The sequence below is a fragment of the Rummeliibacillus sp. TYF-LIM-RU47 genome (assembly GCF_008638315.1).
Taxonomy (GTDB): domain Bacteria; phylum Bacillota; class Bacilli; order Bacillales_A; family Planococcaceae; genus Rummeliibacillus; species Rummeliibacillus stabekisii.
The window spans coordinates 2,186,552-2,231,473 of sequence record NZ_VVIR01000001.1; the positions used below are offsets into that span (position 1 = coordinate 2,186,552).

Sequence of the window (44,922 nt, forward strand, 5' to 3'; positions counted from 1 at the left end):
AACTATTTCAGCAACAACCAAAAAACCTCCATCTAAATTAGACGGAGGTTTCCTATCACTATTTCGTACCAAGCTCCACGATTGCATCTGCATAGATGGCAGCAGCCTTTACGAGATTTTCAATTACTACAAATTCATCTGCTTGGTGAGCGACGTCTGGTTCGCCTGGGAACAACATGCCGAACGCTACGCCTGTTGGCAATTCACGTGCATATGTGCCTCCACCAATAGATAATAATTCTGCTTTCTCCCCCGTATTTCGTTCATATACTTTAGAAAGCTTTTGAATTAATTCTTCTTCTGGTTTTACATAGTGTGGTTCTGAATTATCATCTACGACTAGATCAAATCCAAGTTTAGCAGTCGCTTGCTTACCAGCAGCGATTTTCTCTTCATAAGGATATGTTACTGAATAGCGCATACTGACATCTATTCTTCCACCTTTTCCTTCTTCAAATGACACAATGCCTGCGTTCAACGTTGTATCGCCTGACATTTCATCTGTGAATGCAAGATCTAGCGCATGGCCTCTTGTTTCATTTGCGAAAGCTGTTACGATGAACCCTGTAAATTCTTTAGATTGAGGTGTTGTCAACACTGTGTTTAGATATTGAGCAAGTTTTACCGCAGCGTTAATCCCAGCGTTCGGCTCCATTGCATGTGCTGATTTACCTTTTACTGCTAATTTATGTCCCTCTTCTGTCTTTTCGATGGATCCTTCCAATTGTGATGAAGCTAAATAAGCATTAAAAATAACTTCAGACTCCTCAGGCATATTGCGTACAATGGCTTCAGCAAAATCCGGCACCATATTCATACGATGACCCGCATGGAACGAAATTAATTGTTCGTTTTCTTTTGAAGAAGCTTGTTGACGGAAAGAAACCTCAGCGATTCCTTTTTCAGCATTAATAATCGGGAAGTCTGCATCTGGCGCGAAGCCTAATGTAGGCATTTCTTCTTTTTCTACATATCTTTTAACGCAACGGAAGCCTGACTCTTCATCTGACCCTACAATCATCCGGACTCTGCGGTTTAATGTTATACCTGCATCTTTCACCATCTTCATCGCAAGCCATGCAGCCATTGTTGGTCCTTTATCGTCGATGGCGCCTCTTCCAAATAACTTGCCATCTTCTACTACAGCACCAAATGGAGGGTGTACCCAATCACTTCCTGCTGGCACTACATCAACATGACAGAGAATACCGACTAATTCATCGCCTTCTCCCATTTCTATGTAGCCAACCATATTATCAATATTTTTTGTTTTTAATCCTTGCTTCTCACCTTGTGAAAGCATCCAGTCCAACGCTTTTTTCGGCCCTTCACCGAAAGGCATCTCCTCTGTAGCTATACTTTCATCCAAAACACTTTCGATTCTCACTAATTCTTGCAACTCTGCAATTAGTTCATCTTGTCTTTCCTGTGCTTTTTGTAACCATTCCATAGTTTTTATTCCTCCTTTACATTCCAACTATATTTTACACTGTTTTGAGAGTATACACATAGGACAAACCAAAAATCGAACCTTTTTCCATTTTCTAATATTTTTGTTCGCCTATGGCTCTATTTATGTATGCGCCAAACTTCTTAAATCAAACAAAAGGTTGGAAATCAACTAAAAGATTCGTTATAATGAAATTGTCAAATAACTTTTGACAAACCAATTTGAAAAGGGGATGTCTAAGGCAAACTAAATTAGGAGCCTGAATACCTCGCAATTATTGTCGTCCGCTAGTCTTTTAGAATTAAGATGAAGGAGTGTTCAATATTGAAACACACAACTGATCGGATGCTCAATCGAATTAAGGACGTGTACATGTATATACACAGTAAGGGAACTGTGACTACACAAGACCTTGTCGATGAATTCGGCATCACTCCTCGCACCATTCAGAGAGATTTGAATGTGTTAGCCTTTAATGATTTGGTCGAAAGCCCAAGTCGAGGCAGATGGACAACGACGCGTAAGAAAGTGAAAATGACATCTTAGAAAGATTCGACGAGTTGGATCTCACGCTTTTCGTTGAATAGACGATGAACCGAGCCAATATGCTGATGGCCATTCGTCTTATGTTATGAATGAAATTAAATTTACGTAAAAAAAAGAATGACCATGCTGCGTCGCTTGGTCATTCTTTTTGGTGTTTATTTTTTTATAAAAAACAAATTACTCACTAGTTCCAGCCATCAATCTGTTCAATCTCTTCTGGTGTTAACTCTCTATACTCTCCAGTTTCTAAACTCTCATCAAGTTCTAAGTTCCCCATTGATAGACGTTTCAAATAGGTTACTTTTTTGCTCACCGCTTCGAACATTCTTTTGACCTGATGGAACTTTCCTTCTGATATCGTTAACTCGATTTCTGATGAAGCACCTGATTTTATAATTTTTAATTCACCCGGTTTTGTTTGGTAACCATCCTCCAATACAACACCTTGGCGAAATGCCACTACATCTTCTTCGGTTACACAGCCATCAATTGTTGCATAGTATACTTTCGGCACGTGTTTTTTTGGTGACAGCAATCGATGTGCAAGAGATCCATCATTTGTTATAAGAAGGAAGCCCTCCGTATCTTTGTCCAAACGGCCTACAGGAAACGGTTCGAAATGCGCATAAAAAGGATCAATCAAATCAATAACCGTTTGATCATATAAATCCTCTGTCGCAGAGACGACGCCTGCCGGTTTATTCATCATTAGGTAAATGAACTCCTGATAGATGACACGCTCGCCAAGCACCGTTATGCTCTGTTTTTCAGGATCCACATGTAATGAAGGATCTTTGGCCTCTTCCCCGTCGATAGCGACTGCTTTTGTTTTTAATAATTTCTTTATATCTTTCCGTGAACCATAACCCATGTTTGACAATAATTTATCTAAACGCATAACACTCTCTCCTACATTCCAAATTTACGTGCAATTTTTGCAATCTTATCACCTAACAACTTTTGTGCAAGCTTTGTACGGAGCGATAAAAAGGCATACACGAGACCACCCACTGTAATACATACAATGAGATACAGTAGCGCTGCAATTTTAGAATGCGCTACACCAAACATCAGAACAAGTAGCTTATGTGTAACGATGACAGAGGCAGCCATAATGAGCGTCAGTAGAATAATAAGCACTGATCTTCTTACAACCACTTTTGACTTATAATGTAACGCTTTTTTCAATACTAGGATGTTAATAACGATTGACACCATATAACCAATAGCTGTTGCAAGAATCGCGCCTTGTGTTTCCATCGCCTCAATCAGAGGTATATTCAGAGATAGCTTCACAAGAATACCTGTCAATAAACTAAAGACAATCCATTTTTGATAATCGATACCTTGTAACAGCGCAGCCGTCACTTGGAAAAATGCAAACAGAATGGCAACCGGCGCATAAGCAGCTAAAATACTTGAAGCAACAGCGCTCTCTGAATAAAGCAGATGATAGATGTCTGCAGACAATATCGAAATACCTACGACTGCTGGCAACGTGATAAATAAAAGAATTTGATAGGTTTTATCCATTGTATTGATTAAGGCATTATGCTGATTCTTTGTAAAGTAATTAGTGATTGCCGGCACAAGTGCCATAGAAAACCCTGTCGCAAGCATAACAGGTATAATGACAATCTTTTGCGTTGTAAAATTCAGCATTCCTAGATAATCATCCGATACCTTTGCCAGTCCGATATTAGACATCGCTGTATTAAACGTCAGCATATCCACTAGTTGGAATAAGGGATTGGCAATACCGACAAATACATACGGAATGGAATAAGTCACAACTTCTTTATAGATACTTTTATAAGAAAGCTGACCTGTTGAAACGCTGTTCTGTAACTTCAGATTAAACTCCGGCTTAAACTTTCGCCAGTAATACCAAAGGGCGAGCAAACCACCCAAAGCTCCTATAAAAGCAGAAAATACAGCGAATGAAATAGCTGTTTGCGCTGTACCATGAAAAACCCTCATGACTAAGAAAGATCCAATTAAGAGAACAATAATACGAACAATTTGTTCAATTAATTGTGATATGGCAGTTGGTTCCATATGGTCGTAACCTTGGAAGAAACCTCGCACTAAGCTCATGAAAGGAACCACAATCAATGCAAAACTTACCCAACGAATAACGCCCGCAATTTGAGCTACACTAAAGATTTGTTCTTCATCTTTGATGACCATATGCGCTATTGGAGTAGCCATAAAATATAGAACTAAAAAAGATAAAAAACCTGTAATGGTCATAATAAGCAAGCCCGAGCGGACAAGCTTACGCCCTGAGTCATAATCACCAAGGCTATTATACTTCGCTACAAACTTTGATACTGCAATCGGTGCGCCTGAGATGGCTACAGATAGCATTATTGTATACGGAACATAGGCATACGAATATAAAGCCACGTTTTTCTGCCCAATAATCGCATAAAACGGAAAAATATAAACGAGGCCCAAGACTTTCGATAAAAACATACCAATCGTTAGAATGGCAGTTCCTTTCATTAATGAAGACATATTACCCAACAATCCTTCCAATTCGGAATCATCCAATTTAACCGGGCTTTGATTGACAATTTCTCGAGCCGCTACTTTTCGTATTGGCTTTTATTGCCCATTAAAATAATAAACCTAAATGTTAGTTTACAACTCGCCATGCAATTACTCAAATAGTTTTCTTTTATCATGTATAATAAATATAAAAAAAGAAAGTGAGTTCCATTTTATGTATGATGTAATCGTAATTGGCGGTGGCCCTTCAGGTCTCATGGCCGCTATCGCTGCAGGCACTGAGAATAAAAAAGTTCTTTTAGTAGAAAAAGGACATAAATTAGGGAGAAAGCTTGCAATATCAGGCGGTGGACGCTGTAATGTCACAAATCGACTCCCGATTGATGAAATTATTAAACATATTCCTGGCAATGGCCGTTTTTTATATAGTCCTTTCTCTGTTTATAACAATGAAAATATTATTTCTTTCTTTGAAAATCTAGGTGTTTCTTTGAAAGAGGAAGACCATGGACGCATGTTCCCTGTCTCCAATCGAGCCCAAGATGTAGTGGAGGCAATGCTTAGGGAATTAGCACGCTTACAAGTCGAAATCCGCCAAGATACTACCGTTGCGAAATTACTGATGGATGCCGAAAGAATAAGAGGCGTTCGCTTAAAAGATGGTACAGATCTGCAAGCGAAGGCGGTTGTAGTTGCAGTCGGCGGCAAAGCCGTCCCACAAACGGGTTCTACTGGTGATGGCTACCCTTGGGCTGAGCAGGCGGGACATACTGTAACAGATCTATATCCGACGGAAGTCCCTTTAATCTCCAATGAGACGTTTATTAAAAGCAAAGAGTTGCAAGGACTAGCTCTTCGCGACGCTGAAGTTTCAGTCTTAAACAAAAAAGGCAAAACTATTATAACGCACAAAATGGATATGTTGTTCACCCATTTTGGTTTAAGTGGACCAGCTATTTTGCGTTGCAGCCAATTTGTTGTAAAAGAAATGAAGAAAAATGGCGGCAAGCCTGTCCGAATTCGGATTGCTGGGCTAACTGGTTATAATGCAGAATCTGCTTTTCAGTATCTATTAAGCTTGGCGAAAAAAGAGCCTAAAAAGGCTTTAAAAAATACATGGAAAGGGATTGTACCTGAGCGCTGGCTGATCTTCTTAATGGAGAAGGCAAATATCGACGATTCTCTAACAGGAGCAGAACTTTCCTCAGAAGCAGCACGCCACCTAGCAAATGAGTTGGTTGGTTTTGAAATGTTGGTCAACGGCACTCAGCCTTTAGAAAAAGCATTTGTTACTGGCGGGGGCGTTTCTGTGAAAGAGATTGAACCAAAAACAATGGCATCTAAAAAGAAAGTAGGGCTTTATTTCTGTGGAGAAGTCTTAGATATTCATGGTTATACAGGCGGCTATAATATTACATCTGCACTTGTAACAGGCCGAATAGCTGGAATGAGCGCAGCTTCATCCATCGATTAAACGAAAGATGAGGCTTGGACACCAATGTTACAAAATACTTTTCACAATAGAAAATAATTAAAATAAAGCCGAACAAATGTAATTTTACATTTAGTTCGGTTTTATTTAGTTATTGATTTTTCGATAGATAATGAATAAATTCACTTGTTTGTCAATTTTTTGACTAAATATATGAATATACATTAATTACCTCTTTATTTCTCTCTTATTAAAGCCTATTCTTATAGTAAGAATGCAAAATTATTATTATTTTTAAAGGGGTGAATAATTTGCATGCAAACGACTCCAAAAGAGCCATCTTCTATTCCGTTTGAAAATGATCCTAATTTCTATAAACAATTAGCTCAGCAGAATTTCAAACGCATGTACGCTCTGGCCAAATTCTTTCTGTGGGTAAGCTTAGCTCTAGTGCTTGCTACAGTTTGGTGCCATTTCTTTTTCAAGAGTTACCCCCATTACCATAGTGTTTATATAATTCCCTATGGCTTAATGTTTCTTTCCAATTTCATGGTCTTACTATTAGCAAATCCAAAAAAGTTCAATCAAAATGGCAGCCTTGACTATTATAAACAGCTCGAAGAAATTACGGCTTACTATATTTGCTGGCTCTTGATCCTTAGTTTAAGTATCTCACTAATAGACTTTCATTATCAACATCATACAGTTGCTTATATTATGTCATTGGTGATTTGTGCTAGTTTCTTTATTATGCGTCTTCGTTATTTTATAGCACCGTTGATCGTAGCAGTAATCGCATATATATTAAACTACTTTACTTTAGATGAACCTTACATTCGATATACCTTCGAGATGCACCTAGCTATATTTCTTACACCTGTTTTACTTGTTGTAGCCCATTTTAATTATCAAAACTTTATTACTTCCTTTCAACAAGAGAAATATTTATGTAGGGAGACTACTCGCTCAAGACAATTAGCAAATGAACTTGCTGCAGCCAATACAGAATTGCAACGATTATCTGCAACTGATGAACTGACAAAAATCGCTAACAGAAGAGGCTTTCATCAATACAAAGCTGCTCTTGAGGAACGGGTTCATCCTTACACACTTACCGTTTTAATGCTTGATATTGATTATTTTAAGGTTTACAACGATTACTATGGACATGCTTATGGGGATATGGTGCTAGCTCGTGTGGCAACAGTATTAAATCATATAGCTCTCTCTACAAACTCTTTTGCTGCGCGGATGGGAGGCGAGGAATTTATCATGCTGATACCTGATCAACGACCGGAGGAAATCGTGATTATATATAAACGAGTCCTCAGGGATATTCAACAATTCAACCTTTCTAATGCAGCATCCAAGGTATCAGACCAACTTACATTCAGCGCAGGAGCCTATAGAGGTGAGATTAAGACGAATGATGAGATTGAAGAGTTTATGCATAAAGCAGACACCCTCCTTTATGACATTAAAAAAGCTGGTCGTAATGGCTTTAAATTAATGGAAGACGAAGAAGTTCTCTATCATCTTCAGCCGATCATCAAACATAAAAGGCCCTAGCATAGTGAATATCATGCTAAGGCCTTTTCATTTTGGTTATCCTCTAACCATCTCCCATTGAAGAGTCGGGCTGTATTCGAATGCAGGTTGTAATGTCCTACCATTGCCAAGAAGCCATTTAAAGACTTCATGTAGTTGGCTTGTTAGCTCTAATTCTATTTCATCCTCATAACATTCTATTGAACGTGCACATGCCCCCAATATTTGGCTATCATTTAAAATAGCATTTAATTGAGATTCAATAGGCATTTCTTTGGATAATTCAACGACAAGATTATGTTTCTTTAAATAATCTAAATTAATTTTTTCTTGGCCCGGAAGATGTGAATGAACGATGATTGGAAGCTTTTTACGTAAAGCCTCGCTAATCGTCACACCGCCAGGCTTAGTAATAATGGCATCCATTTTATCATATAGCTTGTCCATTTCTGTTCTTGAACTAATATATGACAACGGCTTAATATGTGATTCTTTCCATCCATGAATTTCATCGTAGAGTTTTTTGTTGTTTCCGCAAAGAATATAAAATTGAAATTCAGGATGCTTTTTTAATTCAGTAGTCAGGCTCGATATCCCGCCAAGCCCGCTATTACCGCCAGCTACTAATATATGGGGTCTATCATTTCTCTTATTTCTACTTGTCCCTTTTTTAATTTCCTCATGAACGGGTATGCCTGTAACAATAATGTGTTTTCTAGGGATACCAAATTCACGAATCAGATGCTCTTTCACTTCCTTGCTCGGTACAAAGTGTAAATCGATGCCTTCTTTTGCCCAAATACCATTAATAAAAAAGTCTGTATAGGCATTGATAACAGGGACTTCACATTTCCCTTGCATTTTCAATCGGCTGATCAGACATGATGGAAAGCCATGTGTACAAACGATAGCATCAGGCTTTTCTAGTTCAATCAGTTGCTCCATCTTCTTTAAAAAATGGTTTTCATAGAACTTTTTTGGCTGGTTTGCTGTACAGTATCTTTTACTATAAATAAAATTATAAGAGTTAGGAAATAGGCGAATCCAATTCAAATAGCTTCGAGAGAGCATTTTCTCTAATCCTGGATGCCAATAACTAATCAAATCAATCTTCTTTATCTCATATTCTTCATTGCGTCCCCTCACCATGTCCATTAAAGCATCTGCGACTTGATGATGGCCGGATTGCATCCGCAATAGCGGAAAGAATAATATTTTTTTCATATCGAAGAACCCCTTTTCAAATAGCACGATTTTTAAGATAAGGTTGAAGGGAATTTGTCCTTCTTTACTATCTGTCATTACCCGCTCTCTCTAACTAAAAAACAGTCATTAATCAGAATCATTACTTGACTTATTTTTCTTAGATCGTCCTATTATCTTTTTCACAATATAATAAACAATAAATAATATAAATAATATAATTCCTAAATATGGTACATAATCCGGATTAATATAAATCGTATTCGCAGTAAAATAACCTAACAAAACAAAAGGCATTGTCCAGATAATACTGCCAATGAGAGAAAAAAGAATAAATGGCTTAAGTGGCGTATTGGTTATTCCCGCAAAGTACGGGCTGATTTGACGCATGCCCGGTAGGTAAAAACCGAAAGTAATTGTTCTATATGCATTCTTATTATATTTGTTTTCAATCTTCGCCCACCGCTCTGGATTGAGTCCAATATATTTACCAAAGCGATTGATGAAAGGAGCCCCTAGGTATTTGCCCAGAAGATACGCTACTATCATTCCAATGAAGGCACCTAATTCTATAAAAATGAGCGAATGAGCCATTGACAGCTTTCCATAACTTATTAGAACTCCTGTCAAAAATAACAATGATTCTTCAGGAGCAGGAATACCGACAATGCCGAAAAATAAACAAATGAAAAGAATTACATATCCATAAAGACTTAAATAATGCATTAATTGATCAATATTCATAGCATCTTATTCCAACACATCTTTCAATGTGATGAATTCTATATTTTTTTCGTGACAATCTTCTAAAAAAAGCTCCAAATTTCGCAGCATATATGAGGGTGCCTCCTTTTCAGCGCCTTGTGTGTCGCCATTATCATGTAGTACAAAGATAGAACCAGGACTTGCATATTGCTTCAGTTCTTCTAGCAAACCATTCCGTGCTTTTTCTACTTTCCAGTCGCCAAAAATATGGGACCACATGATTTTTTTATATGTTTTTCCGACGAATAATGTAAACAAATTAAAATGTCCCCAAGGCGGGCGGTAAAATTGTACCGGTTCACCTGTCGCTTCTTCTATTGCCTGATTAGCCAGCGTTAATTGCTTTTTCAGCTCTAATGGACCAGTTAACCAATTGGAAACATGTTGATTATGATGAATACCTATAGTATGCCCTTCATCTGCCATCCGTTTAACAATTTGAGGGTTTCTTCTCACATGGTCTCCAACTACAAAAAATGTTGCCTTTACGTGATATTTTTTTAATAAGTCCAGTAATTGCGGTGTATAAACTCCGTGTGGTCCATCGTCAAATGTTAACGCAATCTGTTTTCCAGGAATGGTCTTGTAAATCCCTAGCTTGCTTAAGCGAATAAAAACGGTCGGGAGCGGGCCGTAACATAAAAACAAGATGACTAGACAAAGTATAATAATTAACAATAATTTCATATTCCACAGCCCTTTTCCGTCAATAGTAATTCCTTACCCGAAAACTAATCTACTAATCATCATCAAAAATTCGTTTCAGATGGTAGATGAGTCGCAGTAGATTGGTGAATAAATTAATGAAGTCCAAATACAAATTTAATGCCACTAGCGGTACTTCCTCATCCGATATGACCTTTTTTGCAATTTGGTTCATATCATAAAGCGTATACCCGATAAAGAGTAACACTCCAATTCCACTAAGAACGATCATCATCATATCGCTGAATCCTACAAAGATATTAATCACTGAAAAAATTAATATTCCGATGAGTATGATGAATAAGAATTTCCACCAGTTAGAAAAATCTCGTTTTGTATTGTAGCCGATGAGCCCAGCTACGATAAAAATAAGTGCAGTAGAGCCAAAAATAAGCAAAACAAGCTTTCCGCCTAACGCTCCAATATAGAAATTCAGCAAACTATACAGCGTAATGCCAGTTAGAAACGCAAACAGCACAGAAATGAATTTACTCGCTTTCCGAGCAGCACGGCTAACCATAACAATTATCAATAAGATGACTGTTACTATGCTGATTGGCAAAATCATCGGTTGTGGTACATAAACCCCTGCAAATAATCCTATCGCTGTAAACAACCATAACAGAGTGAAGAAACGAAGGACCTTTGGAAATTGTGATTCCATTTATAGACCTCTTCTCAAATTTTTTTCGTCCTTAATTATACGTATTTAGTCACAGAAGGTTTCGTTTTTATGTTGGATTATTTTAGCAAAAAACCTTCTTCCAACTAGGAAGAAGGTTTTTATTTCGCCAATTACTTCGCGACAATATTGACTAATTTGCCTGGCACAGCAATCACTTTCTTAATATCTTTGCCTGCCAATTGTTCTTGTACTTGATCATTTTCAAGCGCCGTTTTCTCTAATTCTTCACGACCTGCATCTTTAGCAACCATCAATTTAGCACGAACTTTGCCATTGATTTGTACAACCACTTCAATCTCATCATCTTCTAATTTAGATGAATCGAATGTTGGCCATTCTTCATATGTGATGGTTTCGTTATGGCCTAATTTTACCCATAACTCTTCCGCTACATGTGGTGCAATTGGTGCAAGCATCTTAACAAATCCTTCTGCATACTCACGGGGCACAACACCAGCTTTGTAACATTCGTTAATGAATACCATCATTTGAGAAATAGATGTATTAAAACGAATATGCTCGTTGTTGTCCGTCACTTTTTGAACTGTTTGATGATAAACTTTTTCTAATGTTGTATCATTTGATGTTTGAATTTTTTCAGAAAGCTCGCCCGTTTCTTCATTGATGAAGAGTCTCCATATACGATCTAGGAAGCGGCGCGCTCCATCTAAGCCATTCGTAGACCAAGGAATAGATGCTTCTAGTGGTCCCATGAACATTTCATAAAGTCGTAGTGTATCAGCTCCATGGCTTTCAATAATATCATCCGGATTGACAACATTACCTTTAGATTTAGACATTTTTTCATTACCTTCACCAAGAATCATCCCTTGGTTGAATAATTTTTGGAAAGGTTCTTTTGTTGGTACTACCCCTAAATCATAAAGGACTTTATGCCAGAAACGTGCATACAACAAGTGTAGCACCGCATGTTCTTGACCGCCGATATAAATATCGACAGGCAACCAGCGTTTCAATAATTCTGGGTCTGCCAATTGTTCGTTATTATGCGGGTCGATATAACGCAGGAAGTACCAGCTTGAACCTGCCCATTGTGGCATTGTATTCGTTTCGCGTCGGCCTTTTTTACCTGTCTCAGGATCTACGACATTTACCCATTCATCAATGTTGGCCAATGGTGATTCACCGGTACCTGATGGATGGATATCCTTTGTTTTCGGCAACACTAATGGTAAATCTTCTTCTTTTACTGTTGTAATGGTGCCATCTTCCCAATGAATGATTGGAATTGGCTCTCCCCAATAACGTTGGCGGGAGAATAACCAGTCGCGTAAACGGTACGAAACTTTTTTCTCTCCTACTTTATTTTCTTCAAGCCATGTAATTGCCTTTTGAATGCCTTCTTCTTTGTCTAATCCATTCAAGAAATCAGAGTTAATATGTTGGCCATCACCTGTAAAGGCCTCTTTAGAAACGTCGCCACCTTCTAATACAGGAATGATTGGTAGGTTGAATTGTTTTGCAAATTCAAAATCGCGTTCATCATGTGCTGGTACTGCCATAATGGCACCTGTACCATAGCTTGCTAGAACGTAATCTGCAATCCAAATCGGTATTTCTCGACCATTGATTGGGTTGATTGCATAGGCACCTGTAAATACGCCTGTTTTCTCTTTCGCTAAATCTGTACGTTCTAAATCAGACTTAACTTTGACTTTTTCTAGATATGTTTCTACAGCCTCGCGCTGTTCTTTAGTTGTAATTTCATCCACAAGCGCATGTTCAGGTGCAAGGACTGTATAAGTTGCACCAAATAGAGTATCAGGTCGTGTAGTAAATACACGGAACTGCTTATCTGAATTTTTAATAGAGAAGTCTACTTCAGCACCCTCAGAACGACCGATCCAGTGACGTTGCATATCTTTAATATTCTCTGGCCAATCCACATCTTCCAAATCATCAATCAAACGATCTGCATAGGCTGTGATCTTCAACATCCATTGTTTCATTGGACGTCGTTCTACAGGGTGTCCGCCGCGCTCAGACTTGCCATCAATTACTTCTTCATTCGCAAGTACTGTGCCAAGTGCTGGACACCAGTTGACTGCTACTTCATCGATATAAGCAAGACCTTTTTTATATAGCTGAATAAAGATCCATTGTGTCCATTTATAATAGTTTGGATCAGTCGTATTGATTTCGCGATCCCAGTCATAACTAAAGCCTAATTCTTGGATTTGGCGTCTAAATGTATCAATATTTTTTTGTGTGAACTCAGCTGGGTCATTTCCAGTGTCAAGGGCATATTGCTCTGCTGGAAGACCAAATGCGTCCCATCCCATTGGATGCAACACGTTGTAACCCTGCAGACGCTTAAAGCGTGAAAGGATATCTGTTGCTGTGTAACCTTCTGGGTGCCCTACATGCAAGCCTGCACCTGAGGGATATGGAAACATATCCAATGCATAAAACTTCGGCTTCGATTCTTCATTTGTTGTTTTAAAAGTTTTGTGGTCAGCCCAATACTTCTGCCATTTCTTTTCAATTTCTTGATGATTAAAATTCATTCTTGACCCTCCATACTCATATTCTTGAAAATAAAAAAACTCTCGTCCCTATAAAAGGGACGAGAGCCTATATCTCCCGCGGTACCACCCAAATTAGTGTAAAACACTCAACTTGATTCCTTAACGCGGATTAACGGCAATGGCTATCAATGGTTCACCATAGCGACTCCTGGGCGAGTTCAGTTGAATGATTTGCTGGCTTTCACCTACCGCCAACTCTCTAAAAAAATCAAGTGCAACCTACTATTCCCATTCGCTGTCATTACATATATTGAATCCTATTCTAATTCAATATACTGTAATTGACAAGAGATTTAACAAATTCAATGAATTATACCGTTTCTTTTTCCACTTTGTGTTTATTTTTTAACGGTCGATCATAAAGCATGTATGGGATAAAAGCAATGAGCAGAATCCCGATTAATACATAAAACGTAATCTTCATGCCATATTGGTCTGCTAGAACACCGCCTAAGAATGGACCAATCATTTTGCCTATAGCACTGAAACTATTGACCATACCTTGATAAAACCCTTCTCTTCCCTTAGGTGCTAACGTACTGGCAATTGTCGGTACAATCGGCCAAATAAACATTTCACCAAATGTTAAAATGATAATCGCCACTAAAAACATTTTAAATGTTCCCGCGAAGCTAACCACTACAAAGGAAATGACGAAAATAGCTAAACCAAGAAAAATTTGTTCCTTGAACCGTTCGCCCATTTTTTTAATAATCGGATTGATCAATGGTTGGCCCAGTACGATTAGCAAACCATTCGCTGTCCAAAGCAAGCTGTATTGGTTCAGAGAAATATGCAATGTTTGTGTATAAGATGAAATTGTTGTTGTCCATTGGGTATAGACGAGCCAACTAAGTAAGAAACCAATCCCCAAAATACTCAATGCGTAAAATGATGAACGATCTTTTACTTTTGAGCCTTCACTTATTACAGATGCAGGCGCAATGGCGTATTCTGTAGAAATCCCTTTATATGTGAATGCCACAAAGAAGAAGACGATATACATAGCTAGATTGGCAATAAATAAATAGTCAAAGCTATGCTTTGCAACAATACCTGCAAGAGCTGGGCCAAATGCTACCCCTAAATTTTGAGCGAGATAAATGGCATTAAATCCTTTTCTCCCGCCTTCTGGCCATGCTGTTCCGACCATAGCAAACATACTCGGAAATACAATCCCACCACTAAAACCTATCAATGTCAAAAACCACACATAATGCGGCCAGCCATGCCAAAACACAAGACACGTAAGGCCAATAATGGATATGATTGTTCCTATCATGATGGACTTAAAGCCGCCAAATTTGTCAAAGACATACCCGCCTAAAAGATTGCCTACTACACCAGCTGCAGCATTGGCCATCAGAACGAGCCCGGCTATTGTAAGCGACTGTCCGAGTTCATCATGCATATAAATCGTATTCATCGGCCATAAAAATGAGCTGCCGACAGTATTAATCAGCATACCGATGATTAATAACCAAACACTTCTAGGCATTCCAAGTCCCCCATTTATTTCGAATATCTAAGCAATAGTAACAAATCTTTGATCCTATTTACAACCATCTTTTCATATTTAAGCTCAAATATTAAACGACCGTTTCCATTGTCTTCTAGCAGGTCAATAATTATAGTTGCCAATTTATTCCCAAACCACTTTTTTTCGAGTTTTTTCTCTATTCAATCTCCTCCCTCTAAATAGAAGAATATTGTTTTTTCTATTCTATAGTATTTCACATAAAGTGAAAGTTCACGCGAGATAAGGTTTTTCCCATCTTTACTGAAATTTTATGGGCAGTTAAACCCCCCTCTTAAACTTCTTTGCTAAGCTTACGTTTTGAAGTAGAAGTCTTACTGAAAGTTAAAGCGAGATAAAAGAAATTTTTCCCCTTTGACGTTGTCATGTTAAAATAGATAGTTGAGGAGTGAAATTATACTATGACTGATATTAATTATACTGATTTCCCGTTTCCCTCTGATGGGAAACGTTATTATACATGGAATCGCTATTTGCGTGATGAATTTGGCTGCAAGGTATACAAGGTAGCGCTTGATGCAGGCTTTGATTGTCCTAACCGTGACGGCACTGTTGCATTTGGTGGATGTACTTTTTGCAGTGCAGCAGGCTCTGGTGACTTTGCCGGCGATCGTGTGGACCCTATTTCTGTTCAATTTGAAAAAATTAAAGAGAAAATGCAGCATAAGTGGAAAGACGGCAAAACTATGGCTTATTTCCAAGCTTATACGAACACACATGCACCGCTTCCTGTCCTAAAAGAAAAATTTGAAGCAGCTTTAGCATGTGAAGGTGTTATGGGATTAAGCATTGCAACACGTCCTGATTGTTTACCTGATGATGTCGTGGAATACTTGGCAGAATTGAATCAACGCACATACTTATGGGTCGAGCTTGGACTACAGACTGTGCATGATAAGACAGCCAATTTAATTAATCGTGCACATGATTATACGACATATGTGGAAGGTGTGGAGAAACTCCGCAAACATGGCATTCGTGTATGTACACACATCATCAATGGCCTACCTCTTGAAGATTATGACATGATGATGGAAACTGCCCGTGCAGTGGCGAAGCTAGATGTACAAGCAATCAAAATTCATTTACTTCACCTATTAAAGGGGACACCACTTGTAAAGCAATATGAAAAAGGTATGCTTGAGTTGATGGACAAGAATGCCTATATCAATCTTGTCGCAGATCAATTAGAAGTCATTCCGCCAGAAATGGTCGTACAGCGAATTACTGGTGATGGACCGATTGACTTAATGATTGGGCCTATGTGGTCTGTGAACAAATGGGAAGTATTAAATGGCATCGATGCTGAACTAGAACGTAGAGGAAGTTATCAAGGAAAGCATTATCAAAAAGAAGAAGTGGGAACACGATGAAACTTCAACGTGTACTGCAATACGCACAATTTCTTTTGAAAGAGACCGTTCATCCTGGTGACATAGTAGTGGATGCAACTGCAGGAAATGGCTATGATACGGCCTTTCTAGCACAGTTAGCCGGCAATGAGGGCCATGTCTATGCATTTGATGTCCAGCAACAAGCGATCTCTTCGACAGAAGAGCGCGTACGGGAAGCAGGCCTTGAAAATCGAGTTACAGCCATTTTAGATGGACATGAACATGTAGCAAAACATGTCTTAAAACCGGTTCAGGCAGCTATTTTCAATCTCGGCTACTTGCCAGGTAGTGATCATGAAATTATTACAACGCCTTCCACAACCTTAAAAGCCATCCAAGACTTACTACAGCTTTTAAAAGTCGGCGGCATGATTATTCTAGTTGTTTATCATGGACATCACGGTGGGAAAGAAGAACGAGATGCGCTGATAGAATATGTTAGTACATTGCCGCAAAAATATATCCACGTATTGAGATATGAGTTTATCAACCAAAAAAATGATCCGCCATTTATCATTGCTTTAGAAAAAGTGAAGCAAATGGCATAAGAAAAAGAGTTGTCCGTAAATCTATGGACAACTCTTTTTTCATTTACTTTCCAAAAAAGCGAGAAAGAATACTATTCTCTTGTACCCTTTGTTTTTTATCTTCCTCATTTTGTTCAATCTCCTGTGTATGCTGCCATACATTCAGTTTATTGAGCACAGCCATAATTGCACTGTTTTGCTGTTCAATACGGTCCATTTGGCGGTTATCATTTTGCCTTTTTTCAGTCAATGGCGCGAGCGATTCAACGACTTGCCTAAATTCCCTTTTCATGGAATCATTTTGCTCTGCCAAGAATACATTTTGTTTTCGCTCTTCTTGAATCAATTGAATTAGCTGAGCGTTTTGGACTTCTACTCCATGGATATGCTCTGCCAATAGCTCCATCGCATGGCTCAATTCCTCATATCGCTGGATTTCCTCTTTTCGATCAATGACATCAGGATTGGCTACAGTAATGCTTACCTCTTGGATGTTAAAATTCGGGGCTACTACTACCTCTGCCGCTTCTTTAAGGGTTAATCCTTTATTTTTATGCAGTGAACTATATGCTTGCAATATTGCTACGTCTTGATCTGAAAACTTCCGATAATTTCGTCCGTCACGTTCTACTTGGTAACCGTAATCTTCTAATATTGAAATGTAATGCCGAATCGTCGATTTATTAATGCCAACGATTTGTGCAAAATTTGCCATTGTATATGTATGAGCCACAAAAACCCTCCTAACCTATTGTGACACCTTCTCAATTAACATTATTGTAGCATATTGTTATGTTTCTGTTAGACAGTGTGCATAGTTTTATAGAATTAATTTTAGGGAATACGTATTTTTCCAAATAGTAAATCGTACACTATTTTGATACGAGAAGAAAAAGGAGATCCTAAAATGCCCAAAATCCATGCAGTTAGTACACACTGCCCTCCCCACGCATTACCTCAAAATATGGCAGAGGAATTTATAAAAGAACTTTTTTCTGGGAAAATAGCCAAACTTGATCGTTATTTGAAAGTATTCAAAAATGGCGAAATACATAACCGCCAACTGGCTATGCCAATCGAATGGTATAAAGAAGAACACAGTTTTTCAGAAAGAAATGAATTATACGTAGAACTTGCTACAGAGTATACAGCGAAAGTAATCGAGGACTGTTTAGAAAGCGCATCAGTAGAAAAAGAAGCAGTCGATGCCATGATCTTCATATCAAGCACGGGCATTTCAACACCAAGTATTGAAGCACGCGTTATGAACCAGCTATCACTTCCCAATGATATAGTCCGCATTCCCATTTGGGGACTTGGATGCGGTGGTGGAGCTGCGGGGATTAGCCGAGCAAATGATTATTGCCTTGCACACCCTGATGCAGTAGTGCTTGTCGTATGCCTGGAGCTATGCAGCCTTACATTCCAGCCAGATGATTTGGATAAAAGCAATTTTATCGGGACATCTTTATTCGGTGACGGTGTAGCATGCGCTCTCGTTGCAGGTGACGAAGCATCACTTTCGTCAAAAGAAGCTTTACCTTCAATTAAAGGAAATGCTTCCCGTCTTATGCCTCATTCAGAAGATGTAATGGGGTGGCGAATCGAGGATAACGGCTTGCATGTTATTTTCTCTAAGAGTATCCCGCCAATTGTTGAAAATTGGTTTGCCCCTTTTGTGCATGACTTTTTAAATACTCATGATTCCAAGGCACAAGATCTCACACAATTTATTTTGCATCCTGGTGGCAAAAAGGTTCTTACAGCCTATGAAAAAGCTCTCAATCTGCCAAATGACTTGTTAGCACCTAGTTCTCATATTTTAAAACATCACGGCAATATGTCTTCTCCAACTGTTTTATATGTCTTGAAATATATTATGGAAAACAAGCCATCAAAAGGCGAAAAAGGTTTAATGGCATCACTTGGACCAGGTTTTAGCGGTGAACTTGTTTTATTGGAATGGGAGTGAATGTATGCTATTTATAATCGTATTTGCACTAATTTGCATTCAACGGCTAGTAGAACTCCGTGTGGCAAGAAATAATGAGCGTTATATGAAAAACCAAGGAGCAATTGAATTTGGGCAGGCACACTATAAATATATCGTGATGCTCCATGTCGCTTTTTTGGCTTCATTCTTCATCGAGTACATGGTAAAGGAATCTACATTGAGTCCCATATGGCCATGGCTACTTGCAGTATTTATCGTCCTTCAATTAGGTCGGATCTGGGCAATTAAATCGCTCGGTCACTTTTGGAACACAAAAATTATTGTATTGCCTAACGCTCAATTGGTAAAAAAGGGTCCCTATAAATGGATTCCTCATCCAAACTATGTCATCGTCGCCCTAGAAATTCTTGTCATTCCATTGATATTCCAAGCATATGTAACGGCTATTTTCTTCACCCTTTTAAACATGTTGATGATGTATGTACGAATTCCTGAAGAAGAGCGTGCGCTAAATAGCATTTATAAAAAACAAGAACAATATTAAACGAAAAAAACGAGAGCCTAAATGGCATCTCGTTTTTTATTATCTTTTGCATTCTTTTCTTTATTATATTCAACCCAAAAATCTGCATCTTTTATTCCTAAAGGAGTAGGATCGAATACTGGATCTTTGCCTTCTTTTTTCTGTCTTTCATAATCTTTCAAAGCCCTAATGGCCGGTTTCGCAACAATCAGGATACCAATCACATTAATCCAAACCATCAATCCAAGGCCCACATCGCCAAGAGCCCATGCTAATGTTGACGCTTTGTATGAGCCATAGAAGTTGGCTGCTAAATACACAATACGTGTAATCCACATTGCTATAACTTGAGTTTTCCCTTTAAATAAGTACGCAATATTTGTCTCAGCAATATAGTAATACGCCATTGTAGTAGTAAAAGCAAAGAAGAACAAGGCTATTGCTACAAAGCCTGAGCCGAAACCAGGGAATGATTGGTCTACCGCAAATTGCGTATAGGCAGAACCTGCGGATACTTGATCAGCGATAGTGCCTGATCCGAAGTCTCCTAAGAAGATAAATTTCTTTTTAGCTTCATCGAATACATTAAAGGTACCAGAAAATAGAACCATAAATGCTGTAGCAGAACAAACCAATAATGTATCGATATAAACAGAAGCAGCTTGAACTAGGCCTTGTTTAGCCGGATGAGAAACTTCCGCAGCAGCTGCCGCATGAGCTCCTGTACCTTGGCCAGCCTCATTAGAGAAGACGCCACGTTTTACTCCCCATGCAATCGCTGCTCCAAGCATACCGCCAAAAGCTGAATCGAATCCGAAAGCGTTTTCAAAGATAAGCTTTAATACATGTGGAATTTCACCAATATGCATACAAATAATAACAACAGCCATAATCATATACAAAATGGCCATGAATGGCACTACATATTGTGCTACAGTTGCAATGGCTTTAACTCCACCGATAACAATAACTGCTAATAGAACAGTCACAATCAATCCAGTTATCCACTGGCTAACACCAAATGCATTATGCATAGCATCTGAAATAGCGTTTGTCTGAACACCAGGCATTAGGACGGCCATCGCCATCAATGCTGCAATGGCAAAAATAATACCAGCCCATTTTTTCCCTGTTCCCTTTTCAATATAGTAAGCAGGACCGCCACGATATTGATCATCTCGTTCTTCTTTATAAATTTGTGCTAGTGTTGACTCTACATATGCAGTAGCCGCTCCGATAAAAGCAATCATCCACATCCAAAATACAGCGCCAGGACCACCGAATGCAATGGCAGTAGCTGTACCTGCGATATTACCGGTACCTACACGACCTGATAAGGCAATAGATAATGCCTGGAAGGATGAAATCCCCTTTTCTGATTTTTCCCCTTTGAACATTAATAAAACCATGTCTTTAATAAATCTTACCTGTGGAAACTTCATAATGATTGAAAAGACTAATCCAACAACCAATATGCCGTAAATCATCCACGGCCCCCACAAAATGTCATTTATTGCTGCAACAAAATCCCCCATAAAAAAACCCCTTTATAGTTTTCTTATAATTCAATATATTTTAAATATTGATAGATTGCAAACAAAATTTTCGAAATAATCTTTTTTATTTTTCTACCATATAAATATATAATTTGTTATGCTATTTCATTTCGACTCCTCCTCAACACATTTAGTAGTAAGATTTACACATGATATGCCGCCTAGAATCTGAATATGTGACAAAAAAAAGACATATGCAAAATTAAAGCATATGCCCAGATTTATATTTTTTTACTGTGGCTCAAAAAAATTTACCTCTTAAAAACACACTTCCATTTAATTTAAATTAGATAATATACCCGATATTGCGTAAAGCATTAAACATAAAGGATTCCATATATTGATAGATATCTTCCCGTTCTGGTTCTTGATAAAGATCGTGATAGCAAGATTTCCACTCTTTATATTGGAATTCAGACGTTTCTTGTTGAGAAAGCCATTTTTTACTATAAGCTGGAGACACAATTTTGTCGCTTCCCCCATTCATTAGCAAGACCGGGATATCCGGAATTGTTTCTCTCTTTGTCCACAATGATTTCATAAACTGCTGCAGTTCTTTATACCACCCCACTGTAATGCCTGAAAAATAGTAGGGATCGTCCTTTTGTTCTTTATAAAATTCGTAACTGCGTGAAAGATTTTTGATTGGTATATCATGCTGTATCTTTAAATTCCCTGTTAATTTGCTAATCCCTGAAAGAGCATTAGAAAATTTTGATGGCTGATGTGTAAGATGCAGCCATGGAGATGTTAGTATCATGCCTGCGCATTCGTATTTCCGTATTTGTATTAATTCCATTGCAAGGCTTGCGCCAAGGCCATGCCCCATTATAAAGATTGGTAAATTATAATTTATAGCAACCTCCATCATTTGTCGAATGAACTTTAGGTACTCTTTAAATCCTTCATCATGCGCTTTCTTTTTCCGGCTCACTTCGCCATGTCCAGGCAAATCACCTGTGATAACATGCATGCCAGATACACGTAGCTTTTCAATAAGCCATGGATATCTCCGATGATGTTCATATGCACTATGTATAAAAACAACAACAGCTTTCGCTTGTCCCTCTGCTTCCCATTTCCACATTCTATTCCGCTCCTCAATTCTTCACTTTTCCCGTATTAATGGCTACCAAAAATTAGAATGATATACTTCTTTATTTTGACCATCAATACCTGATAGGTTTAGGTAACAATCAGAGATGATAAAATTCACTGATTGTCGTATCACTCTATTTTAACGTATTTTACAGATTTCAGTTTCCTTCCAATCTACCATTTGTTACGATATTAATAACATCATAGCTTGAAATGAGGCGAATTTTCGATGATTTACCCTTATCACGACAAAAAACCTAATATCGATCCTTCTGTTTTCATAGGAGATCATGTCGTTATCACTGGCGATGTGACAATTGGACCAGACTCATCTGTATTTTATAATACAGTGATTAGAGGTGATGTGTCCCCTACTATTATTGGAAGTAAAGTGAATGTACAAGATTTGTGCTGTTTACACCAAAGTCCCGGCCGACCGCTTGTCCTTGAAGATGAGGTAACAATTGGCCATCAAGTGACACTACATAGCTGTCATGTAAAAAAAGGTGCGCTTATAGGTATGGCATCCATTGTTTTAGACGGCGCAGAAATTGGCGAGGGAGCATTCATCGGGGCAGGAAGCCTTGTGACACAAGGCAAAGTAATACCTCCGAATACGATGGCTTTCGGACGACCAGCTAAAGTTGTACGGGAATTAACTGATGAAGATAAAAAAGACATGGTCCGCATTATCAACGAATATCATGAAAAGGGCCAATTCTATAAATCTGTCCAACAAAATTCAGAAAGATAATAAAAAGATGGCTTCTCTCAAAAGGGAGGCCATCTCTTTACTTTTATTCTTCTTGTTCCTCTCCATTGATGTTGCCTTTGAGTGACTTACCATATTGTCTGTCACGAATTTCCTTTGATAGCGCGAAAGAGGTGTATAAGACAAATATGATCCCTAACCAATAGTATCCCTTTTCGACAAGCTCCCATTCTGTATTCCAAACACTTATCATCCCTATTCCAAATGAAGCAATCGTTGATAAATAACAAAGGAGCAAATATTCTTTTGTTACTTTAATTCCGTCGTGCCGATCGCGAATTGTCTTTACAAGTGAAAAAGCAGAAAAAGTAATCCACCCCAACAAAATAGTATAGAATCCTCGCTCAACAAGTTGCCAATCTGTATTCCAAATCGCAACTAAGACAAAACCAAAGCCGGTTAAAAAAGCAGCCCATGTGAGAAAAAAGAATTCATTTGTTTTCAACCATCTCTCCTCCTTGAACTTCTTATTAACTTATTCAAAGAGAGAAAAGGTTATGAACCGAAATTATATTCATCTCTGTGTGCACGGTTTTTATTTTGTCTTCATTTTATTTTTAAAGAATGGTTTGTTCACACCCTATTAAGAATAATGGAGAATAAAAACCAAAAACCCTATCACAAATGTGACAGGGTTCTCATAAGAATCAGCTTATCGCTTCAAGGAGGAAAAACCTCCATAGCATGAAATTCAATTTATTTAAACTTAGCTTTCAATTCTTCAGCTTTATCTGTATTTTCCCAAGGTACATTTAAATCAACACGACCGAAGTGTCCATAAGCCGCTGTTTGTTTATAGATTGGACGGCGAAGATCAAGCATTTTGATAATGCCTGCAGGACGCAAATCAAATGTCTCACGCACGGCTTCTACTAATTCGCTTTCTGTGACCTTTCCTGTACCAAATGTATCTACAGAGATAGAAACTGGCTGAGCTACACCGATCGCATAAGCTAATTGAACTTCTGCGCGCTCTGCTAAGCCTGCAGCTACAATATTTTTAGCTACATAACGTGCTGCATATGCTCCAGATCGGTCCACTTTTGTTGCATCTTTCCCTGAGAATGCACCGCCGCCATGACGCGCATACCCACCGTATGTGTCGACGATGATTTTGCGACCTGTAAGACCTGCATCCCCTTTTGGTCCACCAATTACAAAGCGGCCTGTTGGGTTAATGAAGTATTTTGTGTTTTCATCCAGTAATTCAGCTGGCACTACATTATTGATTACTGTTGATTTAAGATCTTGTTGAATTTGTTCTAAGGTTACATCTTCATCATGTTGAGTTGAGATAACAATTGTATCCACACGCACTGGATGGTTGTTTTCATCATACTCAATTGTTACTTGTGTTTTTCCATCCGGACGCAAGTATGCAAGTTGACCTGTCTTGCGAACCTCTGTTAAACGACGTGCCAATTTGTGCGCTAAGCTGATTGGAAGCGGCATTAACTCAGGTGTTTCATTGCAAGCATAGCCGAACATCAACCCTTGGTCCCCTGCACCAATTGCTTCGATATCTGCATCTGACATTTTTCCTTCACGAGCTTCCAGTGCTTGGTCTACACCTTGTGCAATATCAGGTGATTGTTCGCCAATTGCTACAAGTACTGCTAGGTTTTCTGCATCGAAACCGTATTTACCGCGTGTGTAACCAATTTCAGCTACTGTATCTCTTACAATTCCTTTGATGTCAACGTATGTTGAGGTCGTCACTTCTCCTGCAACAAGGACAAGGCCTGTTGTGACAGTTGTTTCACATGCAACTCGCGCATTCGGGTCTTTTGCAATAATGGCATCTAAAATGGCATCCGAAATTTGGTCACAAATTTTATCTGGATGTCCTTCTGTTACGCTTTCTGAAGTAAATAATCTTCTGTTAGTCATTTGGTTGGTTTCCTCCTAAATCAACGAGATCCTCTCGAAAGTGATACGGTACTCATTACCCATGTCCGTTTAAATGGATTAAACGCCAAGCTTTAGCTGCTTTTTAAACACGAGGATATAGAAAGTGCCCTTACATACATGCTATATATTAATATGAAACAAAATCAATTTGCCTCAATTTTTACACAAAAAAACCTTTCGCTCATTCGCACAATGAGGAAAGGATATGTTTCGTAAGCACCTTTCACTCTTATCGTTCAAGGAATATTCCTTGCATCAGATTAGCACCAGCACATTTAACACTTGATAAAATGCAGGTTGCCGGGTTTCTTAGGGCCTGACCCTCCACCAGCTCGGGATAAGAGTATCCGTTCTATAGCATATAGTAAGCGAATTGAACAAGAAAGTCAAATTTTCGATGAAAAATAAAGAAAAAAGTTGATTTTTGATGAATTTTGTTGTGTGATGTAGTTAAGCGTTTTCGTAAAGTAAATTAATGAATTAATTTATATAGAAAACTTTTAAAAAATAACGAGTTATTAGTATAGACTAATACGCTTAATGTGTTATACTAATTCTCGAAATGATTAATACTCACCCACTTAGCAAGGGTAATAATATAAAAAGGATGGTACGTACACAGATGAATTCAGTAGAAATTGCGAATGAACTGAATGATTTATTACAAGGGCGCAATATTTTAGAACAGCTTTCAGTTCCACAATTAGTGGAAAAAGCAACTTCACGTGGAGAAGCAATCTTAACGGTAGATGGTGCTGTTCGCGCAGTAACTGGCAAATATACAGGACGTTCTCCTAAAGATAAATTTATGGTAGAAGAAGAATCCTCTAAAGACAAAATTGATTGGGGCAAAATCAATCAACCTATTTCTTCAGAAGTTTTCGATTCATTATATACGAAAGTAGTAGACTATTTAAAAGAAAAAGAAGAAATTTTTGTTTTCAAAGGATTTGCGGGTGCTGACCCTTCATCCCGTCTTGGCATTCGTGTTGTGAACGAATTCGCATGGCATAATTTATTTGCACATCAATTATTCATCCGCCCTACAGCTGAAGAATTAGAAGAACATGAAGCAGATTTCACTATTGTTTCTGCTCCTACCTTTAAAGCTGATCCAGCAGTAGACGGAACATCTTCTGAAACATTCATTCTCGTATCTCTAGAAAAACGCATTATTTTAATCGGCGGCACAGAATATGCTGGCGAAATGAAAAAATCAATCTTCGGCATTATGAATTACCTATTACCACAACAAGGTATTCTGTCTATGCACTGCTCTGCAAATGTTGGTGAATCAGGCGATGTAGCATTATTCTTCGGCCTATCCGGTACAGGTAAAACGACTTTATCTGCTGACAGCAATCGCAAATTAATTGGTGATGATGAGCACGGCTGGTCAGACAATGGAGTATTCAATATTGAAGGAGGCTGCTATGCGAAAACAGTCAACCTTTCTGCTGAAAAAGAACCTGAAATCTATAATGCTATCAAATTTGGCACAGTGCTTGAGAATGTAACGATTGATCCAGAAACACGTATACCTGACTATGATGATACTACATTAACTCAAAATACACGTGCTGCATACCCAATCCAAAATATCGAAAATATTGCAAGTCCATCTGTAGGTGGTCACCCTAAAACAATTATTTTCTTAACAGCTGATGCGTTTGGCGTATTGCCTCCAATCAGTAAATTAACAAAAGAGCAAGCGATGTATCATTTCTTATCTGGCTTCACTTCCAAAATTCCTGGAACAGAACGCGGTGTCGTAGAACCAGAACCAGTATTCTCTACATGCTTTGGTGCTCCATTCTTCCCACTGCATGCTTCTGTATACGCAGAAATGTTGGGTGAGAAAATCGATGCTCATGAAGCTAATGTATTCTTAGTTAATACAGGCTGGACTGGCGGCAGCTATGGTGAAGGCAGCCGTATGAAACTATCTTATACTCGTACAATGGTTCGTGCTGCAATCGACGGCAAGCTAGACAATGTATTCACAGAGCAAGATCCATTCTTTGGTCTATCTATGCCTACACAAATCGAAGGAGTGCCAACAGAAGTTTTAAATCCGCGTAATGCATGGGCGGATAAAGATGCTTATGATCAAAAAGCTAAAGAACTTGCTGGCATGTTCCATGAAAACTTTAAAAAATTCGGCGTCATTTCAAAAGATATTTCTGAAAAAGGCGCGCCAATCGTTTAATTGCTACAACTTATCGCTTACAACCTATAAGTAAATCCAAATCGCAAAAAATCCCCGGCAGGCCCAAGGCTAGCCGGGGATTTTTGGTTTTTTAATCTGTATCATCTGGAAAAAATTCTGCTTCTGTATCGTATTTCTTAAACATTTCGAGAATAGGTTCGGCATCTTCTCTCGTTACTTGATTAAAGAAAATTTCTTCTGCGTAATTTCTTATTTCAATGCCTTCTATTCCATGATCATCATGGAACAGAATAGAAAACCATTTTAACTGTTCTTTTGAATCGGCTGAGTGGTGAATAAAATAATCTCTTATTTTATCATTTAAGGTGACACGCTGAATTTTTACTAAGCCTTCATCCTGTGAACTAAAACTGAATTGTTCCAGTTCTTGAATTGCCTCGCTTTCTTCCTTCCAATTTTGCACCTGCAGCTCATTGTAGGGTCCAGAATAAACCTCCCATAATTCCTGCCAGAAAGGATAGCGTTTTTTAAACGGCAAGGTATCACTTTTATGCCTTACATCATTTGTCGCTTTAAGATAACCCATCTTTTCACCTACTTATTTTATTGTAGTTTCATCCATTGGCATGCCCCTCGGAGGACATTGCGATTAGCTACACCCGGGAAGTAATGAGTGAATTCGGGATAATACCAGGTTTCAACTCTTTTATCCAATTCCTTTAAGCGCTCTTCAAGTAGTTCAGCATGCTTAAAACTCACATTGTCATCTTTCATCCCATGAATAATTAAGACCGAAGCATTAATTTCTTTTATTCGGTCTAAAGGCGTGCGCTCTTCATATGCAGCTGGATTGGTCATAGGAGAACCTCCGAATACGCGTTTCATCATCCGACGCATATCAACCCGTTCTTCGTATGTGTACTCAATGTTAGAGACGCCTCCCCATGTAACAATGGACGTGATGTCATTTCGAATAATACCAGTCCAAAGAGCCATAAGCCCACCTCTAGAAAATGCGAACAAATGAATTCTCTCACTGTCACAAAAACGCTTCAGCACTTCGACAGCATTTACTGCATCAAAGCGGTCTTCGCCAGCAAACATATCCTTTCCTTCACCACCGCGTACACCTCTATAATACGGCGCGAATACGACAAAGCCATTTGCCGCAAGCTGTGTAATACGAGCAGGACGTACCATCCCCACATTTTGAATGCCGCCTCGCAAATATAGGATTCCTTCACTCTTTGGATTTTGTAGAGGCGTAGCAAGAAGCCCTTTCACTTTTAAACCTTCCGACCAATATGTAATCTCGGCAAGTTTGACATTTGGATTGGGCGATGGATAATCCCTCATGTAATGGATATCACCATTGATATTCACGTTCACTCACCTTCTCTAACATTTTTTTCATCCCTGCATCTTTCATATAAAAACTTAGATTGGTGCAGTGATCTAATTCTTCCTCATCCAACAGGCATGTGCCAGCTGTTTCTTTATACTGGTGATTTTGTTCGATTGCTTGGACAGAGGCTATAAATACCGCCTTCGTAAAAGGCCTTTCTGCGTGAACTATATAAGTGGCAAACCAAACTATATCCGAGAGCACGGCCCCTGTTTCTTCATATACTTCCCTTCTTGCCGCATCTTCTAACATTTCCCCCTTCTCTACCTTACCGCCCGGAAATTCAAGACCGCGAAGAGGGTGCTCGGTCAACAACCATTTCCCTTTATATTTCGCTAACACCAACACATGTTGAGGTTTGATGGAAAAAGAATTCTTTTTAAAAGAGAGTTCACAACCAAAGCCATTTAAATCTGTATATGTAAACATACCTTCGCTCACTCCTTGTTTTTATAAGTGTAACGAAGGTAAATCAATCCATCAACTGTAATAAGGCATTCCTTCAATAAATTTCTTAGTCTCTTCATCGCCGTATTCATGAATGATGGCATAAACTTTAGCCAACCGTTTATCTACTTCATTGTTTTGTGCATCAAGATGATAAGGAACAGCTGGAAGGTGTGCACGCCACATACCACTTGCTTCCCATCCTTGCATTTGTCTAAAAAGTAAATCAAGTACCTTTAACATTTCAGCATTGGTATTAATTTGGAATTCCCAAGGTGCTAGGTCTGGGGAAAAATTATAATATTTATGCATTACCGACACATAGGCATCTACTTGTTCTGACATCATGTAATCCTCCTTTATTTGGCCACATTTTTTATAGCATGGTTGTGTTTAATTTTTTTATACGAGGATTAGGCATTTAAAACGTTTCTTGCCTTTCAACTTGCATATTATATAAGGAAACGGAAAATTCAGAAAGTGGTGAGGCTATGCATCTATTCACTGGGGTCTTCTTAGCTGGTCTTCTTATTGGTCTATTTCTTGATGCGCTCACACTTATATTCTCTCCTCGTTCTAAACATGCAGTGCGAATGACAGTATTATTTATCATATCGATTTTTCTTTTTATTATAAGTTTATTTTTGAGCAGCACGCTCGGAACCATGATTGGCTTTTTAAGTCTTGGTATTTATACGACAGCCCTTCTATTAGCTTTATTCGGTATATGCAGGATATGGAGAATGAGAACCTATTATGGGATAGTCATATTCGTCGTCTGCTGGTTTATTCTTTCTTTATTCAGATAAAAAGTGATACCAAATAAAAAAAATTTAAAACCCCACAACCGGCAATTGTGGGGCATTTATATGAAATCTCCAACAATTGGGGGAGATGTGTTTTGAGAGTACACTTATTGTTCAACAAGAAAATTTACAGTATCAATATCTGAACTCGTCGGCAATTCAAAGTCTTGCTGGTACATCTCAGCTCCCTTTCCAGTAATAAATACCCAATCATTTGCATCTGCTTCATCTATAGCTTTTTGTATTGCAAGGGTACGGTCAGGAATAATCAAGCATCCATCATTCACTTGCTCTAATGCTTCTTTCATCTCTTCCTGGCTCAGATCATTTAAATCATCGAAGGTAAGAATTTGTACATCGCTATTACTTTTGGAGTTTTGGATCATGTCCTTACGTTTTGTTGTATCTCGATTTCCTCGAAAACCAAAGACATGGAATATACGGTTTGCCCCTTCTTCTTTTGCTGTTTCTAAACAATAATTAAAGGCATCTGCTGTATGTGCATAATCAACGACGATAGTGGTACCTTTTGGGTGGGTGATTTTTTCAAAGCGTCCTGGAACTCCTGAAAAACTCTCCAGTGCTTGAATAATTTCTTGGGGAGGAATACCGATCTTGCTTGCCGTTAAAAACGCTAGTGCAGCATTTAGTATATTATGTTTGCCATCAATTTGAAGTTGAAGTGTGTGAATAGAATTCTTTTGTAATGCGAAGGTTCCTTTTCGGGTTTGTATGGATGTAAGGTGAAGGTCATGATGGGGTTTATCCCCCATTGAATAGAATGTGGAATTATTATTTAATAAACGGTTTGCTAATATCTCGCCATATCGATCTCCCCGATTAATGATTGCTCTGCCAGTAGGTTTCATTTGGTCAAATAAACGTGCTTTTACAGAAAAATAATCATCAATGGTTTTATGGAAATCTAAATGATCATGGTCTAAGTTTGTAAATAAACAGTAATCGAATTCAACACCGGTAACACGATGCTGGGCAATTCCATGTGAAGAAACTTCCATCAAGATATATTCATCCCGGCTTGCATTTAATTGTTTATTCAGCTGTAGCGGGCATGGTGTGGTATTGGCAGAATTGCATACTTTGCCGTTGATTTCATTTTGTACAGTACCAAATAAAGCACATTTATTTCCTGTGCTCTCTAAGATATGCTTTAACATATAAGAGGTGGTTGTTTTACCATTTGTTCCGGTAATCCCAATCATTGTTTTCCTTTTTGATGGGTGATTATAAAAAGTACAAGCTAATTGAGCCAACGCTGAGCGTCCATTTTCTATTTGAAAATAAGGTACCGTAACATGGTCCAATTTTTTCTCACCCACAACAGCTATTGCACCGGCTGCAATTGCATTGTCAATATATTGATGCCCATCCGTTTGGTATCCTTGTATAGCCACAAAGAGTTCATTTGGTAGAGTTTCTTTGGAATTCGTGGAAATCCCTTTAATCTCTATCTCCCCATGCTGTTCATCTATTTCGCAAGCCAGGCATGAGATTAGTTCCTTTAATTTCATTTTCTCACCTCTTAAAGCATTGCAACGAATTATGCTTATCATGGCCGTTAATCCGGCTTCTATACAAAATAAAAGCGCAAATCCAAAAGGATTTGCGCTTTTACCTGTTATTTTCTTCTCATTGCTTTCATAATTAGGCTGACAATAAAGATTAAAATGATTGCACCTAATAGAGCCGGAATAATATAGAAATCACTTACTTTTGGTCCCCATTCGCCTAATAAGTTACCACCAATCCATGCACCAATAATACCAGCAATAATGTTACCGATAATACCGCCTGGAATATCTTTACCTAAGATTAGACCTGCTAACCAACCTAGGATACCTCCGATAATTAAAAACCAAATAAAACTTAACATGATATCAACTTCCTTTCTTTCTTTCTGTTTGTTTGGCTCTGCTTATATATTCCCCTATAGAATGAAATTAAACTCCTTTTTTAAAAATAGTTATATACCAAGCGCTTGCTTTTACTATTTTCTTAAAGGAAGATTACTATTTTTTTTAGAACAGTTGCAGTAAAATAAAGTAGATTAATCAATAGATTATAAAGGAAGTTGACATATATTGAAAAAAATTCTCATACTGCCTATTCGCTTTTATCAAAAAGTGCTATCACCATTAAAGCCACCTAGCTGCCGTTTTTACCCTACTTGTTCTAACTACGGAATTGAAGCTATTGAAAAACATGGTGCATTTAAAGGTAGCTACTTGGCGATTCGACGGATATTACGTTGCCAACCATTTTGTGAAGGCGGCTATGATCCAGTGCCAGAAGAATGGCCTCCGAGAAAGAATTAATTTTCGGGGCTTTTTTTATTGTATTTTCTACAGATATCTTGTATAGTAGTTATTGTTTAAAAAACAAACCGTAATGATTACTATTTATGAGGTGCTATAATGAAAAAGTTTTATATAATTTTTTTAGTAACGGTCATAGCTTTATTTACAGCTGCTTGTGGAACGACTAAAAATGAACAAGACACTGCCAATAAAAAGACGCTTAATATTTACACAACTGTTTATCCACTTCAATATTTCGCAAAACGAATTGGTGGAAGCCATGTTAATGTTTCATCTATTTATCCACCTGGCTCAAATGAACATACATTCGAACCAACGCAGCGGGATATGATGAATTTAGCAGATGCAGATTATTTCTTTTACGTTGGTTTAGGACTTGAAGGATTCGTTGAAAAGTCAAAAAAATCTCTTCAAAATGAACAAGTCCAAATGGTTGAGACTGCCGCACAAGTATCAAAAGACAAACTTGCTGTCAGTACCGGCAAGGAAGAAGACGAACATGAAGGAAATCATGAAGACGGTCACGAGCATGGCCAGTATGACCCACATGTTTGGCTTTCGCCAGTTATCAGCCAAGATTTAGCAAAATCTATTAAGAATGCTTTAGTAAAAGCGCAACCTAAGAACAAAGCTGAATTTGAAACGAATTATGAATCACTTGTTAAAGATTTAAACAAGTTGAATAACGATTACAAAACAATGGCAAAGAATGCAAAGCATAAAACATTCTTTGTTTCACATGCTGCTTTTGGCTATATTGCAGGCACATATGGATTGAATCAAGTAGCCATTGCTGGTCTTAACTCCCAGGATGAACCATCACAAAAAACACTGGCTCATATTGTAGACCAAGCAAAAGAGGATAATGTACGCTACATTCTATTCGAGCAAAATGTTTCTTCAAACCTTGCTAAAGTCATTCAGAACGATATCGGAGCACAACCTCTAACACTTCACAATCTAAGTGTACTGACAAAAGAGGACATTCAACATAAAGAAGATTACTTTACATTAATGCAACATAACATAGACACATTTAAAAAAGCATTGAATTAATAAAAGATGGCCTCATCCAAAATTGGATGGGCCATCTTTATTTTATCCTAAGAATGCATTTAACATCCATACATGCTTTTCTAAGCTTTGATAAATGGAGTTAAGTAAATCCTCTGTCATATCATCATTTTCATTAGATGCTTCTGTCATACCAGCTTTCAAACTTTCCATAACCAGATTAAAATCTTTAATCAGTGTATCCACCATTTGTTCAGCTGTTTCGCTACCTTGAGCTTCTTGGACATTCGAAATCTCTAGATGCTCTTTCATAGTTGCTACTGGTTTGCCACCTAGAGATAAAATACGTTCAGCAATATTATCCAGATGTTCTGCTGCTTCGTTGTATAGCTCTTCAAACTTGGCATGCAATGTGAAGAATGTTGGTCCTTTTACATACCAATGATAATTGTGAAGCTTTGTATATAGCACTGACCATTGAGATACCAATTGATTTAATTGTTGTTGTAAATTAGACATAACGTACACTCTCCTAATATTAATTTCTTCTCGCGTTTAGTATTCCTTCTCTTTGAACAAATTAAACATATGAATTGTTCGTCTTAACTAATTTAAATTTGATATACTAAAGTAAGTGATAACTTTTTTATTACGAATTCAACAACATAGAGGTGTAATGTAATATATGTTTCGATCTCATTTAATCCAATGGGTAAAAGGAGCATTTGCCATAAACAAGACACCATTTCCACTGTCTCGGGCGCTATGTGCCGGCATTTGCTCTGCAACTCCAACTTTAATAGGCATTTTATTTAACCATTTTTCATACGGACTAATGGCCTCGATTGGCGGCTTTGCTTACTTGTATGTATGGAATGAACCCTATCTTCAACGAGCGAAGAAAATTTTCCTTGTTGCAGCCAGCTTTTCTGTACTTATGATGTTAGGTGTATTGACGTCCTCTTCGACTATATTATTTTCTTTATTAATAGGCCTTGTAGGAGCATTAGTGACTTTCATATTTGGTGCACTTAAAATACCTGGCCCTGCATCCATATTCTTCGTGATGATATTTTCAATGTCTTCTGCAACACACCCTGATCCCCATCTTGCATGGCTATACGGTGGCCTGGTAATGTTAGGCGGCATTTTTTCCTGGATAGTCGCTATGATTGGCTGGTTCTGGCATCCATATGGCCCAGAAACCAAAGCAGTCCATGCAGTTTATACCGAAATTGCAAGATTAATCGACAAAGTGGGCACAGATCAATTCGATTTAGCTTGTGAAAAAACGGTTCAGATCTTAAATAATGCAGATACCGTTTTATTAGCCGGCTATTCTCCTTGGCACAGCTCTCTTAGTTACAAGCGACTTTATCTGCTAAACAATCAAGCCAACCTCATTTTCTCAGATATTCTGGAACTTGTTGCAGATGGCTATACAAAACTCCCTAAAGAAGTCGGGCAGTCTGTCAAAGCTCTTGCTGACTTGATTGATAATCCCTCCTCTGGTGTAAAAACAATTTTACAACCTAAAGAAACGACTCAAAAAATCAGCGCTTTATTGTCAAAAATATATGATGCTGATGCTATTTTGAATAAGACTTTAAAAAATATAAATGCTGAATTAAACATATCTAAACCTTCTGCATTTAAATCGCTGAGCCATGCTTTGGACAAGGATTCCATTGTCTTTACCAATTCGATAAAATACGGCTTTGTCTTAATCATTGCTGCATTAATTGCATTCTCATTTGACTTTCAACGTTCATATTGGATTCCTGCTTCCTGTGCAGCTGTTATGATGGGCTCTACCATTATAAGTACTTTTCACCGGGCCATCCAACGATCACTTGGTACAATCTTAGGTGTATTGATTGCATCTGTTATTCTCTACAATCAGCCAACAGGTATCTTAGTGGCATTGTGCAGTCTTGTCTTTAGCTTTTTTACAGAATTATTTATCGTGAAAAACTATGCGTTTGCGGTTATATTTTTAACGCCCAACTCCATTTTAATTGCAGAGAATACAACACAGATCAATAATCTTTCTTTCTTTGCAACTACACGCGTGACAGACATTATTATAGGAGCAATTATTGGGTTAATAGGTGTGCTCCTAATCGGCAGACGAACTGCTTCAAGCAGGCTGCCCAATATTATCGCCAAAACGATTCGTAGTCAATCAGAGCTACTGTTTAATTTATTTTCAGCTCAAACACAATACTCAGCAACAGACCGTACCAATAAAATGAGTAAGATGCAAATAAATATGACAAATCTTCGTACAGTCTACACGACAGCGTTAGGAGAATTACCTAGCAATAAGACTTTAGATTTCTTATGGCCAACTATCGCTTCGTTGGAGCAGCTCAGCTTCCATCTAAGCTCGCTGAACCAGACATCCCAATCGGTCGTGTTAGAGGAAGAAAACTTATCAAAATTGCTCTATCTATTTGAATCCATGGCTAAAAACATGGAGCAACAGCAAATCACAGCGAAAAACAATGTACCTTTAATTAAAGGCTACGGCAAAATAAAAAAAGAAATTTTAAACCTTCAAGATGCACTCAATCTTTACCAAACTAGAGTCACAAATCAAACATAAAAAGCCTTCCGGATTGGAAGGCTTTTTGCCATTATATAAACAATTCAAAAATACCGATAAAAATAAGTAGTACCCCTGAAAGGATAGTAGCCTTTCTTCCAATGACCGTCTTCGATATACGCAAGCCAAATTCTCCGCCAATCGAAAAAGCCACAACAGAAAAAAAGCCGATGGATAAAACTGTCCAAATTGCCGAAATTCCATTTGCCCCTATCGCAATCCCCGTAGCCAAACAATTGATAGATAGTATAAGCCCAAGCAATGCAGCCTCTTTGAATGATATTATATTATTTTGATCTTTATCTATTTTATCCAGGTTGAAATCTTTTTTGGTTTTCATTAAATCATCGACAATCATATAAATACCTATCCCTGCCAATAAGAAGCTCCCAATCATATCTGCAAGATGAGGCGATAAATAATGGGCTATGGCACTCCCAATCTTGACGGAAATAAACGTAACGGCCATAGATATGAAGGCAATAGTCACATTAGAAAGCAAGGGAATTCTCGTTTTTTTTATGCCATATGCCAGTCCTATCCCTAAATTATCTAAATTAGCCGCAATGCCAATCAATATAATCGTTATCCAGTGCATCTCATTCTCCTTCGCATAGATAGGTATTGCCTATTTTATGCTTTAAGACATAAAGGAATTGGGCTGAGAAAAAGCTATAAAACACTTCCTTATAAAGAAAGTGTTTTATTCACATCATATAAGCTTTGGCAATTCTCTTCGCAAGAGCTTGTTCGCCCCATTACGAGGTAAGTCCTTGACAATAAATATCCGTTTCGGCACTTTATAGCCCGCTAAATGTTCTTTACAGTAGATTAACAAATCTTCTTCGTCTATATTCCCTTTGGTAACGACAAAGCCATAAGGCACTTGACCCCATTTTTCATCCTCAACACCGCAGACACCCGCTTCTCTAACAGCAGGATGCGAGATTAATGCATTTTCAATTTCAGCTGGGTATATATTTTCGCCGCCTGAAATAATCAAATCCGCACGACGATCAACAACAAATAGGTAGCCTTCATCATCCAAGTAGCCAATATCGCCGCTATGTAGCCAGCCTTCTTGTAAGGCAGATTTTTCTTTAAATCGACCAATATAACCTGGTGTGACATGAGGTCCGCGAATCAGTATTTCACCTTCCTCGAATGGCTTAGATACACCTTCAATCGAAATTTGGTTAAAGAACAGTGGTTTCCCAGCTGACCCAATTTTCCGCATAGCATCTTCACTGGAAAGAGTAGTGGTTTGTGAAGCTGTTTCTGTCATCCCATACGTTTGGGCAATCTCGATTCCAAGCTCCGCTGCTCGCTCCAAATAATCAATCGGTACTGGTCCTCCGCCCGCAAGCATCGTTTGAAAGCGTTCAGAAGCCTTCTGCCCACGTTTTTCTAATTCTTCGATAATCCTTGCAAGAGTTACTGAGACAACAGACATACGTGTCACAGAGCCTTCTACTAATTGATCAGCCACCTTCTTAGCATCAAATTTTGTATAAAGCACAAGTTCCACACCGTGTAATATGCATTTACAAAACATCGAAAATCCGCTGATATGGAATAGCGGAACTGTACATAGCCACGCTTCCTCTTTTAATAGCCCCGTATTATAAAGCGATGACGTAGCGCTGGAAAGATGATTTCCTACCGTCTGACGCACACCTTTCGGAAAGCCTGTTGTACCTGAGGTATACATAATAGTCATCGTATCAGACTCATTCCATTCACTAGAAGGACTAAACCCCTTCCCTTCAGAAGCAAAAATATCTGTGAAAGCGTAGATTCTTATATCACTAGAAGGCAGCTTATCAACCAAACTATCCTCCGCTAATATAGCCGAGACTCTTGCATCCTCTATCTGATAAGCCAGCTCCGTTTTGCTTAAGCGTAAGTTTAACATGACCATTTCACATTGTAAGTGCATGCATCCGCCTATCATGAAGATTAATTCAGCTGTGGAAGAAGCATAGAGGGCAATTCGGTCTCCACGCATGATGCCAAGGGACACTAATTGTTTTGCAATGAGGAGAGATTGTTCATTTAACTCTTGATATGTCCATGATTTGTCTTGAAAACGCAATGCTATACGATTTGGCGTCAAGCTTGCGCGTTGGATGATCCAATTTGGAACCATGATTTCATTCACCTTCTCCGTTCTATTATTTTTATTTTACCACAGAAAAAAAGAGCCAACGTATACGTTGACTCCTTAGAAAATGAGTACTCTTCGGTTTATGGGAAACGTGGGAATTGACCAAAGTCCGGCTTGCGTTTTTCTTTGAACGCATCACGGCCTTCTTTCGCTTCGTCCGTTGTGTAATAAAGTAATGTTGCATCTCCACCGAATTGTTGTAATCCTGCTAAACCATCTGTATCAGCATTGAATGATGCTTTTAGGAAACGTAGTGCAGTTGGAGATTTTTCAAGCATCTCTTCGCACCATTGTACAGTTTCATCTTCTAAGCGTTCATATGGTACGACTGTATTGACTAGCCCCATATCCAACGCTTCTTGTGCATTGTATTGGCGGCAAAGGTACCAAATTTCGCGTGCTTTTTTATGGCCAATGATACGTGCCAAATAGCCAGCACCATAACCAGCATCGAATGAACCTACTTTTGGACCAGTTTGTCCAAAGATAGCATTGTCAGCAGCGATTGTTAGATCACATACGATATGTAGTACATGTCCACCACCGATAGCAAATCCTGCAACCATAGCAACAACCGGTTTTGGAATCTTACGGATTAATGTTTGAAGATCAAGCACATTTAAACGTGGAATGTTGTCATCGCCAACATAGCCGCCATTGCCGCGTACTTTTTGGTCTCCACCTGAGCAGAATGCTTTTTCGCCTTCGCCAGTCAAAATAATTGCGCCGATTTTAGCGTCGTCGCGCGCACGTGTAAATGCATCAATCATTTCCGTTACTGTTTTCGGACGGAAGGCATTGCGCACTTCTGGACGATTGATTGTTATTTTTGCGATGCCATTATAAGATTCATATTTGATATCTTCATAGACATGTTCTGTTACCCATTCACGAGTCATTAATGAGTCCTCCTATTCGTCTTCTAAATGTTCCTTTATTATTGTAGCAAAGATTTGAGGATTTTCCACATGTATTGCATGGCCAACAGCTGGCACGATATAATGCTCACAAATTGGAAACTCATCTTTCATCTCTATTGCTTTTTGAATAAATTTTCGATCGAGTTCTCCAGTCAGCATGACAACAGGTTTTTTAAAATGTTTAAGCTCATGCCAATAGGACGACTGCTTCCCCGTCCCCATTCCTCTCAAGCTATTGGCAAGTCCAACAGGTGATTGGTTCAGCCTTTCATCTCTTACTTGCTGTTTAATATCAGCTGGCAAATGTTTTTGTGATTCAAATAAAGGAATGTTCTCCCAATAATTCACAAATGCTTCTACGCCATCTTTCTCAATACGCTCTGCCAACTGCCGATCATTTTTTATCCGGGTTCTGCGTTCATCTTCGGTCTTTAAACCTGGAGAGGCACTTTCTAAAACTAGCTTTTTCACTTTATCAGGATACCTAATGGCAAAAGCTAGTGCCACTCTGCCTCCCATGGAGTACCCAACCAATGTACACGTATAGATTCGGCGGGCTTCGAAGAATTCACGCAGCAACTCCACTTGTTCATCCATCGAGTAGGCCTCTACGCTATAAGGAGAATCCGTTAAACCATGGCCGATTAAATCAATTGAAATCATACGATACTTTTTAGATATCCATTGTTCAGTGGATTCCCAAGTCTTTGTGCTTCCTGTAAAGCCATGGAGAAAAACAATGGTCGTTTTTGCTTCCGGATTAACCACTTGATAATGGATATTCTGGCCACGAATACTTGTCATTACACTTGCCATTTCTTGTCTAACTCCTTGCCAATTGCATCCCAAAGATTACGATGTGCTTCTAAATTCTGCACACGATTGGTGAACACTTCAATGATTCGCAACGCTTTAGCCTTCGGCCGTTGCACTACTTTCTTAAGTTCTTCCTTTGTATGGACAGGTTCGTACTCTGCATCATACATTTTTGCCAAATCAGCAAATTGAAGTCCTGAAGGTGTGCCAAATAGTTCCTCATAATGTTGTTCAACTGTCGATTGCGACAGATAAGAGAAGATGCCCCCACCATCATTATTCATAATGACAATCGTTATATCACATGCTTGATATCGTGTAGCAATTAATCCATTGCTATCATGTAGAAACGCTAAATCGCCTATCAACAAATACGTATCCCGCTTTGTTGCCAATTGCGTACCTATTGCCGTGGATACAACCCCATCAATGCCATTTGCTCCTCGGTTAGCGTAAATATGAATATCACGCGAGGTTTTCGAAAAGAAAGTATCGACATCTCGTATTGGCATGCTGCTACTTGCAAATAAGTTACTTTCATCTGGCAATGACTGGAATAAAACAGCTGCCATTGCCCCTTCATCGGACTCTTCTAGCTTGTATGTTTCAACTTTAGCTTCTGCAGCTTCATTTGATTGTGTCCACAGATTTACATAAGCTGAATCTATATTTGCTGGATTGATGATAAGATCATTTAGCCAATGATCGATAGATGCCTGAATATGCATGGTTGAGAGAGAAAGCGAATCACGAAACATCGGATCTTCATCTACTACCAAATAGGTACTTGGCTCACAATACGTTAAAAATTGCATCAATGGTTTAGAAACAGGCTGAGCGCCGAAGCGGATCACTGTATCTGCTGCTGCCATCTGTTTAAATGCTTCATTCTTCAGCAATGCATCGTATTGATCAATAATATAAGCTTCGCAGTCTTCTGGCACATTCGCTCGCAATTGGGATAGACTATCAGCGAGAACAGGCCATTTTAGCCGGCGAACCAATTGCCATATATAGGTGACATCTGTGCGTCCTGGTAACTCCCCAACGATAATAAACCCTTTTTTCGCTTGTTCAATGACTGTTTCTAACAGATTCATTGCGTGCTCTGTTGGCTTCAATTGAGAGGATATGCTCTCTGTAAAGGAGACTGCTGGCAACTGTTCCGGAAAATCAATCAATAATGGCTCTCTAAACGGCACATTGACATGAACTGGTCCATATGGATGCGTGCTTGCAATAGCCACCGCACGAGCGATATGGCGCTCAATAAACGGCAATATCTGTTGTGAGTCATCTGGTATTGGAAAATCAACTGTCCATTTTACTTGATCTCCATAAAGATGGGTTTGCGCAATCGCTTGGGGTGCTCCTACTTCACGTAACTCATGCGGACGATCTGCTGTTAATACAATTAAAGGTACACGTGCTATTTTAGCTTCTACGATCGCTGGGAAATAGTTTGCTGCTGCCGTACCTGATGTACACACAAGGACAACAGGTTTCGTACTAGCCTTGGCAAGTCCCAATGCGAGAAAAGCAGCTGACCGCTCATCCACTTGTCGATAGAGCGTAAATTCTTTTCTGTGGGCAAATGCATAAGCAAGTGGTGTAGAACGAGAGCCAGGGCTCACTACAACATCTTTTATGCCGGTAGCATGCAATGCACTCACAAGTTTATATACATAGTTATTTAAAATCTCTTTATTCGTCATCTAATTGCCCCCCTAAAGCGCGAACCATTGGGCGGAATTTTACAAGTGTCTCTTCATACTCACTTTGTGGCGTTGAATCAGCTACAATGCCTCCACCCGCATATAAAAAGGCTTTACTCGAATTTAATAATGCTGATCGTATTGCAACTGCAAATTCACCATTATTTCGGTCATCCAGCCAACCAATTGGTGCTGCATATAATCCTCTGTTCATCGGTTCATATTGGCGTATCACTTCCATAGCGCGCATTCGCGGCACACCGCCTAAAGCAGGAGTCGGATGCAAGGTTTTCGCCAATTGCAAAATCGTAGCTCCATTCTTTAAATGTCCCTCAACAGGTGTAAACAAGTGTTGGATATCCCGGATTTTTAATAGCTCAGGCTGGCTAGGGATTGTATAAGAAGAACAATTATCCTTAAATGTCTTGCCGATCATATCCACTACATATTGATGCTCTGAACGGTTCTTCGTATCATTGTATAATTCAAGCCCTAAACGTTCATCTTCATCGCTTGTTCTCCCACGTTTAATAGAACCCGCTATGCATGATGAATACGCGTAAGCATCTTGCACTTTTACTAAACGTTCAGGAGAGGCGCCAAAAAAGAAACTGTTTTTATATTCTAAGCCAAACAGATAGCTATTTTGTTGTTCATTCATTAGTTGTGCAAGAACATTTGCTGAAGCAACTGGCTCTTGAAATTTCAAAACATGTGAACGCGCAATGACTACCTTGTCCGCTTCTTTCTTCTGAATAAGATTTGTTACTTGTTCAATCGATGTAAGGTAAGCTGCTTTATTGGGCTCTGTACTTTCAACCACTATTGGTTTATCGTATTCCACTTTCTCCAATGTGTAGCTTGCACGGAGAAGTTCATCTCTTTTTTTGCAAAGCTTCTGAAACAGTCCGGTATCTTCCCGTTCTGCTATATAGTTTGTGCTAATATAGCTGCGTCCGTTACGGATAATTAACTGGTAGGTAGCAGCTGCGAAAAAGGCTTCTGGCACATCATCCCACTCGCCTGTCTGTGTGTTGGCAGGATCAAATGTAAAACCTCCGAATAATACGGGCCTTACATTCTCCTCATTTGTGAGTACATGCTGCGTGAGCTTCTTCCATTGCTGGTCGACCTCTTCAAAACGTCCCTCATTTAATCCGCTTTCGACTATATGTGCATGGCCTAGGCCAACTAACGTAAAAGTTTGATCAGGATTTTGCCAGAAAAAACGTTGTCCAGTAAATTCTTCTTCACCTGCATGAAAAAAGGCTAATGGAGACAAAGTGCTAACTTCGATTGTTTCTGAGAAAAACTGCAGTGTTGTTTTTTCTGTATCCTTTTGGTCGCCGATTGTTGACGACAACTGATGATTCATGAAAATTACCTCCGTCAGTAGATCATTTATCTACTAAGTACATACTTCTATATATTCTATCATACAACTTTCATTAATTTTCGGCACTTATTTGCTTTTTTAATGACTAATCATGGAATTTGGACAAAACAAAAAGACTGCGTAAATGCAGTCTTTTATAAATCTGTATCATAAGTTCCATCAGATTCGCTTCCTTTATCAGATGGTGAATCCGATGAACCATATTCTTCGACAACCAGAAAGCTATCTTCACCGTCAACACGGTAATCCTTCAAATTACTTGGATGTGAAGTATTCCCTGTGAGAACTCCTTCTTCAACTGAACGTTCCGTTGTATCTAGTGTATCCTCTGCATGCTCTATGCAAGTCAAAGTTCTAGGCATTGCTTCTAAGCGTTCGTAAGGAATTTCTTTACCACACACTACACAGGTACCATACGTACCATTCTCCATGGCCCGAAGCGCTTCTTTAATTTCTTCTTTTTGAAAGTCATGGAATTTATCCATTGCTAGCTCTGTTGCTTGGTCTGTCAGATCTGTCGCCTGATCAGCAGGATGGTTATCATAGTTAGAGAGCTCCGTTGATTCAAAAACCCTGTCATTATCAGGTCTTTCTTCAATACGTTTCAGCTCATCCAATAATTCATTCTTTAAATGTTGTAATTGTTGTTCGTTCATATACTTAGCCTCCCATTCTTTCTTATTTATTCCCCAAAAACAACTTTTCAAAGCCATTTTTCAATTTTTAAGAAAAGAAAAAAGATGAGATGGAAATTCTAGAAATATTGAACGGATTAACATAAAAATAAAAAAGTCTTTAGAACATAAACTGTTCTAAAGACTTAGTATGACCCCTACGGGATTCGAACCCGTGTTACCGCCGTGAAAGGGCGGTGTCTTAACCGCTTGACCAAGGGGCCAATTCTATGGCGGAGAAGGAGGGATTTGAACCCTCGCGCCGGTTGCCCGACCTACACCCTTAGCAGGGGCGCCTCTTCAGCCACTTGAGTACTTCCCCATATGGCTCCGAAGGCAGGACTCGAACCTGCGACCCTCTGATTAACAGTCAGATGCTGCTACCAACTGAGCTACTTCGGAATAATAAATGGTGGGCCTAAATGGACTCGAACCATCGACCTCACGCTTATCAGGCGTGCGCTCTAACCAGCTGAGCTATAGGCCCATTTTGGAGCGGGTGAGGAGAATCGAACTCCCGACAACAGCTTGGAAGGCTGTGGTTTTACCACTAAACTACACCCGCATCATGGTGGGTCGGGACAGAATCGAACTGCCGACACTTAGAGCTTCAATCTAATGCTCTACCAACTGAGCTACCGACCCATAATGCTTTTTAAAAAATGGCGGTCCGGACGGGACTCGAACCCGCGACCTCCTGCGTGACAGGCAGGCATTCTAACCAGCTGAACTACCGGACCATTTGGTTGCGGGGGCAGGATTTGAACCTGCGACCTTCGGGTTATGAGCCCGACGAGCTACCGAACTGCTCCACCCCGCGATAATGTTATATATTAATTTATGATAATGGAGGAGGAAGAGGGATTCGAACCCCCGCGCGGTTTGACCCGCCTGTCGGTTTTCAAGACCGATCCCTTCAGCCAGACTTGGGTATTCCTCCGATATTTAAATGGTGGACCTTGCAGGACTCGAACCTGCGACCGGACGGTTATGAGCCGTCTGCTCTAACCAACTGAGCTAAAGGTCCTTTAATATGGCGGCCGAGGGGATCGAACCCCCGACCTTACGGGTATGAACCGTACGCTCTAGCCAGCTGAGCTAGGCCGCCATGATATTATATTTTAAAATTTGGTGGAGCCTAGCGGGATCGAACCGCTGACCTCCTGCGTGCAAGGCAGGCGCTCTCCCAGCTGAGCTAAGGCCCCAAATTAATTTTTTTAATGGTCGGGAAGACAGGATTCGAACCTGCGACCCCTTGGTCCCAAACCAAGTGCTCTACCAAGCTGAGCTACTTCCCGGAAATGGTGCGCCCAGCAGAAGTCGAATCCACAACCTTCTGATCCGTAGTCAGACGCTCTATCCAGTTGAGCTATGGGCGCATATGTAAATTTTTCTAATTTATAAAAATGGTGCCGAGGACCGGAATCGAACCGGTACGGTAGTCACCTACCGCAGGATTTTAAGTCCTGTGCGTCTGCCAGTTCCGCCACCCCGGCATATTTGGAGCGGAAGACGGGGTTCGAACCCGCGACCCCCACCTTGGCAAGGTGATGTTCTACCACTGAACTACTTCCGCATATGCTGTGTTAATCTGGCAATATTTAATTTAAAATGGTGCGGGTGAAGGGAGTCGAACCCCCACGCCTTGCGGCGCTAGATCCTAAGTCTAGTGCGTCTGCCAATTCCGCCACACCCGCGTGATTAAAATGGTGAGTCATGTAGGATTCGAACCTACGACCCTCTGATTAAAAGTCAGATGCTCTACCAACTGAGCTA

General features: G+C 39.1%; 40 protein-coding genes, 17 tRNA genes, 1 riboswitch and 1 other annotated feature. Of the genes, 12 read left to right on the forward strand and 45 right to left on the reverse strand.

What is annotated here, in order from left to right; translation table 11 throughout:
* Positions 1 to 58: 58 nt before the first annotated feature.
* Positions 59 to 1,450 (reverse strand): dipeptidase PepV, encoded by a 1,392-nt coding sequence (gene pepV / locus F0527_RS10985; RefSeq protein WP_150284839.1) that lies wholly within the window; start codon positions 1,448 to 1,450, stop codon positions 59 to 61.
* 324 nt (positions 1,451 to 1,774) lie between these two features.
* On the opposite strand from pepV, the gene F0527_RS10990 reads away from it, so the two are divergent.
* Positions 1,775 to 1,996, forward strand: a complete 222-nt coding sequence (locus F0527_RS10990; RefSeq protein ID WP_066789033.1) for a DeoR family transcriptional regulator — start codon at positions 1,775 to 1,777, stop codon at positions 1,994 to 1,996.
* Between the two features lie 184 nt (positions 1,997 to 2,180).
* Here the strand turns inward: F0527_RS10990 and F0527_RS10995 are convergent, their stop codons facing one another.
* Both F0527_RS10995 and F0527_RS11000 read right to left on the reverse strand, forming a co-directional pair.
* Positions 2,181 to 2,894: a pseudouridine synthase gene (locus tag F0527_RS10995; protein ID WP_066789036.1), complete on the reverse strand. Its 714-nt coding sequence runs from the start codon at positions 2,892 to 2,894 to the stop codon at positions 2,181 to 2,183.
* A gap of 11 nt (positions 2,895 to 2,905) precedes the next feature.
* Positions 2,906 to 4,516 (reverse strand): putative polysaccharide biosynthesis protein, encoded by a 1,611-nt coding sequence (locus tag F0527_RS11000; protein ID WP_150284972.1) that lies wholly within the window; start codon positions 4,514 to 4,516, stop codon positions 2,906 to 2,908.
* Between the two features lie 208 nt (positions 4,517 to 4,724).
* Between F0527_RS11000 and F0527_RS11005 the strand changes: the two genes are divergently transcribed.
* On the forward strand, positions 4,725 to 5,984 hold the full coding sequence (locus tag F0527_RS11005; RefSeq protein WP_150284840.1) for a BaiN/RdsA family NAD(P)/FAD-dependent oxidoreductase: 1,260 nt from the start codon (positions 4,725 to 4,727) through the stop codon (positions 5,982 to 5,984).
* Between the two features lie 273 nt (positions 5,985 to 6,257).
* Positions 6,258 to 7,511 (forward strand): GGDEF domain-containing protein, encoded by a 1,254-nt coding sequence (locus F0527_RS11010; RefSeq protein WP_150284841.1) that lies wholly within the window; start codon positions 6,258 to 6,260, stop codon positions 7,509 to 7,511.
* A 36-nt stretch (positions 7,512 to 7,547) separates the two neighbouring features.
* Here the strand turns inward: F0527_RS11010 and F0527_RS11015 are convergent, their stop codons facing one another.
* From F0527_RS11015 to F0527_RS11040, 6 genes are all read right to left on the reverse strand, one after another.
* A complete protein-coding gene (locus tag F0527_RS11015; protein ID WP_190323441.1) occupies positions 7,548 to 8,714 on the reverse strand; it encodes an MGDG synthase family glycosyltransferase in 1,167 nt (388 codons plus the stop codon).
* A 108-nt stretch (positions 8,715 to 8,822) separates the two neighbouring features.
* Positions 8,823 to 9,437 (reverse strand): DedA family protein, encoded by a 615-nt coding sequence (locus F0527_RS11020; RefSeq protein WP_066789044.1) that lies wholly within the window; start codon positions 9,435 to 9,437, stop codon positions 8,823 to 8,825.
* Positions 9,438 to 9,443: 6 nt separating this feature from the next.
* Entirely contained in the window at positions 9,444 to 10,145 is a 702-nt protein-coding gene (locus F0527_RS11025; RefSeq protein ID WP_066789047.1) for a polysaccharide deacetylase family protein, read from the reverse strand.
* A gap of 52 nt (positions 10,146 to 10,197) precedes the next feature.
* Entirely contained in the window at positions 10,198 to 10,827 is a 630-nt protein-coding gene (locus F0527_RS11030; RefSeq protein ID WP_150284843.1) for a Bax inhibitor-1/YccA family protein, read from the reverse strand.
* Positions 10,828 to 10,958: 131 nt separating this feature from the next.
* On the reverse strand, positions 10,959 to 13,376 hold the full coding sequence (leuS, locus tag F0527_RS11035) for a leucine--tRNA ligase (protein WP_150284844.1): 2,418 nt from the start codon (positions 13,374 to 13,376) through the stop codon (positions 10,959 to 10,961).
* 52 nt (positions 13,377 to 13,428) lie between these two features.
* Positions 13,429 to 13,642, reverse strand: a binding site (T-box leader).
* A 65-nt stretch (positions 13,643 to 13,707) separates the two neighbouring features.
* Entirely contained in the window at positions 13,708 to 14,895 is a 1,188-nt protein-coding gene (locus F0527_RS11040; RefSeq protein ID WP_066789064.1) for an MDR family MFS transporter, read from the reverse strand.
* A gap of 440 nt (positions 14,896 to 15,335) precedes the next feature.
* On the opposite strand from F0527_RS11040, the gene mnmL reads away from it, so the two are divergent.
* Positions 15,336 to 16,307, forward strand: a complete 972-nt coding sequence (gene mnmL / locus F0527_RS11045; RefSeq protein WP_190323442.1) for a tRNA modification radical SAM protein MnmL/YtqA — start codon at positions 15,336 to 15,338, stop codon at positions 16,305 to 16,307.
* Positions 16,304 to 16,876 (forward strand): tRNA 5-(aminomethyl)-2-thiouridylate-methyltransferase MnmM, encoded by a 573-nt coding sequence (gene mnmM, locus F0527_RS11050; protein ID WP_150284845.1) that lies wholly within the window; start codon positions 16,304 to 16,306, stop codon positions 16,874 to 16,876. Before mnmL ends, mnmM begins: the two co-directional genes overlap by 4 nt.
* 43 nt (positions 16,877 to 16,919) lie before the next feature.
* Here the strand turns inward: mnmM and F0527_RS11055 are convergent, their stop codons facing one another.
* Positions 16,920 to 17,588, reverse strand: a complete 669-nt coding sequence (locus F0527_RS11055) for a MerR family transcriptional regulator (protein ID WP_150284846.1) — start codon at positions 17,586 to 17,588, stop codon at positions 16,920 to 16,922.
* A gap of 174 nt (positions 17,589 to 17,762) precedes the next feature.
* On the opposite strand from F0527_RS11055, the gene F0527_RS11060 reads away from it, so the two are divergent.
* On the forward strand, positions 17,763 to 18,827 hold the full coding sequence (locus F0527_RS11060) for a type III polyketide synthase (protein ID WP_150284847.1): 1,065 nt from the start codon (positions 17,763 to 17,765) through the stop codon (positions 18,825 to 18,827).
* 4 nt (positions 18,828 to 18,831) lie between these two features.
* Positions 18,832 to 19,353, forward strand: coding sequence for an isoprenylcysteine carboxyl methyltransferase family protein (locus F0527_RS11065; protein WP_150284848.1), 522 nt, complete (start codon positions 18,832 to 18,834; stop codon positions 19,351 to 19,353).
* A 17-nt stretch (positions 19,354 to 19,370) separates the two neighbouring features.
* On the opposite strand, the gene F0527_RS11070 is transcribed toward F0527_RS11065, so the two are convergent.
* Positions 19,371 to 20,867: an alanine/glycine:cation symporter family protein gene (locus F0527_RS11070; protein ID WP_150284849.1), complete on the reverse strand. Its 1,497-nt coding sequence runs from the start codon at positions 20,865 to 20,867 to the stop codon at positions 19,371 to 19,373.
* A gap of 307 nt (positions 20,868 to 21,174) precedes the next feature.
* Complete coding sequence (locus F0527_RS11075) at positions 21,175 to 21,975, reverse strand: alpha/beta hydrolase (RefSeq protein ID WP_150284850.1); 801 nt, start codon at positions 21,973 to 21,975, stop codon at positions 21,175 to 21,177.
* A 240-nt stretch (positions 21,976 to 22,215) separates the two neighbouring features.
* Between F0527_RS11075 and F0527_RS11080 the strand changes: the two genes are divergently transcribed.
* Positions 22,216 to 22,740, forward strand: coding sequence for a gamma carbonic anhydrase (locus F0527_RS11080; protein ID WP_066789085.1), 525 nt, complete (start codon positions 22,216 to 22,218; stop codon positions 22,738 to 22,740).
* A 43-nt stretch (positions 22,741 to 22,783) separates the two neighbouring features.
* Here F0527_RS11080 and F0527_RS11085 read toward each other — a convergent pair whose 3' ends face one another.
* Both F0527_RS11085 and metK read right to left on the reverse strand, forming a co-directional pair.
* The gene (locus tag F0527_RS11085) at positions 22,784 to 23,203 is read right to left on the reverse strand and encodes a YiaA/YiaB family protein (protein WP_066789087.1); all 420 of its coding nucleotides are present in this window, start codon (positions 23,201 to 23,203) and stop codon (positions 22,784 to 22,786) included.
* 251 nt (positions 23,204 to 23,454) lie between these two features.
* On the reverse strand, positions 23,455 to 24,648 hold the full coding sequence (metK, locus tag F0527_RS11090) for a methionine adenosyltransferase (protein ID WP_066789097.1): 1,194 nt from the start codon (positions 24,646 to 24,648) through the stop codon (positions 23,455 to 23,457).
* 247 nt (positions 24,649 to 24,895) lie between these two features.
* Positions 24,896 to 25,013: riboswitch (SAM riboswitch) on the reverse strand.
* A gap of 278 nt (positions 25,014 to 25,291) precedes the next feature.
* Here metK and pckA point away from each other — a divergent pair.
* Positions 25,292 to 26,878 carry a phosphoenolpyruvate carboxykinase (ATP) gene (gene pckA / locus F0527_RS11095; RefSeq protein ID WP_066789099.1) on the forward strand — a complete coding sequence of 529 codons (1,587 nt, stop codon included), beginning with the start codon at positions 25,292 to 25,294 and terminating at the stop codon, positions 26,876 to 26,878.
* A gap of 91 nt (positions 26,879 to 26,969) precedes the next feature.
* Here pckA and F0527_RS11100 read toward each other — a convergent pair whose 3' ends face one another.
* The 6 genes from F0527_RS11100 to F0527_RS11125 all read right to left on the reverse strand — a co-directional run bounded on the left by F0527_RS11100 (position 26,970) and on the right by F0527_RS11125 (position 31,391).
* The gene (locus F0527_RS11100) at positions 26,970 to 27,425 is read right to left on the reverse strand and encodes a hypothetical protein (RefSeq protein WP_150284851.1); all 456 of its coding nucleotides are present in this window, start codon (positions 27,423 to 27,425) and stop codon (positions 26,970 to 26,972) included.
* Positions 27,426 to 27,442: 17 nt separating this feature from the next.
* Positions 27,443 to 28,222: an alpha/beta hydrolase family protein gene (locus tag F0527_RS11105; RefSeq protein WP_150284852.1), complete on the reverse strand. Its 780-nt coding sequence runs from the start codon at positions 28,220 to 28,222 to the stop codon at positions 27,443 to 27,445.
* Positions 28,206 to 28,673 carry an RNA deprotection pyrophosphohydrolase gene (ytkD, locus tag F0527_RS11110; RefSeq protein WP_066789104.1) on the reverse strand — a complete coding sequence of 156 codons (468 nt, stop codon included), beginning with the start codon at positions 28,671 to 28,673 and terminating at the stop codon, positions 28,206 to 28,208. Before ytkD ends, F0527_RS11105 begins: the two co-directional genes overlap by 17 nt.
* 51 nt (positions 28,674 to 28,724) lie before the next feature.
* Complete coding sequence (locus tag F0527_RS11115; protein ID WP_223823564.1) at positions 28,725 to 29,039, reverse strand: transposase; 315 nt, start codon at positions 29,037 to 29,039, stop codon at positions 28,725 to 28,727.
* A 565-nt stretch (positions 29,040 to 29,604) separates the two neighbouring features.
* Complete coding sequence (locus F0527_RS11120) at positions 29,605 to 31,029, reverse strand: UDP-N-acetylmuramoyl-L-alanyl-D-glutamate--2,6-diaminopimelate ligase (RefSeq protein ID WP_190323443.1); 1,425 nt, start codon at positions 31,027 to 31,029, stop codon at positions 29,605 to 29,607.
* 107 nt (positions 31,030 to 31,136) lie between these two features.
* Positions 31,137 to 31,391 (reverse strand): GlsB/YeaQ/YmgE family stress response membrane protein, encoded by a 255-nt coding sequence (locus tag F0527_RS11125; RefSeq protein WP_066789114.1) that lies wholly within the window; start codon positions 31,389 to 31,391, stop codon positions 31,137 to 31,139.
* Positions 31,392 to 31,599: 208 nt separating this feature from the next.
* On the opposite strand from F0527_RS11125, the gene yidD reads away from it, so the two are divergent.
* Entirely contained in the window at positions 31,600 to 31,833 is a 234-nt protein-coding gene (gene yidD, locus F0527_RS11130; protein ID WP_150284854.1) for a membrane protein insertion efficiency factor YidD, read from the forward strand.
* Positions 31,834 to 31,932: 99 nt separating this feature from the next.
* The gene (locus F0527_RS11135; protein WP_150284855.1) at positions 31,933 to 32,892 is read left to right on the forward strand and encodes a metal ABC transporter solute-binding protein, Zn/Mn family; all 960 of its coding nucleotides are present in this window, start codon (positions 31,933 to 31,935) and stop codon (positions 32,890 to 32,892) included.
* Between the two features lie 42 nt (positions 32,893 to 32,934).
* Here the strand turns inward: F0527_RS11135 and F0527_RS11140 are convergent, their stop codons facing one another.
* Positions 32,935 to 33,369, reverse strand: a complete 435-nt coding sequence (locus tag F0527_RS11140) for a Dps family protein (RefSeq protein WP_066789125.1) — start codon at positions 33,367 to 33,369, stop codon at positions 32,935 to 32,937.
* A gap of 166 nt (positions 33,370 to 33,535) precedes the next feature.
* Here F0527_RS11140 and F0527_RS11145 point away from each other — a divergent pair, with 166 nt between their 5' ends.
* Positions 33,536 to 35,458 (forward strand): FUSC family protein, encoded by a 1,923-nt coding sequence (locus F0527_RS11145; RefSeq protein WP_150284856.1) that lies wholly within the window; start codon positions 33,536 to 33,538, stop codon positions 35,456 to 35,458.
* 31 nt (positions 35,459 to 35,489) lie between these two features.
* Here F0527_RS11145 and F0527_RS11150 read toward each other — a convergent pair whose 3' ends face one another.
* The 24 genes from F0527_RS11150 to F0527_RS11265 all read right to left on the reverse strand — a co-directional run bounded on the left by F0527_RS11150 (position 35,490) and on the right by F0527_RS11265 (position 44,843).
* Positions 35,490 to 36,056, reverse strand: coding sequence for a manganese efflux pump MntP (locus F0527_RS11150; protein WP_150284857.1), 567 nt, complete (start codon positions 36,054 to 36,056; stop codon positions 35,490 to 35,492).
* 114 nt (positions 36,057 to 36,170) lie between these two features.
* Entirely contained in the window at positions 36,171 to 37,607 is a 1,437-nt protein-coding gene (locus tag F0527_RS11155; RefSeq protein WP_150284858.1) for an o-succinylbenzoate--CoA ligase, read from the reverse strand.
* A 98-nt stretch (positions 37,608 to 37,705) separates the two neighbouring features.
* On the reverse strand, positions 37,706 to 38,524 hold the full coding sequence (menB, locus tag F0527_RS11160; protein ID WP_147196102.1) for a 1,4-dihydroxy-2-naphthoyl-CoA synthase: 819 nt from the start codon (positions 38,522 to 38,524) through the stop codon (positions 37,706 to 37,708).
* A 12-nt stretch (positions 38,525 to 38,536) separates the two neighbouring features.
* Positions 38,537 to 39,361 (reverse strand): 2-succinyl-6-hydroxy-2,4-cyclohexadiene-1-carboxylate synthase, encoded by an 825-nt coding sequence (gene menH / locus F0527_RS11165; protein ID WP_150284859.1) that lies wholly within the window; start codon positions 39,359 to 39,361, stop codon positions 38,537 to 38,539.
* Positions 39,349 to 41,076: a 2-succinyl-5-enolpyruvyl-6-hydroxy-3-cyclohexene-1-carboxylic-acid synthase gene (gene menD / locus F0527_RS11170; RefSeq protein WP_150284860.1), complete on the reverse strand. Its 1,728-nt coding sequence runs from the start codon at positions 41,074 to 41,076 to the stop codon at positions 39,349 to 39,351. The genes menH and menD overlap by 13 nt, the downstream gene beginning before the upstream one ends.
* Entirely contained in the window at positions 41,066 to 42,451 is a 1,386-nt protein-coding gene (locus F0527_RS11175) for an isochorismate synthase (protein WP_150284861.1), read from the reverse strand. Before F0527_RS11175 ends, menD begins: the two co-directional genes overlap by 11 nt.
* 155 nt (positions 42,452 to 42,606) lie before the next feature.
* Entirely contained in the window at positions 42,607 to 43,128 is a 522-nt protein-coding gene (locus tag F0527_RS11180; protein WP_066789142.1) for a TraR/DksA C4-type zinc finger protein, read from the reverse strand.
* A 170-nt stretch (positions 43,129 to 43,298) separates the two neighbouring features.
* Positions 43,299 to 43,370, reverse strand: a tRNA-Glu gene (locus F0527_RS11185).
* A gap of 7 nt (positions 43,371 to 43,377) precedes the next feature.
* Positions 43,378 to 43,468: transfer RNA gene (locus F0527_RS11190), tRNA-Ser, on the reverse strand.
* A gap of 3 nt (positions 43,469 to 43,471) precedes the next feature.
* Positions 43,472 to 43,548, reverse strand: a tRNA-Asn gene (locus tag F0527_RS11195).
* Between the two features lie 8 nt (positions 43,549 to 43,556).
* Positions 43,557 to 43,633 (reverse strand) — tRNA-Ile (locus F0527_RS11200).
* Positions 43,634 to 43,637: 4 nt separating this feature from the next.
* A tRNA-Gly gene (locus tag F0527_RS11205) sits at positions 43,638 to 43,711 on the reverse strand.
* Positions 43,712 to 43,715: 4 nt separating this feature from the next.
* Positions 43,716 to 43,791 (reverse strand) — tRNA-Phe (locus F0527_RS11210).
* Positions 43,792 to 43,809: 18 nt separating this feature from the next.
* Positions 43,810 to 43,886 (reverse strand) — tRNA-Asp (locus F0527_RS11215).
* A 3-nt stretch (positions 43,887 to 43,889) separates the two neighbouring features.
* Positions 43,890 to 43,966: transfer RNA gene (locus F0527_RS11220), tRNA-Met, on the reverse strand.
* A 27-nt stretch (positions 43,967 to 43,993) separates the two neighbouring features.
* Positions 43,994 to 44,086: transfer RNA gene (locus F0527_RS11225), tRNA-Ser, on the reverse strand.
* Between the two features lie 10 nt (positions 44,087 to 44,096).
* Positions 44,097 to 44,173, reverse strand: a tRNA-Ile gene (locus F0527_RS11230).
* A gap of 7 nt (positions 44,174 to 44,180) precedes the next feature.
* Positions 44,181 to 44,254, reverse strand: a tRNA-Met gene (locus F0527_RS11235).
* A 21-nt stretch (positions 44,255 to 44,275) separates the two neighbouring features.
* Positions 44,276 to 44,351 (reverse strand) — tRNA-Ala (locus F0527_RS11240).
* 16 nt (positions 44,352 to 44,367) lie between these two features.
* Positions 44,368 to 44,444, reverse strand: a tRNA-Pro gene (locus F0527_RS11245).
* A gap of 4 nt (positions 44,445 to 44,448) precedes the next feature.
* Positions 44,449 to 44,525 (reverse strand) — tRNA-Arg (locus F0527_RS11250).
* A 28-nt stretch (positions 44,526 to 44,553) separates the two neighbouring features.
* Positions 44,554 to 44,642: transfer RNA gene (locus F0527_RS11255), tRNA-Leu, on the reverse strand.
* Positions 44,643 to 44,647: 5 nt separating this feature from the next.
* Positions 44,648 to 44,722 (reverse strand) — tRNA-Gly (locus F0527_RS11260).
* A 36-nt stretch (positions 44,723 to 44,758) separates the two neighbouring features.
* Positions 44,759 to 44,843: transfer RNA gene (locus F0527_RS11265), tRNA-Leu, on the reverse strand.
* Positions 44,844 to 44,922 lie beyond the last annotated feature (79 nt).

Excerpts from the sequence above, each read along its gene's own strand:
- F0527_RS11125 (WP_066789114.1), bottom strand. The coding sequence starts at position 31,391 with ATGTTAAGTTTTATTTGGTTTTTAATTATCGGAGGTATCCTAGGTTGG.
- F0527_RS11015 (WP_190323441.1), bottom strand. The coding sequence starts at position 8,714 with ATGAAAAAAATATTATTCTTTCCGCTATTGCGGATGCAATCCGGCCAT.
- F0527_RS11010 (WP_150284841.1), top strand. The coding sequence starts at position 6,258 with ATGCAAACGACTCCAAAAGAGCCATCTTCTATTCCGTTTGAAAATGAT.
- F0527_RS11070 (WP_150284849.1), bottom strand. The coding sequence starts at position 20,867 with ATGGGGGATTTTGTTGCAGCAATAAATGACATTTTGTGGGGGCCGTGG.
- F0527_RS11120 (WP_190323443.1), bottom strand. The coding sequence starts at position 31,029 with ATGAAATTAAAGGAACTAATCTCATGCCTGGCTTGCGAAATAGATGAA.
- ytkD (WP_066789104.1), bottom strand. The coding sequence starts at position 28,673 with ATGTTTACATATACAGATTTAAATGGCTTTGGTTGTGAACTCTCTTTT.
- F0527_RS11075 (WP_150284850.1), bottom strand. The coding sequence starts at position 21,975 with ATGTGGAAATGGGAAGCAGAGGGACAAGCGAAAGCTGTTGTTGTTTTT.
- pepV (WP_150284839.1), bottom strand. The coding sequence starts at position 1,450 with ATGGAATGGTTACAAAAAGCACAGGAAAGACAAGATGAACTAATTGCA.
- leuS (WP_150284844.1), bottom strand. The coding sequence starts at position 13,376 with ATGAATTTTAATCATCAAGAAATTGAAAAGAAATGGCAGAAGTATTGG.
- F0527_RS11065 (WP_150284848.1), top strand. The coding sequence starts at position 18,832 with ATGCTATTTATAATCGTATTTGCACTAATTTGCATTCAACGGCTAGTA.
- F0527_RS11005 (WP_150284840.1), top strand. The coding sequence starts at position 4,725 with ATGTATGATGTAATCGTAATTGGCGGTGGCCCTTCAGGTCTCATGGCC.
- F0527_RS11025 (WP_066789047.1), bottom strand. The coding sequence starts at position 10,145 with ATGAAATTATTGTTAATTATTATACTTTGTCTAGTCATCTTGTTTTTA.
- F0527_RS11155 (WP_150284858.1), bottom strand. The coding sequence starts at position 37,607 with ATGGTTCCAAATTGGATCATCCAACGCGCAAGCTTGACGCCAAATCGT.
- F0527_RS11040 (WP_066789064.1), bottom strand. The coding sequence starts at position 14,895 with ATGCCTAGAAGTGTTTGGTTATTAATCATCGGTATGCTGATTAATACT.
- F0527_RS11080 (WP_066789085.1), top strand. The coding sequence starts at position 22,216 with ATGATTTACCCTTATCACGACAAAAAACCTAATATCGATCCTTCTGTT.
- menD (WP_150284860.1), bottom strand. The coding sequence starts at position 41,076 with ATGACGAATAAAGAGATTTTAAATAACTATGTATATAAACTTGTGAGT.
- F0527_RS10995 (WP_066789036.1), bottom strand. The coding sequence starts at position 2,894 with ATGCGTTTAGATAAATTATTGTCAAACATGGGTTATGGTTCACGGAAA.
- F0527_RS11030 (WP_150284843.1), bottom strand. The coding sequence starts at position 10,827 with ATGGAATCACAATTTCCAAAGGTCCTTCGTTTCTTCACTCTGTTATGG.
- F0527_RS11020 (WP_066789044.1), bottom strand. The coding sequence starts at position 9,437 with ATGAATATTGATCAATTAATGCATTATTTAAGTCTTTATGGATATGTA.
- F0527_RS11060 (WP_150284847.1), top strand. The coding sequence starts at position 17,763 with ATGCCCAAAATCCATGCAGTTAGTACACACTGCCCTCCCCACGCATTA.
- metK (WP_066789097.1), bottom strand. The coding sequence starts at position 24,648 with ATGACTAACAGAAGATTATTTACTTCAGAAAGCGTAACAGAAGGACAT.
- F0527_RS11180 (WP_066789142.1), bottom strand. The coding sequence starts at position 43,128 with ATGAACGAACAACAATTACAACATTTAAAGAATGAATTATTGGATGAG.
- F0527_RS11145 (WP_150284856.1), top strand. The coding sequence starts at position 33,536 with ATGTTTCGATCTCATTTAATCCAATGGGTAAAAGGAGCATTTGCCATA.
- F0527_RS11135 (WP_150284855.1), top strand. The coding sequence starts at position 31,933 with ATGAAAAAGTTTTATATAATTTTTTTAGTAACGGTCATAGCTTTATTT.
- F0527_RS11100 (WP_150284851.1), bottom strand. The coding sequence starts at position 27,425 with ATGGGTTATCTTAAAGCGACAAATGATGTAAGGCATAAAAGTGATACC.
- menH (WP_150284859.1), bottom strand. The coding sequence starts at position 39,361 with ATGGCAAGTGTAATGACAAGTATTCGTGGCCAGAATATCCATTATCAA.
- mnmL (WP_190323442.1), top strand. The coding sequence starts at position 15,336 with ATGACTGATATTAATTATACTGATTTCCCGTTTCCCTCTGATGGGAAA.
- F0527_RS11175 (WP_150284861.1), bottom strand. The coding sequence starts at position 42,451 with ATGAATCATCAGTTGTCGTCAACAATCGGCGACCAAAAGGATACAGAA.
- menB (WP_147196102.1), bottom strand. The coding sequence starts at position 38,524 with ATGACTCGTGAATGGGTAACAGAACATGTCTATGAAGATATCAAATAT.
- F0527_RS11000 (WP_150284972.1), bottom strand. The coding sequence starts at position 4,516 with ATGTCTTCATTAATGAAAGGAACTGCCATTCTAACGATTGGTATGTTT.
- mnmM (WP_150284845.1), top strand. The coding sequence starts at position 16,304 with ATGAAACTTCAACGTGTACTGCAATACGCACAATTTCTTTTGAAAGAG.
- pckA (WP_066789099.1), top strand. The coding sequence starts at position 25,292 with ATGAATTCAGTAGAAATTGCGAATGAACTGAATGATTTATTACAAGGG.
- F0527_RS11140 (WP_066789125.1), bottom strand. The coding sequence starts at position 33,369 with ATGTCTAATTTACAACAACAATTAAATCAATTGGTATCTCAATGGTCA.
- F0527_RS11115 (WP_223823564.1), bottom strand. The coding sequence starts at position 29,039 with ATGATGTCAGAACAAGTAGATGCCTATGTGTCGGTAATGCATAAATAT.
- F0527_RS11150 (WP_150284857.1), bottom strand. The coding sequence starts at position 36,056 with ATGCACTGGATAACGATTATATTGATTGGCATTGCGGCTAATTTAGAT.